The following is a 57,671-nucleotide window of genomic DNA, read 5'->3' on the forward strand; positions in this document are numbered from 1 at the left end:
AGCGCGCGGCCGTTGAGCACCTGAAGCTGCATACCAACCACTGCGAAGTGGGCGCCGAACTGGCGGCGCGCTGGAACTTTCCCGATGACGTCGCCCTGGCCATGCAGTACTACTGCCAGCCGCATCACGACAGCGCCACGCGCCTCGCGCGACTGACCAATGTCGCCGCCCAGATCGCGACGGAAATCGATGACGACGTCAAGCCCGAGGACATCGCCGGGCATCTGAACCGCAGCATCACCGACCTGTGCGGCCTGGACCGCACGGCCATCCTGCCCGACATCGAGTACTGCGCGGAACACGCGGCGGAAGCGGAACTGGCACTTTGACCGATTGCCGGCCGATGCAGACCGCCGGCCGGCCGATTCAGCGCATCTTCGGATTCAGCGTGCCGCGGTTGTAGTCCTTGTCGCCGGGCATCAGCACGCGGGTGCCGAACCAGCCGCCCTGCGCGCCTTCCGGCCGAAGGTGGTTTTCCGGGTAGGTGTCGGCGATCTTCTTCGCCTCGGCCTGCTTCGCCTGATCGACGAACTTCCAGCGCCCGTCCGGCATCAGCTGCACCTTCTCGCCGGTTGCGGTGGTCGCCTCGATCATCGTGCCTTCGCCGGCCTGCACGAGCCCGCCGGCGACGAGCGCCAGCGCCATGAACATCATCCGTTTCATCACAGCCTGCCCTCCACCCAGTTCGCGACACCGGCCAGTGCCGCCGCGAGGTTTTCCGGCTGCGTGCCGCCGGCCTGCGCCATGTCCGGCTTGCCACCGCCCTTGCCGCCGACCTGTGCCGCAACGAAATTGACCAGTTCGCCGGCCTTCACCTTCGCCGTCAGGTCCGGCGTGACGCCGGCGATCAGACTCACCTTGCCGTCGTTGACCGCGGCCAGCACGATGGCAGCCGAACCGAGCTTGTCGCGCAGCTTGTCCAGCGTTTCGCGCAACGCCGGCACATCGGCGCCTTCCATCACCGCCGCCAGCACCTTCGCACTGCCGATGGTCACGGCCTGCGCCGCCAGATCGTCGCCCTGGCTCGATGCCAGCTTGCTCTTCAGCCGGACCAGCTCCTTCTCCAGCACCCGCACGTGATCCAGCGTCTGCGCAATCTTGGCCGGCAGTTCAGCCGGCGGCGCCTTGAAAGCCGCAGCCGCCTGCGCGACCAGCCGGTCCTGTCCCTGCACGAAGCCGACGGCGTTTTCGCCGGTGATGGCCTCGACCCGGCGCACGCCTGCCGCGACGCCCGCTTCGACCGTGATCTTGAACAGTCCGATGTCGCCGGTGCGCGCCACGTGGGTGCCGCCACACAGTTCGCGCGATGAGCCGATGTCGAGCACGCGCACCTCGTCGCCGTACTTTTCGCCGAACAACATCATCGCGCCGGTCTTCTGCGCGTCCTCGATCGACATCACACGCGCCTGCGTTGCCGCATTGGCGAGGATTTCCGCGTTGACGATGCGCTCGACGCGGGCGATCTGGTCGTCGGTCATGGGCGCGTGATGCACGAAGTCGAAGCGCGTCTTGTCGGCATCGACCAGCGAACCCTTCTGCGCCACATGTTCTCCGAGTACCTCGCGCAACGCCTTGTGCATCAGGTGCGTGACCGAGTGGTTGCGCGCGGTGGCGGCGCGGGCGCGCACATCGACGCGCGCGCTGACCGTGTCGCCGACTGCCAGACGGCCGGTGCCAACCACGCCGTGATGGCCGAACACCGCCGCCTGGATCTTCAGCGTGTCCTCGACGTTGAAGATGCCCTGCGCGCCGCGCAGCTCGCCGCGGTCACCGACCTGACCGCCGGATTCGGCATAGAAAGGCGTGTCGTCGAGCACCACGACGCCCAGTTCGCCCTCGTGCAGCGACTCGACCGGCGCGCCATCGCGGTAAAGCGCCAGCACCCTGCCCTGTGCATCCAGCTTGTCATAGCCGTGGAAGGCGGTCGCCGCGCCGTCGTATTCGAGCGCGGTGGCCATGCGAAACTTGCCGGCGGCGCGCGCCTGGTCCTTCTGACGAGCCATTGCGGCGTCAAAGCCGGCCTGATCGACGGTGACGGAACGCTCACGGCAGATGTCTGCCGTCAGGTCGAGCGGGAAGCCGTAGGTGTCGTGCAGCTTGAACGCGGTTTCGCCATCCAGTGCGGTGCCCTCGGGCAGCGCGCTCAGCGCCGATTCGAGGATGGACATGCCGTTTTCGATGGTCGCGAAGAAGCGCTCTTCCTCCTGCCGCAGCACGTCCATCACCTTCTGCTGCGCCGCGGCCAGATCCGGATAGGCGCTGCCCATCTGCGCCACCAGGTCCGGCACCATGCGGTGGAAAAACGCGGCGCGCGCGCCGAGCTTGTAGCCGTGACGGATGGCGCGGCGGATGATGCGGCGCAGCACGTAGCCGCGCCCCTCGTTGCCCGGGATGACGCCATCGGCGATCAGGAAGGAACAGGCGCGGATGTGGTCGGCCAGCACCTTCAACGACGGATTGTCGAGATCGGCGGTGTGCGTTTCGCGCGCGGCGGCGGCGATCAGCACGACGAACAGGTCGATTTCGTAATTGCTGTGCACATGCTGCAGCACGGCAGCGATGCGCTCCAGCCCCATGCCGGTGTCGACACTGGGCTTGGGCAGCGGATGCAGCACGCCGGCTTCATCGCGGTTGTACTGCATGAACACGTTGTTCCAGATTTCGATGTAGCGGTCGCCGTCTTCATCAGGGGACCCCGGCGGGCCGCCCGGAATGTCTTCACCGTGGTCGTAGAAGATTTCCGTGCACGGGCCGCACGGGCCGGTGTCGCCCATCATCCAGAAGTTGTCGGACGCGTAGCGCGCGCCCTTGTTGTCGCCGATGCGTACGATGCGCTCGACCGGCACGCCGATCCGGTCGCGCCAGATCGCATAGGCTTCGTCGTCCTCGGCGTACACCGTGACCCACAGCTTGTCCGCCGGCAGCTTGAACACTCCGGTCAGCAGTTCCCACGCGTAATCGATGGCGTCCTGCTTGAAATAGTCGCCGAAGCTGAAGTTGCCCAGCATTTCGAAGAAGGTGTGGTGGCGCGCGGTATAGCCGACGTTCTCCAGGTCGTTGTGCTTGCCGCCGGCGCGCACACATTTCTGCGACGTGGTCGCGCGGTTGTAGCTGCGCTTGTCGAAGCCGAGGAACACGTCCTTGAACTGGTTCATGCCGGCGTTGGTGAACAGCAGCGTCGGGTCTTCGTGCGGCACGAGCGAACTGGACGCCACGATCTGGTGGCCCTTGGACGCGAAGAAATTCAGGAAGGCGGAGCGGATGTCGGCGCTGGTCATGGTCGGCAATGGGGAATCAGGAGAGCGCTAAACTGCGCGAAACAGCCGCAGATTCTAGCATTCCGCCCGCAGCGCCCGATGGCTGCGCTGCCGTGGATACGACAGGCGGACAAGGAGAAGACATGCGCTACATCCTCGCCCTCGATCAGGGCACGACCAGCTCGCGCGCGCTGCTGTTCGACACCGACAGCCGCATCGTTGCGATGGCGCAGCGCGAACTGCCGCAGCACTACCCGCAGCCCGGCTGGGTGGAACACGACGCCCGGCGCATCTGGACCGATACCGTCGACTGCGTGAAGGAGGCGCTGATGCGCGCCGCGCTTGCGCCGACCGACATCGCCGCAATCGGCATCACCAATCAGCGCGAAACCGTCGTGCTGTGGGACCGCACGACCGGCGAGCCGCTGGGCCCGGTCATCGTCTGGCAGGACCGGCGCACGGCGGAGGTCTGCGCCCGCCTCAAGGACGACGGCGACGAGGACGCGGTGCGCGCGAAGACCGGCCTGGTGCTGGACCCCTACTTTTCGGCCAGCAAGATTGCCTGGCTGCTCGACCACCTGCCCGGCGCCCGCGAACGCGCGCTGCGCGGCGAACTGGCCTGCGGCACGATGGACAGCTGGCTGGTGTGGCAGCTCACCGACGGGCGCACGCATCTGACCGACCTCACGAACGCCAGCCGCACCCAGCTGCTGGACATCCACACCGGCCAGTGGGACGACGGCCTGCTCGAACTGTTCGCGATTCCGCGTGTGCTGCTGCCGCGCGTGGTGCCGTCCAGCGGTGTCCTGGCGGAAACCGGCGCTGCGCTGTTCGGCCGCGCGCTGCCGATTACCGGCATCGCCGGCGACCAGCAGGCGGCACTTTACGGGCAGGGCTGCACGGCGCAGGGGCTGGCCAAGAATACCTACGGCACCGGCTGTTTCATGCTCATGCATACCGGTGAACAGGCCATCGCGTCGCGCCACGGTCTGCTGACCACCTGTGCGGCGCAGACGTCGGCGCGCATCGAATACGCGCTCGAAGGCAGCGTGTTCGTGACCGGGGCGCTGGTGCAGTGGCTGCGCGACGGGCTGGGGCTGATCGCCCGCTCGGGCGACATCGAGGCGCTCGCGGGCAGCGTGCCGGACAGCGCCGGCGTCACCCTCGTGCCGGCCTTCACCGGCCTGGGCGCACCGCACTGGTCGGCCGAAGCGCGCGGCGCAATCTATGGCCTGACGCGCGGCACCACACGCGCCCACATCGCGCGCGCCGCGCTCGAAGCCATCGCGCTGCAGACGCTGGATGTGATGCGGGCGATGGAAGCCGATGCCGGTGCGTCGCTGCGAGAACTGCGCGTCGATGGCGGCGGCACGGTCAATACCCTGCTGATGCAGATGCAGGCCGACCTGCTCGGCTGCGCGGTGCGCGTGGCGCCGGCGGCCGAAACCACGGCACTCGGTGCAGCGCGGCTGGCGGCGCTGGGCGCAGGCATCGCGATGCAGACGGCAGCCGACGACGGTCGGCTTTACCTGCCGTCGGGCGCGTCAGGCGCCGCGCTGATCGCACAATGGCGGGCCGCGCTGCATGCCACGCTGGATCATGTGCAGCAGCGCTGAGGCAGGTCGAGCATGTCGGTAAACAGACCGGCCACACCGGCCGCAATCAGCTCACGGGCACGCGCAGCGTCATTCACCGTATAGCACAGCAGCGGCACGCCTGTTTCGCGCACCACCCGGAGTTGCTGAACATCGAGCGCCGACTGGTCGCAGTGCACCGACAGCGCGCCGTGCGCGCGCACTTGGGCCGCCCAGTCTTCGGGCAGCCGTTCGAACAGCAGGCCGCGCGGAAGATCGGGCGCCGACTCGCGCGCCGACTCGAGGGCGTCCATCGAGAACGAGGACAGCAGCGGCGGCCGTACGCCGGCAGGCCAGCGCGCCGCGACCGCGTGCGCGACGACTTCGCCGGTGCGACGATCGAAGCCGGTGGCCGGCTTGATTTCGATGTTGGCGGTGATGTCCAGCGCGAGCAGGCAATCGAGCGCCTGATCCAGCGTCGGAATGCGTTCTCCGGCGAAGGTCGGGCCGTGCCAGCGCCCGGCATCGAGTTGCCGCAGCGCGTTGGCGTTGTGTGCGCTGACATTGCCCACGCCGTCCGTCGTGCGCTCCAGCGTTTCGTCATGAATCAGCAGCGGCACGTCATCGCGGCTCAGCATGACGTCGAACTCGACCATGCCGAAGCCGGCTGCCGCGCCGGTGCGGATCGCGGCGAGCGTGTTTTCCGGTGCCGCCGAGCCACCGCCGCGATGGGCGATCCACAGCGGATAGGACCAGGGCGACCGCCTGGACGTCATCGGGTCGGCTTCAGGCGGGATCGAGCAACTCGCGCGCCTGACGCGCGATGTCGTCGTCGGTCAGCCAGGCGATGGCGGTCAGCATGTCCACCGAGGTGCCGGCAGCGACGCCTTCGCGCACCCACTTCTCGATCGCCTTGACGCGCGCCGCGTCGTCGAGCGCGAGCAGCCGGCGCAACGGTTCACCGACCGTCGCGTCCGCGCGCGCCGAGCGGATCAGCAGGACGAGTTGATCGACTTCACACATGGACCTGCCCTCAGCACCGCTGTGTCGAGCACAGCCTTGGCCGGCTTGCGGTCGGCCCACAGCTCTTCCAGTTCTTCATCGAGTACCGCACGCACGCGCGGGTTGCTGGCGGCGATGCTGGTCTGTTCGTCCTTCTCACCGGCCCGACCCGCGAGCTGGCGCAGTGCCACCCGGGCAACGCTGTCCGCGGTCGGTGCATCAACAGGACTGATGGCCACCATGCCGGCGCGGTTCAGCGGAATGAAGCCGGTGGCCAGCGACCACTGGGCCTGGCGGTCCGGATCGAGCAGGAAGGTGACAAAGCGCGCGATGGTGCGCGTTTCCTCGGCGCCGCGACCGGCGCTCACCCACAGGCTGGCACCATCGGCGAGCGTATGGCGCGGCGCGTTGCGGATGTCTTCATGAAAGGGCAGCGCCGCGACACCGACGTCGAATTTGGCGTCGCGCTTGATCTGCGGCCAGGCCGAGGAGCGTGCAGTCAGCACCTGACACTGGCCGCCGGCGAACATCGGGACCGCCTCGTCGCCGCGCCCGAAAATGTGCAGATAGCGGCTCTTGTACCACGACGACATCATGGCCAGATGCTTCACCTGCACGAGGCCGTTGATGGCGAGCGCTTCTCCGGTCTTGCCCTGCTTGCGCGCGAACGGCTCGTTGTGCCAGGCGCTGATGTTGTCCACGTGGATCTGGGTCGGGCGAGCACTGGTGTAGGGGCAGGCATAGCCGCCATCGCGCAGGGTGCCGAGCGCTTCCTGCAGCGAGAACCAGTGGGTCGGCGGCACGTTCGGGTCGAGCCCGACCCGGCTGAAGGCGTCGCGGTTGTAGAACATGACCGGCGTCGTGAGGCCGATCGGCAGCGCATTCAGGCGGCCCTTCGCGCCATTCAGATACGGAGGCATCGGCGCGGGGATGACGGCGTGGGCGAATTTTTCCTTCGCGGTCGTCATCACCTGGTGCAGCGGAATGTAGCGCGGCTTGCCGTCAAGGAAGCGCTGGCGCGCGCCGTCGTCGAGCACCAGCATGGCGGGCAGTCCTGGCACCGCCGCGTCCGCGTCTTCCCAGTTGCGAGTGCTGAGCACGATCTTCTGTTTGGCTTTGCCGCCCGCATTGAAGTCGTCCACCAACGCCTGCAGCGCGACCGCGGCGGCTTCGTCCAGACCGTGCGCCAGTTCGACTTCGGTGGCTTCCTTCGGCGCGGCGGCCTTGCCGCTGGCCTTCGAGCTGGCCTTGGCGGCGGGTTTGCTTGCCTTGGCGCTGGCAGCCGGCTTGGGCGTTGCCGTATTGGCGCCCGCCGACATCGGCGCGAACATGACGCTGGCCGCGATCAACGCGGCTAACGGCTTGATGTACATCCGTAAATCTCCTCTGTGCAACATTGCAGGCCGCCCGGTCACGGCGCCGGGTTGGTGTAGCGCAGATGCAGCGCGTCGATGGCTTCGTTCAGCGCGTTCGACAGCGTTACGGTCCATGCATCGATATTTTCCCGCAACTGAGTGCGCGTGGTCACACCGATCAGGGTACTCGCCACGGCATGGCGCCGATAGCAGAACGCAAGCGCCAGCTGGGTCGGCGTAAGTCCGTGTTCGTGCGCCAGCAGGGCGTAGGCACGCGAAGCCGGCGCCACATTTTCCTTGAAGTAGCGCTGGCCGAACTGCGGAAATTCATTGATTCGACCTGCCGCGTCGGCGCGTTCGGCGTACTTGCCGGTCAGGTGGCCGAAGCCGAGCGGCGAGTACGCCAGCAGCGACACCTGCTCGCGCGTACATACCTCGGACAGGCCGACATCGAAGGTACGGTTCATCAGGTGGTAGGCGTTCTGGATGCTCACCACGCGCGGCAGACCTTCGTCGGCCAGGCGCAGGCAGGTCATCAGGCCCCACGGCGTTTCGTTCGACACGCCGACATGGCGGATCTTGCCTTCCTCGATCAGCCGGCCGAGCGCTTCGAGCTGGCTGCGCAGCGATTCCGCCTCGCGCTCGCCGCCCGGGTCATATTCATACTGGCCGAACATCGGCACATTGCGCGCCGGCCAGTGGATCTGGTAGAGGTCGATGTAGTCGGTGCGCAGTCGCGCGAGCGATCCTTCAACGGCCTGCCGGATATTGCTTTCATCCAGCGCCAGCGGCCCGCCGCGTATCCATTCGATGCCGCGTGCCGGGCCGGCCACCTTGGTCGCGACGATGACCGACTCGCGCGGCCGGCGCGCAAGCCAGCTGCCGACGATGCGTTCGGTGTCGCCGAAGGTTTCCGCGCGCGCCGGGACGGGGTACATTTCGGCCGCATCGAGAAAGTCGATGCCGGCCTCGAAGGCTTCGTCCATGATGGCGTGGGCAGTGCGCTCGTCGACCTGCTGACCGAAGGTCATCGTGCCCAGGCCGATGGCCGGGACTTCAAGCGTCGAGCGGCCGAGACGCCGGCGCGCGATATCCTTCGTGCCGACGGCCTTCATTCCGGTAACTTTCGTAAGATTCATGCGGCGGACCGGATTGCGTTCCCAAGAGCGCGACATGTATCACAGACCGGTCGGCCCGGCACGGATTCACCCTGAACGGACACACCTTGAAAACAAATCCCCTCGGCCTGCTGCTGTATTGCCGTGCCGGCTTCGAGCGCGAATGCGCGCAGGAGATCATGGATCGCTGCGGCGACGCCGGCCAGATGATCGAACCGCAGGCCCAGGCCGGCAGTGGCTACGTGGAGGCATTTGCCGATGCGCGCGCGCTGAGCGCCTTGATGCGCAAGCTGAGCTGGCAGGACCTCACGTTCGCACGCCAGCTGGTGTGGGCGGGCCGTACCGTCGAAGGCATGACCCCGCGCGACCGCGTCACGCCGGTGGTCGAAGCCGCTCTCGAACTGGCACCGGGGTTCAGCGACTTCCTGATCGAAACACCGGACACCGACAACGTAAAAGCGCTGTCCGGCCTCAGCCGCAAGCTGGAAGGCTTCATGAGTCAGGCGCTTGAAACGGCCAACGCCTTCAGCGACGACCGGGAAGCACCACGCCTGCACATCTTCTTCACTGCAGCTGACCGCGCCACCGTGGCGCTGTCCTGGCCGGGCCGGCGCAGCGAGTGGCCAGGCGGCATTCCGCGCCTGCGCATGCCGCGCGAGGCGCCATCGCGCTCGACGCTAAAGCTGGCCGAAGCGTTTCACAGCCTGCTGACCGAAGACGAACAGGAAAGGCTGATCAAGCCCGGCATGAGCGCCGTCGACCTCGGTGCCGCACCGGGAGGCTGGACCTGGCACCTCGTGTCGCGCCATTTCGAAGTGACTGCGGTCGACAATGGGCCGATGAAGCCCGAATTGCTCGAAACCGGCCAGGTACGGCACAAGAAGGAAGACGGCTTCCGCTTTGTGCCGCGCAAGCCGGTCGACTGGCTGGTGTGCGACATGGTCGAACAGCCACGCCGCGTCGCCGCACTGGTCGCGCGTTGGGTCGCGCAGGGTCTGTGCCAGCACGCCATCTTCAACCTGAAGCTGCCGATGAAGCGGCGCTATGAAGAACTGCAGCTGTGTTCCGACCTGATCGCCGAAGCGCTGGAGTCGGTCGACAAGAAACACGAACTGCGTTTCCGCCAGCTCTACCACGACCGCGAGGAAGTCACCGGTTACCTGGGCGTGCCGGGCAAGTCCGCATCCGCGCGTCGCCGGCACGGCTGAGCGGCGCGCCTGCTGAGCGGTGTTCCTGTTGTGGGAGCGGCGATCCACTGCCGGCCCTGCATGGCCGGCCGGCTCTGCGGGCGGCGAGCAGTGCTCGCCGAAACCCCCGCGCCGCCCTCGCCGCGATCGGCGCGTTGATCAACGATCATCGCGGCATCCATCGCGGCGAGGCCGCCGCTCCCCCAGGCCGCCGCTCCCACAGGCCGCCGCTCCCACAGGCCGCCGCTCCCACAGGCCGCCGCTCCCAGAGGGCCGACACTTACACTGAGGTCGCCCCTCCCAGGCTGCCGTATGTCGAATCCGCGTCACGCGGGGCGAAACCGTGCACTGTGCGATAATGCACGCGCAGTCGCCTCGCCGGTCATGGCGCGGCCCGGAGTTTCCGATCCGGCCGGATTGCCCGGCCAGATCCTCCACTTCTCCCGCCCAGGCGCCTGCGCCCCGGGCTCGATTCCCGCGCCAATCTTACGTTGGCGCGCACTCGCGCCGGGTTTTCCGGAACCGATTTCCCCAGCCTGAACCGGCATGCCAGGCGGAAGTCCTTACACAAAGAGCTTCGCATACATGTCGTTTGAAGAACTCGGGCTCATCCCCGAATTGCTGCGCGCTGTCGCAGACACTGGCTACACCGTGCCGACCCCCATTCAGGCCCAGGCCATTCCCATCGTGCTGGCGGGCCGTGACGTCATGGGCGGCGCCCAGACCGGTACCGGCAAGACCGCCAGTTTCACGCTGCCACTGCTGCAGCGCCTTGCCCCGCACGCCAGCAGCTCGCCATCGCCCGCCCGCCACCCGGTACGCGCGCTGATCGTCTGCCCGACGCGCGAACTGGCGATGCAGGTGCACGAAAGCGTGCGCACCTACTCGAAGCACCTGCCGCTGCGCTCGGTGTGCATCTACGGCGGCGTGGACATGAAGGCGCAGGTGAAGGAGTTGCGCGAAGGCCGCGAGATCGTCGTCGCCACGCCGGGTCGCCTGCTCGATCATGTCGAAGGCAAGAGCATCGCGCTCGGGCAGGTGCAGATGCTGGTGCTGGACGAAGCCGACCGCATGCTGGACATGGGTTTCATCCCGGACATCAAGCGCATCCTTGCGCTGCTGCCCGCACAGCGGCAGAGCCTGCTGTTCTCGGCCACCTTCTCGGAAGAGATCAAGAAGCTTGCGCAGGCCATGTTGCGAGACCCGCAACTGATCGAAGTCGCGCGCCGCAATGCCACGGCCGAAACCGTCACGCACAAGGTGCATGCCTGCGCGACCGACGACAAGCGTGCGCTGCTGACGCACCTGCTGACTCAGCCCGACTACGTGTCGCGTCAGGCGCTGGTGTTCGTCAACACGAAATTCGGCGCCAGCCGGCTCGCCGTACACCTGATCCGTCAGGGTGTGGCGGCGGACGCCATCCACGGCGACAAGAGCCAGCAGCAGCGCACCGAGGCGCTGGAAGCGTTCAAGAGCGGTGCTGTGCGCGTACTGGTTGCGACCGATGTCGCGGCGCGCGGTCTCGACATCGAGGACCTGCCCTTCGTCATCAATTTCGAGTTGCCGCACAACGCGGAAGATTATGTACATCGGATCGGCCGCACCGGGCGCGCCGGGCGCAGCGGCGAAGCCATTTCGCTGATGGCGCCGGAAGAGCGCGGTCGCGTGGCCGACATCGAAAAGCTGATCCGCAAGGAAATCGAGCCGGCGACGCCGGAAGGCTTCGACCCCGGCCGCGCCCGGCAGCGCGAAGCGCGCGAATCGGGTCCGCGCGAGGGACGTGGTGGCGAGCGCCCGCGGGAGCGCCCCGTCAGCAGCGGTGATCGGCCGGAACGGCCCGAAGGCGCAGTCCGCCGCGGCCGGTCGTCGCCCGGCGACACCGGGCGTGCGCCGCGCAGTTCGCGTTCATCGGCCAGTCAGGTTGCGGCAGACGGTTTCGACTTCAGCAAGCCTTACGAATCACTGCCTTCCGGTGATGGCCCGACCGCAACGGCCGATGGCACCGCAGGCGGCGCTCGGCGTGGCAAGCGACAGGTTGCCGCATTGCTGGGCGGCAACGGCAAGCGCTGAACACCGGGGCCGCCTTGCCCCGGCAAACCAACGAGTACGCAAGCCGGAAGAATTCATTCGACGAATACTTCGTCGGGATGGCGTTTGCGCCGCGCACAGCGCTGACGCGCCGTGGGCAGCGGTGACCGAACCCCGGATAAAACGGGGCGTCACCCGGCTCACGCCGGGACATACACTCTGGCGGACGTTCGATATCTGTACGAACGATTTGTAAAAATCGGTTGAAATCCGGACGGGTCAGCCGCTTGTGCGACCGTGACCGGACGTTGTCCGGCGCGAACGCAACCGTCCGCCTCGTTTCGTTACCCACGCCGCATCTGCACCCCGCCAGAAGACCTACCCGCCGCAGGGCCTTTATCCGCGCGCCTCAGGGAAGGCATCACTTCTTCAGCGCTTTGCCACGCCTGCCGGAAAGGCCACCCATCGGGGGAGTCCGAGCCGGACTTTTGGCGCAAACCCGATAAATGGCATGCGTTTTGCAACACTTGGGCGTCGCTCGTTGCGACGAAAAATCCGACAGTCAGACGACTGATCCAAATTCGAGGAGACCATCCATGAAAAGAACTGCTCTTGCAGCGCTCGCCCTCACTGCCTGCGCGCACAGCACCCTTGCGTATGCCGGTGTGACGGATGCCGACATCGTGAACGACGCCAAGACCACCGGTAACGTTCTTTCGTGGGGCATGGGAACCGAAGGCCAGCGTTTCAGCCCGCTCAAGCAGATCACTCCGAAGAACGTGAAGCGCCTGGTGCCTGCCTGGTCGTACTCGTACGGCGGCGAGAAGCAGCGCGGTCAGGAAGCGCAACCGCTGGTCATCGATGGCAAGATGTTCATCACCGCCTCGTACTCACGCGTATTCGCGCTCGATGCCAAGACCGGCAAACGCCTGTGGACCTACGAACACCGCCTGCCCGAAGGCATCATGCCCTGCTGCGACGTGATCAACCGCGGCGCTGCGGCGTTCGACAACCTGATCATCTACGCAACGCTCGATGCACAGCTCATAGCACTCGACCAGAGCACCGGCAAGGTCGTGTGGAAGGAAAAGATCGACGACTACCAGGCCGGCTATTCGTCCTCGGCAGCGCCCATCATCGCCGGCGGTCTGCTGCTGACCGGCGTATCCGGCGGCGAGTTCGGCATCATCGGCCGCGTCGAGGCACGTGACCCGAAGACCGGCAAGATGGTGTGGATGCGCCCGACCATCGAAGGTCACATGGGCTACAGGTACGACGCCGACGGCAACAAGACCGAAGCCGGCATCAGCGGCACGACCAATGCGACGTGGCCTGGCGACCTGTGGAAGGTCGGCGGCGCGGCTACGTGGCTCGGCGGCACCTACGACGCGAAGACCGGCCTCGCCTATTTCGGCACCGGCAACCCGGCGCCGTGGAACAGCCACCTGCGTCCCGGCGACAACCTGTACTCGTGCTCCACCGTTGCGATCGACGTCAAGACCGGCGAGATCAAGTGGCACTTCCAGAGCACGCCGAACGACGGCTGGGACTACGACGGCGTAAACGAATTCGTCACCTTCGACATGGGTGGCAAGCGTATGGGCGGCAAGGCCGACCGCAACGGCTTCTTCTATGTGCTGGATGCCAACACCGGCAAGTTCGAGCGCGGCTTCCCGTTCGTGAAGGCGTTGAACTGGGCCAAGGGCCTGGATGAGAACGGTCGGCCGATCTATGACCCGGCAAACCGTCCGGGTGACCCGACCGCCAGTGGCGATGGCAAGAAGGGCAATGCCGTTTTCGCCACACCATCCTTCCTCGGCGGCAAGAACCAGATGCCGATGGCCTACAGCCCGGACACCGGTCTCTTCTACGTGCCGTCCAATGAATGGGGCATGGAAATCTGGAACGAGCCGATCACCTACAAGAAGGGTGCGGCCTACCTGGGTGCCGGCTTCACGATCAAGACGCTTGACGCCAAGGACATCGGCGGCGACTACATCGGCGCGCTGCGTGCCGTCGATCCGAAGACCGGCAAGATCGTGTGGGAAGTACGCAACAACGCTCCGCTGTGGGGCGGCGCGATGGTGACCCGCGGCGGTCTGGTGTTCTGGGGCACGCCCGAGGGTTACCTGAAGGCGGCCGACGCCAAGACCGGCAAGGAAGTGTGGTCCTTCCAGGTCGGCACCGGCATCGTCGCCCCCCCGATCACCTGGGACCAGGACGGCGAACAGTACGTTGCCGTGACGGCCGGCTGGGGCGGCGCAGTGCCGCTGTGGGGCGGTGACGTGGCCAAGAAAGTTGCGTACCTGAACCAGGGTGGCTCGATGTGGGTGTTCAAGCTGCTGAAGGATTGATCAAGAAGATCTGAAGACTCCTCCTTGCGCCCCGTTGTTGGGGCGACCGTAACCGGCGCCTTCTGGCGCCGGTTTTTTCTTTCCTGTCCGGTTTGTCGGCGCGCCTGCTGACCTGGCTGCCCGACAGAGCACTCCGTGCAACGTCCGCTGACGCCTGAGGGCGGCAAACCGGTTGTTGCAACCGATATCGGTCCGCCGTGCAAAAATGCGGGCTCGCGGGAAAACATCCCCGCACACACAATACCTCTGGAGACCAGGAATGAAGAACAGATTCACCGCGCTGATGCTGTGCGCCGTCGTGTGGCTGGGCGGCTTCGCCGGCAGCGCATGGGCGCAGGGCCGCGACCTCGACGAAGTTATCAAGAGCGGCCAGATCAAGGTTGCGCTGTACAAGGAGTTCGCCCCGTTCTCCGACATAAGTGCAGGCGGCATTGACGTTGACCTCGCCAAACTGCTGGCCGACCGGCTTGGCGTGAAGCTCGAAATCCTGTGGTTCTCGGCCGATGAAAACATGGACGATGACCTGCGCAACATGGTGTGGCGCGGTACCGTGCTCGGCTACGGCCCGGCCGATGTCATGCTGCATGTGCCCATCGACGCGACCTACACGGCGCGCAACGACAAGGCCATGTTCTTAGCACCGTACTACCGCGAAAAGTTCGCCATCGCCCGCAATGTCGAGAAGATCGACAAGCTCGAATCGCTCGATGTCTTCCGCACCCAGCGCATCGGCGTCGAAGTTGAAACCTACCCTGACACGGTGCTGCTGTCGGCGGACGGCGGCGCCTACCGCAACAACATCGGCCACTACAAATCGGCCGGCGAAGCGCTGGCAGCGATGAAGAACGGCGAAGTCAGTGCCGTGATGGGCATGCAGAGCGAGATGGAAGCAGGCATTGCCGGTACCAGCGGCTACGCGATTGGCGACGTGCCGCTGCCGCTGGTCAATCGCCGTCAGTGGGTCATCGGCCTCGCGGTGAAGGCAGGCAACGAAAAGCTGGCCCAGTCGCTGCAGGCCGCGATGAACAGCATTGCCGAAAAGGGCGAACTGAAGGACATCTTCAAGCGCCACGGCGTCGAGTACCGCGCACCCTGATGCCCCTGCGTCGACCGACAGAAAAAAGCCCCGGATTTCCGGGGCTTTTTTTGTTCAACCTGCTGTCGGGTTGAAGTCCTGGCTCAGCTGTGCTTGTAGTGCTTGCGCAAGGGCTTCACCACTTCCCACATCGACTTCATGCCTTTCGGGAACACCACGAAGTCGCCGGCCTTGATCACCACCTTTTCGCCGCCCTGCGGCGTGACATGGATTTCGCCCTCGAGCAGATAGGCGCTTTCGGTCATGCCGAAATCGAGCGGAAACTTCGATACTTCCTTTTCCCAGATTTCCCAGCTCGACACGCCGAGTTGCTTGAGCTTGTCTTCCGACGGGTTGTGTTCAACGATGATTTGAGACATGGTCATTCCCGGGTTGGTGATTGAAATAACAGCAAAAAAGACACGAGCGAAACTCAGGGAAATTGAGTTTTCCGGACAATCCGTGGCCCGCCTGAATGGATATAGCCGGACGCCGCGTGATCGGTACGCGACGCATCGTCACCACCGCTGCCGCACGTGTCAAGGCAGCCCCGGGCCGGATCGCAGAAACGAACCACATCGCTACGGCGCAACAGGGCATCCCATGCGCGAATTCCCGCGAACGGAACAGGTCGGGACTTCATTCCGCCGATCGCGCAGCGCAACGACAATCGACCTGCCTGGCGCGGACAACGTTCGCAAGCTGGCCGACGGTGGGAGCTGTTCCTGTGGGAGCTGTTCCTGTGGGAGCTGTTCCTGTGGGAGCTGTTCCTGTGGGAGCTGTTCCTGTGGGAGCTGTTCCTGTGGGAGCGGCGGCCTCGCCGCGATACGCACGCTGCACAACGATGGCCGCGGCACGATCGCGACGAGGCCGCCGCTCCCACAGGGGGCTGCACCGATCGCGGCGAGGCGGCCGGTGCCTCTCACGGCACCGGGGGTCAGCGCAAGGCTCGGGCATCGGCCGCCGGATCGAGCACGAACCTCACGCTGTGATGGCGTCCCTCGCCGTCCATCACGGTCAGCCGGTGTTCGCCGGGGTCGTCGAGCAGCAGTTTGCCACCGCCATTCGGCATCACCCTTCGTCCATCGAGCAGCCAATACACCGTGCCGTGCACACCGCGTACCGCAAGCTGCAACGACACATGGCGCTGATTTGGCGCGGGGCGCAGGCGCAAGCCATCGGTGAGGCCGACGATACGCAGCGTGGCGGCCGGTGCAGTATCGGCCGGCGCGCAGCCCGGTTGCCAGTCGGGCAGGCGCTGGTCGGCCGGCTGCCAGCCTGCGAGCCACGGTTGCAACAGCACCGGCCAGCGGGCGAACTCCTGCATTTGCCCATTGCCACAGCCCGACACCGTGCGCAGACCGCTGGTCGGATCGATCCACGCTGTCTGCCGCAGGCTGCTGCCGTCGATACGATCGGGTCGCGTCGGCGGTACGGCACCGGCGAGTGACCAGGCGCTGCGACGGCGATGGCACAGTGGCGCCAGCATGTCGGCGGCCGCAGTGCCCAGCGGCCAGCAAATGTCGATCGACTGCACCGACGCGGGCCGGTCGCGCGAAACAGGCGCTGCGCGCGGCAGCGCAGCGGCGATGTCCTTCAGCAGCGGCGCGGCTGCATTGGCACCGAAGAAGCCGGGATTGGGCGTACCGTCGGGTCGGCCTATCCATACGCCCAATGCATGGCGGCCGGCCACGCCGACCGCCCACGCGTCGCGAAAGCCGAAGCTGGTGCCGGTTTTCCAGGCCAGCGGCGCATCGCCACCGCCTTCGATGAAGGGGCGATCCGGGTGACCGCCGCCTTCCAGAATGTCACGCACGATCCACGCTGCGCCCTCACTCATCAGGCGCGATTCGACGCGCGGTGCATCCGGTGTGAGGCGAGGCGTGCCGGCGAGGCCGCCGGCAGCCAGCGCGCGGTAGGCGCCGACCAGTTCTTCCAGCGTGACTCCGGCGCCGCCCAGGATGAGGCTCAGGTTGGGCTGCTCTCCGGTCGCGATGCGCAGCTTGATGCCGCCCGTGGCGAGCCGCGCGGCGAAGCGCGACGGCGTGATCTGGTCCAGCAGGTCGACTGCCGGCACATTGAGAGAGCGCTGCAGCGCTTCGGCGGCGCTGACCGGCCCCGAAAAATCAGCCTGGAAATTACCCGGCTGATAGCCGCCGAAGGCCTGCGGCGCATCGATCAGCAGGCTTTCGGAGTGAATGAGGCCATCATCCAGCGCCATCGCATACAGGAAGGGCTTCAAAGTCGAGCCGGGCGAGCGCACGCCACGCACCATGTCAACGTGGGCGCTTCGCCCCGCATCGCTGAAATCGGCCGAGCCGGCATAGGCGCGCACCTCCAGTGTGTCGACATCCATCACCAGCGCTGCGATCGACACCTTCGGCGGCAGCACCGAGGCGCGGTCGGCCAGCAGGCGCTCGACCGTGGCCTGCAGTTCGCGGTCCAGCGTGCTGGCGACGCGGGTCAGGCCGCGTCGGTCCGACCGGCGCACCTGCCCGCGCAGACGTTCGGCCGCCAGCGGCGCCAGCCATCCGCCCTGCAGGCGCTGTGCGATGACCGGTTCGATGCGCGCGTCGGCCACCAGCTCGGGTGTCCAGATGCCGAAGCTGGCCAGCCGGGTCAGCACGCGATCGCGCGCGACCTGCGCCACCTGCGGCGCGCGGTCCGGACGCAGGCGGCTGGGCGCACGCGGCAGGGTGGCAAGCAGCGCCGCTTCGGCATGGCTGAGATCTCGCGAGGGCTTGCCCAGGTAGGCGCGACTGGCCATCTCGACGCCTTCGACGATGCCACCCATTGGCGCATGATTCAGATACAGCGTGAGGATGTCGTCCTTTGACAGCCGCCATTCGAGCTGCAGCGCGCGCGCCATCTGGCGCAGCTTGCCGCGCGGCGTGCGCGGCATGGGTTCGAGAATGCGCGCGACCTGCATGGTGAGCGTGGAGCCGCCGGACACGATGCGCCCGCTGTCCGCCCACTGCCAAGCGGCACGCGCCAGCGCGGCCGGATTGACGCCCGGATGCCAGCGGAACCAGCGGTCTTCATAGCCCAGTAACGCCTCGACATAGCGAGGCGACACGTCGGCCAGCGTGACCGGATAGCGCCACGCGCCATCCGCACCCGGCCAGGCGCGCAGCGGGCTACCGTCGCGCGCCAGCACGATGAGACCGTCGTCCCGGCCGGGCAGCGGCGGCGGAAACAGGCAATCGAGCAGCCACAGCGCGCCGAAAAACAGCAATGCAACAAGGAGGACGCGACTGAACAGGCGCCCGCTGCGTGGCGCCGCCGGATCGCTGACAGCCGGCACGGACACTCAGCGCAAGCGCAGCGCGGCGCCGTTTCCAGGCGTAGGCGGCGGTGCCGGGTGGTGCATGTCGGCGTCTGTAGCAAGCCCGTCGATGCAACCATCGATATCGACAACGTCGACCACCTCGATCGCCTCGACCGCGCGCGCATACAGCCAGCAGGCGGTGGCGACCACGGCCACGGCGATCCACATGCCGAAAGGGTTGCGGCCGTCGCGCCGTCGCTGCGGGGGTGGGGGTGGCTGCCGATGCACGGACTGCTCGCCAGCGGGTGACGCCTCGTCCCGGGCCGAAGGACGTGGCACGTCCGGGATGTCGCTGATCGGATTGGCTTCCCAGCGTTCGATGACTGCCCGCCCCGCGCCAAAGTGGTGATCATCCACCATCAGCCGGATCAGGCCCGCAGCCGGCAGTTCTCCCATGCCGCCCTGCAGGAACTCACCGTGGATCACCGCGGGCACGCCTTCCTGTGCCAGCAGATCCCTCAGCAGATGGGCTTCCACAAGGCTGGCCGCTTCGTAAAGGGTTTTCATCGTGATCGGTGCACAGAGGATGAATGAAATGAAGGGTACATCACCGCCGCGGGCAGATCATGTTGCAGCGCTCACAGCGCGTCCGCAGAGCGGTCATCAAGGATCCGGCCTCACATACTGCGCGCTCAAGCCGCGGTCGGTCGCGGTGAGGTCGATCGAGATCCGCAATGAACTCACTGCGTCGTCCGAAGACGTCCATGTCAGGTGATCACCGCCGAGCACGCAGTCATGTGCGCGATCGAGGCTTGCCGGCAGCGCGCGGAAATAGCCGCTGGCGCCCGCCTGATTGCTGACGGTGACGAGGTCGCGCGGCAAGGGCGCCGGCAGATCGACACCGCCGCCGCTACGCCAGCGCGGCACGAAGTCCGCCGCCGGCGGCAGCACGACCGGACCGGCAGGCTGGAACTCGGTCAGCGCGGCACCGGAGGCGTCACGCCAGTGCAGCCTGAGCCGCGGCAGCGCGGTGCCTGGCCGCCATGCGAAATGCAGATCTGCGCCGTTGCGGCACATGTAGGCATGCATCTGTGTCGCGGTGTCCGCCCAGTGACCGCCCGACATCGCTTCGACGCGCTCGACCGTCACACCCGCCGGCGCCCGCAGCGATTGAACGAGGAGGTCACCGGTGCCGCCGCCGACGGCAGCCAGCCGGAAGCGGACCACCGGCCGCACGTCATGCGGCAGCGGCCGCTGATCGGTTGCGGCCACGCGGGCGCCGTCGATCAGGCGAACCAGATGGAAGTAAGGCATCTGCAGCGCGCTGACGATGCCGACCGGCAGCAACAGCATCAGCAGACCGCTGACCGCCAGCCATGCACTTTCACCGCGACCCAGCCGCGGTGAGGCGAGCCACCCGGCCAGCCCGTGCAGACCGAACCACATCAGTGGCGCCAGCGTGAACAGTGCGACGTAGAACACCGCCAGGCTTTCCATGCCAGACACTGCGCGCGCGGCGAACAGTACGGCGGCCACGGTCAGGGCGAGGATGGGCAAGGAACACAGGCGCACGAACAGCGCTCCGCCGCCCTTGCCACGCGCCCGGAACATGCGCTGTTCGATCACGATCAGTACGCCGACGGCGATCAGCAGCGCCAGCAGCACGCCGCCCCAGAAGATCAGACCGAAGGTACCGAGCGTATCGGGGAAGCGCGCGAGGGAGGCGAACATGGCGCGTGCTCGGTGCGACAGCCTTCAGCGGACGCGCCGCACATTCAGGCCCGGCGAGGCAAGGTCCTGGAAACTGGTGGTCAGCACCTCGGCCAGCCGGTCTTCGGCCAGCCCGCGCGGGAAGGACACGTCATAGTCACGATGACGCATGCCGGGGCCCAGCCGGTAGGCGACCCACGCCCCCGACTCCTCGCAAACTTCGACCTCGAATCGTCCGTAGACTTCGAAAACCATGTGCGTAACCCGTAGATTGACGCCTGAAAATCCGGATACCCCGTCCAGGGAGGACCGGATGCGTGGCCGCAGACCAGAAAGCGGTTCTCGTGGCGACATCATTCACGAGAAATCGGGCCCCGACCGTGATGCAGCGCGGGCGGAGCGCTCCACGCGAATAAATGTTTGCTTCGCCGTGCCAACCTGCTCACCGACTGCTCAAGCCGGATCGTTGCGCAGTCGTAAAAGCGGACAGGATGCCGTCGGCTGCAAGTCTGTGTCACCGGCTGACTGGTTCCGCGACTGCGTACAAGGATAACGCCAACATGACGAGCGACAAGGCCACCGAACAAACCTATGTTGCGCTTCTGCAAAACTGGATCGCAAGTCTGCGCAAGCGCTTCAAACTCAGCCCGTCGTGGACGGCCGCAATCGACAGGCTGGAGCGCCGTCTGGCCGAGCGCCCGCAATCGGTCACCGCACTCGATGTGGGCCGCCTGTTCCAGCCGCTCGAAAAGCATCGCGCCGTGACCGAGCAGACCCCCGGGGCGGACCGCGCGCTGCAATACCTGATCGAGTCGGGCCGCCTGGGCGCGATCGACAAGGCATCGGACGAGCTCTATGCGTGGTTCCGCAAACACTACCTGTGGGCTACCGGCAGCATGTCGATCAACGTCAGCGAGTTGAACACCCACACCTCGGACGAAGCGATCCGCCAGTACTTCAATGCAGGTTGAACCTCAGAAGCTCAGTTGATCGACGCCGTGGGCAGGGTTGGCAGGGTGTGCGGCAAAGCGCGAGGACGCTGCAGTATGTCTCTCTGCACGGACGGGCCATTCGGCCCTGCGCATGGCGGCGAAGCGCCCTCACGCGGAGGGTGAGGGCCGGGCGAAGCAGGAAACTCGCAAGCGCACGCTCCCCCATCAGCATTTCCAGCGATCAACCGAGGTTTTCAGGTCGAAGCGCCGCATCAGCTGATGCGACGATAGCCGCCGGGCACACCGGCTGGCGACAACACCCATTGCCAGAGCTGGATGTCGCGTGCGCGGAACGCACCGGCACACGACAGCAGGTAATAGCGCCACATGCGGCGAAAGCGCTCGCCGAGCCCGTCGGCCCATTGCGGCAAGGCGGCTTCGAAATTGGCATGCCAGGCCATCAGCGTGCGGTCGTAGTCGGCACCGAAGTTGTGCAGATCTTCCACCACGAACAGGTCATCGAGTGCATGGCCGATCTGGCCGACCGCGGGCAGGTCGCCGTTGGGGAAGATGTAGCGGTCTATCCAGGGGTCGGTGGCGCCACGCTGCGTGTTCTTGCCTATCGTGTGCAACAGCAGCAGGCCGTCCGGATGCAGGCAGCGCCGCGCCACCTGCATGAAGGTACGGAAGTTCTTGCGCCCGACATGCTCGAACATGCCGATGCTGGCCACCCGGTCGAACGCTTCATCGACTTCGCGGTAGTCCTGCAGCCGGAATTCCACCGGCAGGCCGGCGTAGCGTGCGCGCGCCCACTCCACCTGTTCGCGCGACACGGTCACGCCGACACATTCCACCCCGTAGTGCTCGGCCGCGTAGCCGATCAGGCTGCCCCAGCCGCAGCCGATATCGAGCAGACGCATGCCTGGTTGGAGCTTGAGCTTGCGGCACACCAGATCGAGTTTGGCATCCTGCGCAGCCGCGAGGTCATCGGCGTCCTTCCAGTAGGCGCAGGTATAGGTCATGCGCGGGTCGAGCATGGCCGCGTAGAAATCGTTGCCCAGATCGTAGTGACGCTCGCCGACCTGCCAGGCGCGGCGCCGCGTCTGGCGGTTGAACAGGTGCGCGCTGAGCGCGTGCATGACGATGCGCGCCGGCTGCACGCGCTCGCCCAGACGTGCCCGCAGCAGCCGGGCGAAGAATTCGTCGAGACGGTCGGCGTCCCATTCGCCATCCATGTAGCTTTCGCCCAACCCGAGGCTGCCCTGCGCGAGCAGGCGCGCCGGCAGGTCGGGCGAATGAATGCGCATGTCCCACGGTTCCGGTCCGTCCACTTCGATGCCGGCCTGGGCGAGCAGCCCGGACAGCACGCGGAATTTCGACGAATGGGCGACGTCCTGCGGCGGCCCCCTGAAAAGTGCTTCGCGCAGCATGGCGACACCTCCCGGACTTCGAATCACGATTCCAGACCGGATTCAGGCTAGCGCGCGGCGCTTGGCGCGGATCGGGAAATCCGCGCCATCGCCGCTCAGGAAAATCTCGAAATGTTCAGCCGCCCAGGCTTTCGAGAAACTGCACCGCCACGTCTTCGCTGCGCGTGCGGCGCATCGGCGGCAGGCTGCGCCAGATGGTCTTGCCGTAGTGCTTGTCGATCAGGCGCGGGTCGCATACCACAAGCACACCGTGGTCGTGCTCGTCGCGGATCAACCGGCCGGCGCCCTGCTTCATGCTGATCACGGCATGCGGCAACTGGTAATCCATGAAGGCGTTGCGGCCTTCGCGCTTCATGTGTTCGATGCGCGCCGACAGCACCGGGTCGTCCGGCGGTGCGAACGGCAGCTTGTCGATGATGACCAGCTGCAGCGCGTCGCCGCGCACATCCACACCTTCCCAGAAGCTCTGGCTGGCGACCAGCACCGCGTTGCCGGCTGCGCGGTGCCGCTCGAGCAGCTCGCTGCGCGTGGCCTGACCCTGCATCAGCAGCGGGCGCTCAGGATCGTAGGCCGACAGCTTGTCCTCGATCAGTTCGTGGATGCGCTTCATCGCGCGCAGCGAGGTGCACAGCACGAACACGCCGCCGCGGCAGGCCTTGATCAGCGGCCAGGCGGTACGTGCCACTGCTTCGGCGTAGGTGGGCGCCGACGGCTCCGGCATGTTTTCGGGCGCATACAGCAGCGCCTGCTCGCCGTAGTTGAAGGGGCTGCCCCATAGCGCCGTCTCGGCGCCGGCGAGGCCCAGTTCGCCGCAGTAATGCCCGAAATCGCCGCCGACCGCCAGCGTGGCCGACGTGAATATCCACGCCCGCGGGTTGTCTTCCATCTGGCGCCGGAAAATGTCGGCCACCGACAGCGGCGTGGCGTTCAGCGCGAGCGCCTGCGTATACACCTCGGCCCAGCGCACGCGGTCGGGCTGGTCAGGCTTCTGCCAGCGTTCGATGCGCGCCACCAGATCGAGCGAGCGCTGCCAGCACTTTTCCAGCCCCTCGCTGCGCCCGGCCTGGGTTTCGAGCACGCCGGCCAGCTCGCGCAAGGCGTCCAGCACGGTGGCCAGCGCCGGCGCGAACGCGGCTCGCTCGTCGATCTGCGCCGCCGACAGCCGCACATTCTCTTCGCGGAACACCAGTCGCAGATCGCGCGCCGTCTTGGCCATGCGCTCGGCGGCTTCCGGCAATTGTTTGAAATCCTTGGCGTTGATGACCGCCTCGGCACGCGTGTCGCGCGCCAGTTCCAGCAGCTGCGAAGTCGATACCGACTCGCCGAAGAACAGGCTGGCGGTTTCCGCCAGCTGATGCGCTTCGTCGAACACCACCGCATTGCAGGCCGGCAGCAGTTCGGCCACGCCCTCGTCACGCAGCATCAGGTCGGCGAAGAACAGGTGGTGATTGACCACCACCACGTCCGCCTCCATCGCTTCCCGCCGCGCCGCGGTCACGAAGCACTCCTTCGCGTTCGGGCAGTCCTGGCCGAGGCAATTGTCGCGCGTCGAAGTGGCCATCTGCCAGGCGCCCGACTCTTCCGGCACCTCGGTGCACTGCGCCTTGTCGCCGCTGCTCGTCACCTTGGCCCAGCGCGCGATGGCCTGCAGATGCCCGGCCTCTTCGCGCGAGCCGAGCCTGCCGTCGTGCAGTGACCGTTCGAGGTGGTAGTGGCACAGATAGTTGGCGCGCCCCTTCAGCAGCGCGATGGTCACCGGCACGCCGAGCGCGCCGCGCACCGTCGGCAGGTCGCGCTGGAACAGCTGGTCCTGCAGCGTCTTGGTGCCGGTCGACACGATCACCTTGGTGCCGGACAGCAGCGCCGGCACGAGATAGGCGTAGGTCTTGCCCGTCCCGGTACCCGCCTCGACCACCAGCACGCCGCGCTGTTCGATCGCCGCCGCCACCCGCTCGGCCATTTCCGTCTGCTGCGCGCGCGGAGTGAAACCTTCGATCACCCGGGCTAGCGGACCGTCGACAGCAAAGGTGGTGGGAATGTCGGACACGAAGAGGTGATCGGAAGGAGGTTGCCCGAAGTGTACAGCACGCCCCGGCGCTGACCTGCATGGCGGGGCAGATTTCTCGCCCGGAAATTCCGTTTGGCATATTCAGGCACCACTCGACTCGATGATAAGACGATGATCGACTGTGCCCCAATCAGCCCACTGCATCCTTCAAGCGCAACTTCATCGCAGGGTTGCGGGGTCATCTTCTCGATCCCCTCGGCATGGAACCGACGCTGAATCGCCCTCATCCACCGGGCGATTTGTGGCTTGGGAATCAAGCCTTCTCATCGAGATCGAAAGCAAGGTCGTCCACGGCGCCACCGCAGGACCCGGTCAGGCCGGATTGTCGTGATTGGCGCCATTGCGTGCGTCGCCAACCCGACACGGACGCGGACTGTTCAGAGTCGTTTCAGCCCTTCTCCGAAAGTAATGACTTCGTAGACCTGAGCGTACTTGAGCGCAGCGTCGACGATGGTATCGACCTTTTCGGCCGTATCCATCTTCTTCATTCTCGTCTTGTCGAGATACAGGAAATCGATCAGCTCGTTGTAGACCGAGGTGTCGTCGATCGGCAGCACATAGACCGATACGCCGTCGAACTCGATCTGGTAGCGCGATGCGCGATCGAGGTCGGACACATAGATGAAGTACTTGCCGCCCGCCTTGATGGTGTGACCCAGAGCCGCGATCAATGCAGGCAGTGCTTTGAAGGACGGCAGCGAACCAGCGAGAAACGAAAGGGTTGCTTCGCCGTTGTCCGCTGCGGCAATCGTCTCCTTGAGCGATACGAGCGGTTCGGTCGTCAGGGTGATTTCACCGCGGAAGCCGAAACGGCCGGGAAGGTGCGTGGGCCCTTTGAGTGCAGGCTTCTGCAGGCGACTTTCAGCTTCAAGACGCTGAAACGCAAGAGATTCGGTGGTAGCAGTCATGTTGTGTCCTGTTGATCCCGTCGGCGGGCTGGAGTGCCATTGCGAGGAAGTTCTTTCGGGGGCGAAAGCGGTGGAAGGACAAAGGAGCCTGCCTCGATAAACATGTTCGAGCAGGTCTCCAGGCAAAGGAGCGCGACTGGTCCTGCATTGCGCAAGACGCGATGGAATCAGCGGTTGATCGACGTGATGCGGACAGGATTGCCCGGACCTGCCGTCGCCATGTGCGGCACTCCCTCAACACGGACGAAGCACTTATCGAGCCATGCAGACCAGGCCGCCAGTTCGCAGTGCCGCATGTCCGGCGCCACCGCCCGCGGGCCACACTGATGTTCCTTCAAGTGGCGTGCGTAGTTGTACAGATCGCGGCGATTGAACCAGAGCAATAGCAGACCGTTGGTTTCGGGGAAGCCGCTGTACGACGATGCCGTGCCCTGTCGTTTCCCGTGCGGCGTCGCGGGGAAGCAGGCGACGGGTCGGCCGGGCAGTCGATCGCTAATGCGCAGCGGTTGAGCTGCTGAGCGGCTGGCGTCGCCCACTGGCGAGCACCGCGCTCGCGTCGGCAGCCGGCAGCGGACGGCTGAACAGGTAGCCCTGCATGACCTGGCAGCGATGTTCCTGCAGGAAGGCAAGCTGCGGCATCGTTTCGACGCCCTCGGCGACGACTTCCATGCGCAGCGCGTGGGCCATGGCGAGGATGGACGCGCAGATTGCGGCATCGTCCGGGTCGTCGGAAATGTCGCGCACGAAGGAGCGGTCGATCTTGATCACGTCCAGCGGAAAGCGCTTCAGGTAGGCAAGGCTGGAATAACCGGTACCGAAGTCGTCGACCGCGATCGAGACGCCCATATCCTTGATCTGGCGCAGCACGCGCACCGACTTTCCAGCGTCCTGCATGAGCAGTGATTCGGTGATTTCGACTTCCAGATTGCCCGGACCGAGGCCGCTGTCCCGCAGCGCAGTCGTGACCGTTTCCACCAGGTCGCTGCCGGCAAACTGGCGGGCTGACAGGTTTACCGCCATGCGCAGGTGCGGGCCGAATTCGTTGACCCAAATGCGCGCCTGGGTACAGGCCTGGCGCAATACCCAGGTACCTATCGGCACGATGAGGCCGGTCTCTTCGGCCAGCGGTATGAATTCCAGCGGCGACAGCAGGCCGCGGCTCGGGTGGCGCCAGCGCACCAGCGCCTCGAAGCCGGCGATGCGTCCGTCTTGCGTCAGATCGACTTTCGGCTGGTAGTGCAGTTCGAATTCGTCATTGGCCAGCGCGGCGCGCAGCTCGCGCTCCAGTTCGAGCCGGTTGTTGGCCGCGCCCCCCTCTTCCGGGTTGTAGAAGCGCAGCGTATTGCGCCCTTCCTTCTTCGCCCGGTACATCGCGAGGTCGGCGTGCTTCAGCAACGTACCCGCGTCGTCGCCGTCGGTCGGATACAGCGCCACGCCCATGCTGGCGGTGCAGTAGATCGGATGACCGAGCAGTTCGACCGGCGGCTCGATGGCGCGCATCAGGTTGCGGCATACCATTTCGGCGTCGGCAGCGCAGTGCAGGTCGGGCAGCACGATGACGAACTCATCGCCGCCCTGGCGGGCCAGCGTGTCGCTCGCGCGCAGGGCGAGCGACAGGCGCTCGGTGATCTGGCGCAGCAGTTCGTCGCCGGCGTCGTGACCCATGCTGTCGTTGATCACCTTGAAACGGTCGATGTCGACGAACAGCACGGCCAGCATGGTTTCGCCGTCGGCCTGGCGGATCAGCGCCCGGTTGAGGCGGTCGCTCAGCATGGCGCGGTTGGGCAGGCCGGTCAGGGCATCGAAGTTGGCCGCCTGATAAAGCTTGGCTTCGCTGAACTTGTGCTCGGTCACGTCGCGGGCAATGCCGTCCACACGCACGCGCGTACCGGATTCGTTGCACACCACGCGCGCGCGGTCGTGTATCCAGCGCACCTCGCCATCGGGTCGCACGATACGGTACTCGCTCGCCAGACTGCCGACCTTCGACACTTCCTTCAGCGAATGGCGCATGCGCTCGCGGTCGTCCGGGTGCACCATGTCGAGCCAGTCGATGCGGCCGTCGAGGAATGCCTCCGCCGGTACGCCGTAGATATTGACTGCGGCCGGATTGAGATAGACCAGTCGCTGCGTTCTGAGCTCGATCGACCAGATGATGTCTTCCAGCGTGGCGAGGATGCTCTGCAGGCGCAGTTCGCTCTCGCGCAGCACGGCAGTCGCCGCCAGCTGCTCGCGTCGCGCTGCCGCCTTCTTCAACTCCCGATCGATGACAGGCGGCAGGCGTTGCAGGTTCTTCTTCAGCAGGTAATCCTGCGCGCCGGCCCGCATCGCCTCGACTGCGATGTCTTCGCCGATGCCGCCCGACACGATGATCAGCGGCAGGTCGGGGTCAAAGCGCTTGACGATATTCAGCGCGTCCAGGCCATTGAAGGTCGGCAGCAGGTAGTCGCTGATGACAATGTCCCACCCCCCTTGCACCAGCGCATCGCGCAGCGCGCCCGGCGTGTCGACGCACAACGACGTGACGTCGTAGCCACCGGCCCTCAGGCGGACGAGCAGCACGCACAGGTCAACCGGATTGTCTTCGACGATCAGCGCGCGCAGGGCGACCTTGACCGCAGGAGAGGCTGATTGCTCGCGAGCTGCCATGTCGCTGGGGGTGTCCTGCATTGGGTGTGGTCTCCTCGATGTCCTCATGTGCCGATCGGGACGTGGTTGAATATCGGCCGCAACGCGGGCTCACTTGAGAAGCACGCTGCTCCAGGCCACTTCGGCGCGCGTTGATCAGCGAGTCGACACGCAAGGACACACGGCCGTCAGCGTCACGTCGGTGGCGATGAGGCATCAGCGCCATCCCGATGAACACCATGCCGGAGTGTTCGGGTATCGACCGGCTTTCAGGCTCTGCATCGGGACGATGTCTGACATCAGCACGAGCCTTTGCACCCGTCATGACCTTGAATACCATTCGCGTGCGAAGCGGATCCGGCCGAACCGTCATGACCCACTGCCCCGCTTTCACCAGCGAGCGCATCCGGCTCGTGCGTGCGGCCGGCTGGCTGCGCCAACCCTGCAGTTCTGCCAGCGCCGCAGAAAAACTTATAATGCATTTCTTATTCAGAGGCCATTGCTGCCGCGGACTGCAGTGACGGACGCGCACGCGCGACGCCGCTGGGTAAATTTCTTGTAATCTTGCACCCTGCAGGGTGTCCGGGCCACAACGCGAACAAGTCCGCAGCCGCTGCAGCCCACTTGATTCAAGCGATGACGCACCGGTTCCGCCCGAAGCACTCGATGAAGATTTGCCTGCCGGCGTCAAGTCTGCGCAGCAGCGGCCTTTTCCATTTCGCATTGCGCCCGCTGCTTGTCGTGGCGCTCTGTTTCGGAACCTGCAGTGCGACATTCGCCGACACGCTGCGCTACGGTGGCGACCGCGACTTCCAGCCCTTCGAGTTCATCGACGAGAACGGCCAGCCACAAGGTTTCCAGATCGAACTGGTCGCCGAACTGGCGCGCATTGCCGGGCTCGATATCGTCCTGCGGCTGGACGACTGGTCAGCCATCGAGGCCGATTTCCGGGCCGGCCGACTGGATCTGATTGCAATGTCGCGCACGCGCAGCCGCGAGCAGTGGGCAGCGTTTGCCACCGCGCATGCCACGCCCGCCATGTCCATCTATCACCGTCGCAACACCGATACACCGGTTTCGATGGCCGACCTGGCACGCGGCACGATTGCCGTGCCCGACAGCGAACCGATGCGCGATACCCGGGCCAACTTCTTCCCCGGCGAGCAGTACCGCTTCCTGAACGTTTCCGATCACGCGGCCGCGCTCGCGGCATTGCGCGACGGCGCAGCCGAGTTCGCACTGATGCCGCGCGCCTATGGCGACAAGCTGCTCGCGAGCGGTCAGTACGACGTGGTGATGGCGAGTGACTTCACGCTGCGGCTGCAGGACTACGGCTTCGCGGTGGCGCCGGAGAATGAGGCGCTGCGCGAGGTGTTGAATGATGCGCTGAAGGTACTCGAACGCTCCGGCCAGCTCGACGCAATGCGCATGAAGTGGCTCAGCAGCCATCGCGCGGCAGCCGATCTAAGCATGCTCGAGGCGCGTGTGGTCACCCAGCGCATGGACCTGATGCTGCTCGGCGCAGGGGCGGCTGTCTTACTGGGCTGGCTGGCGCTGCGGCTGCGCCGCCGTGTGGAGCAGATCGCGCGCGAACGCATCCGTCGCGCCGAAGCGGAACAGGCGCTGCAGCGGGCCGAAGACCGGCTGGCATGTGCCTTCACCCATCATCCCGACGCCATGCTGATCAGCGAGTACCTCAGCGGCCGCGTGCTTGATGTCAATGACGCACTGTGCAGGCTGGCGGGCGCCGAGGCGGACACGCTCATCGGCCAGCCGATCGACGCGCTGCCGGCGCTCGTCGATCCGGATGGACTGCGCGCCCTGCGCGAACTGATGCGTGCAGACGGCGAAGTGAGCAGCACGCCGGTGCGCCTGCGCAGCGCCGACGGCGACCTGCGCGCCTGTCTGGTGTCATCCGAGGAATTTCAATCGGACGGCGTACGCGCGGTGTTTTCCATCATCCGCGACGTCACCGACCTGCTGCGCGACAGCGATGCACTGCGTGCCGCCTACGATGCGCTGACCGAATCGGCGCACCGGCAGGCCGAAGCGCTGGGTCAGGCCCGGGTGGCGCTGGCCGGCACCCAAAGTGAGATGCAAGCACTGACCGCCTCGATCTCGCACGACCTGCGCGGGCCGCTGCGCATCATCCGCGGTTTCTCCCGCATGCTGCGTGACGATCTGCAGGCCGGCAACTTCGACAAGGTGCTGCGGCATGCCGAACGCATCGAGAATGTCGCGCGTCGCATGGACGACATCGTCGAAGCGCTGACCCGGCTAGCCGGCGCCTCCCGGCACCCGCTCGAACCGGTACGCATCGACATGGCGGCCAGCGCGGCCAGCGCGTGGGCGCTGCTGACCGATATGGGCGAGACCGGAAGCACCACACTGCGCATCGGCGAGCTGCCATTCGCCACCGGCGACGAAGCGATGCTGGCCCAGGTATGGCAGAACCTGCTCGGCAACGCCTGCAAATACTCGGCGAAGACGGAGGATCCGCGCGTGGCCATCGACGCCTTCGTCGAGGACGGACGTCAGTGGTACCGGGTGACCGACAACGGCGCCGGATTCGACATGGCTTACGCACGGCATCTGTTCGAGCCCTTCCGCCGTCTGCATCTGGCAAGCGAATACGCCGGTTCCGGCGTCGGGCTGAGCATCGTGCAGCGCATCGTTCGCCTCCATGGCGGTGACATCCGGGCACGCGGCAGCGTCGGCGTCGGTGCGGTATTCGAATTCACGCTGGAGCAGCCCGCCATCGAAACCGGAGGTCCGGCTGCGCCAACAGGCTGAGTCGCACACATCGCGCGCGCTCCCCGCTGTTGCCCGCCTCCATTCATTGCCCGGGGTCATGTCCTCATGATCGATATCCTGAAACACACCTTCCGTCTCGCAGTCCCCTTCTGGCGCATGTCGCCCGGGCGTCACCGGTACTGGCTGCTCGCGCTGATCCTGATCGCACTGGTGGCCGCCAGCACGGGGCTCAACGTGTGGCTGAACGAGCTGCAGAAGGACTTCTACGATGCGCTGCAGAAGCTCGATGCACCGGGCTTCAACCGCAGCATCACACTTTTTTTCGGCGCCGTTGCCATTCTGGTGGCGGTCACAACGCTGCTCGGCTACCTCGAACAGGCCCTGGAAATCCGCTGGCGGCGCAGCCTGACCGATTCCATGATGCGGCGCTGGTTGCAGGACGACACCTTCTACCGCATGGAACGCGACACGCAGTGCGACAACCCGGACCAGCGGCTGTCGCAGGACATCAGCGAATACGTGAAGCTGATGATCAGTCTCGGCCTCGGTTTCATCGCCAATCTGGGCACGCTCGGGTCGATGGGCTGGATCCTGTGGCAGAGCGCCGGACCGATGACTTTCGATGTCGGCGGCGCGGCGGTGACCATTCCCGGTTACCTGTTCTGGCTGGCCATCGGCTGGGGCATATTGCAGACCGTGGTGACACATGTTGCCGGCCACCGCCTGGCCAGCCTCACCGTGGCGCAACAGACCTGCGAGGCCGATTTCCGCTTTGCGCTGGGCAGGGTGCGCGATTCGGCAGAGCAGATCGCGCTGTACCGCGGCCAAGCGGTCGAGCAGACGCGGCTGCAGCAGCTGTTCGGCGAAATCCGCCGCAACTGGGCACTGCTGATGCGGCACAACGTCTATCTGAACCTGACCACCACGACGTTTTCGGTCATCGCGGTGCTGGTGCCCATCATCGCCGTATCGCCCAAGGTGCTCACCGGTGAGCTGTCGCTGGGCACGCTGATGCAGGACATCGCCGCCTTCGCCGCCACGACCTCGGCGGTAGCCTGGTTCGCGCTGTCCTACCGCGACCTGTTCCAGCTGTCGGCGCGGGTGCGTCGTCTGACGACCATGGAGGCGGTCATGGCGCAACGACCTGCCGGGGGCATCGCACTCGAACGCGAGCCAGCCAGTCGGACGATCACCGGCGAGTCGGTCGAGCTCGGCCTGCCGTCGGGACGCCTGCTGTCGGCCATCCGCGCGTTCGCCTTCGCGCCCGGCGAACGATGGCTGGTACGCGGACCTTCGGGTGTCGGCAAGAGCACGCTGCTGCGCGCCATCGCCGGGCTGTGGCCCTTCGGCAGCGGACGCATCACGCTGCCGGACGCGGCGCGCATCATGTTCATGCCGCAGAAGAACTATCTGGCCGACGGTCCGCTGAAAGACACACTGGCCTATCCGGCGTCGACCGACAGCGTCGACCACGCGGCCATGGCTCAGGCACTGATCGACTGTCGCCTGCCCCATCTGGTGGCGCGGCTCGACGAATCGGCGCGCTGGAGCCACCAGCTTTCACCCGGCGAGCAGCAACGGCTGGCGTTTGCCCGGGCGCTGCTGTACCAGCCGGACATCCTGTTCATGGACGAGTCGTCGAGCGCGCTCGACAATGCGACCGAAGCGCAGATGTACCAGCTGATCGTCGAACGCCTGCCAGGCTGTACCGTGGTCAGCGTGGCGCATCGAACCACCCTGGAAGTGTTCCACGACAACTTTCTGAACATCGAGCCGCCGGGCCCGTCCGGCGCAAAGGCCTGACACTTGACTGAACAGATTGAATCCGGCGGCGACGGCCGCATACTGAGCCACTTCGACGGCGGCGTTGCCATCGTGACGATGTCGCGCCCGGCGCGGCGCAACGCCTACAGCACGGCGATGATGCGCGCGCTGCGGCTGGCAGTCGGCGCGGTGCTGTCCGATCCGGCCTGCGAACTGCTCGTGCTGCGCGGCGATGGCGCCACTTTCAGCGCCGGCGGCGACGTGCATGAATTCGCGCAAGGTCTGGCGCTCGAACCGGCAGCGCGGCAGGCGTCGTTCGAGGCGCTGGTCGCTGAACAGGTCAATCCGGTCATCCTTGCGCTGCGCGCGGCGCACCAGCCGGTGATCGCCGCAGTGCGCGGCGACTGTGTCGGCTATGGCCTGTCGCTGATGCTGGCCTCCGACTTCGCCCTGGCCGCCGAAGATGCGCTGTTCAGCACCGCCGGCATCGCGCTGGCCCAGCCGGGGGCTGGCGGGCAGTCCGCCTTCCTGAGCCGCGCGCTGGGCGAACGACGCGCGCGCGAGTTGATGTGGAGCGCGCGCCGCTTCGACGCGCACGAAGCGAAGGCGCTCGGTCTGGTCGAACGCGTCGTGCCGGTAGCCGATTTCGAGGCAGCCCTTGCCGACGAAGTGACCCGTCTCGCCCGCGGCCCGCGCCATGCGTACGCCGAGATCAAGCACCTGCTGAACGCCGCCGCCGACGGCGCAGCAGGTCAGCCGCTGGCCGCTCAGCTGGCGGCCGAGGCGGCAGCCTTCGGGCGCAGCGCAGCCAGCGCCGACTTTGCCGAAGCCGTCCAGGCCTTCGTGGCACGGCGCAGGCCGCAGTTCGGACGGGGCGCATGAAATCGGCATGCCTGTATTCATCGTGAAACTCGGCAGCCCGCGCCTGCCCGGCGAGGGACTGCGGCTGGGCACCGTGCGGCGGCCGCCGCGCGGCGTGCGGACGGCCGAGCTCGCTGCGCGCGATTGGTACGACCTGTGGTTTCCGGTGCTGGCGCCGTCCGCGGACACGCTCAAACAGTGGAAAACCGACCCGTCGCCCGCGCACTGGCCGGCGTTCTCGAAGCGTTACCTCGCCGAAATGGACGCACCGGACGCGCGGCACACCATCGCGCTGCTGGCGGCGCTGTCGCACCGGACCGACTTTTCAGTCGGTTGCTACTGCGCCGACGAGGCGCACTGCCACCGCTCTCTGCTGCGCACGCTGCTGGCCGATGCCGGCGCCCGGATGGGGTGAAGCGGCGGGAACAGTCGCCCGTATCCGTGGTCCGGACGCAGGGCGTTACACTGCGACCCGCATCCTCAACATTGTTTCTGGAGATACACCATGGGTCTGTTCGATTCGATCGCAGGTCAGGTTGCCGGTGCGCTGTCCGGCCAGGGTGACGCACAGGGTTCCGGCCTGCTGCAGCTGTTGATGGGCCTGATCAACAATCCACAGACGGGCGGCCTGCAGGGGCTGATCGCCGCCTTTCAGGAAAAGGGGCTGGGCGACCTGGTGTCGTCCTGGGTCGGCACCGGGCAGAACCTGCCGATTTCGCCCGAACAGCTGCAGTCGGTACTCGGCAGCGGTCAGATCGGCCAGATTGCGCAGCAGCTCGGGCTGTCGTCGCAGGAAGTGTCGGGCCAGCTGAGCGCGCTGCTGCCGCAGGTGATCGACGGCATCACACCGAATGGTCGAATACCGGAAGGTGACGCCATGCAGAACGCCCTCGGCATGCTGAGCGGCCTGCTCAAATAGGGCGGGTGGTCACGCATGTTAAAGCTGATCGGCGTCGCACTCGCGATCTACACGGTGTACGCCTTCGTGAAAGGCGAGGTGTATGCGCGTTCCTTCGTGATGGGCCGCAAGGTCACACGGTTGGAAGATGAAAACTACTTCCTGACCGTCATCGCGATCTACGGGCTGCTGAGCGTCGGGTTGATGACTTTCCTTTGAACCTGAAAACCTCAACGGACCGCTTGAAATGCAGATGGTGGACAGTACTGTTGCGACTTTCCTGCTTCGCCCGGCCAACCGTGCACGTGGCGCCGATCAACTGAAGTTTTCGGGTTGATCGGTGCGCACGGTCGGGTTTTGCCGCCATAACCGACCACGCAGGGCGCCTGCAGCTTGAGTGCTGCGCTGCACTAACGGATAATTCAGCGGTTTCGCGGTGCACCGTGTGCCGCGGCGTGCAGTAAAACTCTGGCGAACCTTCGCCCCGTCATGACGAGTTACCTCTATCTGCTGCTGGGTGCCGCGCTGGTCAATAACGTGGTGTTCGTGCGCATTCTCGGCCTGTGCCCTTTCATGGGCGTGTCGAAGAAGCTGGAAACCGCGGTGGGCATGGGTCTGGCGACGATGTTCGTGCTGACGCTGGCGTGCGGCACCAGCTATCTGATCGACACCTTCCTTCTGAAGCCCTTCGACCTCGGCTATCTGTCGACGCTGAGCTTCATTGTGGTGATCGCCGCCATCGTGCAGCTGACCGAACTGGTGATACAGAAAACCAGCCCGCTGCTGCATCAGGTGCTGGGCATCTACCTGCCGCTGATCACCACCAATTGCGCCGTGCTCGGCGTGCCGCTGCTCAATGCCTCGATGGCGCATGACCTGCTCGAATCGCTGCTGTTCGGCTTCGCGTCGGCCGCCGGCTTCGTGCTGGCGCTGGTGCTGTTCGCCAGCATCCGCGAGCGGCTCGACGGTGCCGACATTCCCGCGCCGTTCCGCGGCAACGCCATCGCGATGATCACGGCCGGCCTGATGAGCCTCGCCTTCATGGGTTTTGCAGGGCTGGATTCGTGATCACGGCGCTGATCGTCATGGCAGGTCTGGCGCTGGTGCTCGGTGCGACGCTGGGCGCGGCATCGGTGCTGTTCAAGACACAGGGCGACCCGCTGGTCGACAAGATCGATGCCATCCTGCCGCAGACGCAGTGCGGCCAGTGCGGCTACCCCGGCTGCAAGCCCTACGCCACCGCGATCGCCGGCGGCGACGCCGACATCAACCAGTGCCCGCCGGGCGGCGACGAGGGCGTGCGCAAGCTGGCCGATCTGCTGGGCCGCGAGTACAAGCCGCTGAATGCCGAACACGGCATCGAAAAGCCGAAGTCTGTTGCGGTCATCGACGAGGCGACCTGCATCGGCTGCACCCTGTGCATCCAGGCCTGCCCGGTGGACGCCATTGTCGGCGCGGCCAAGCAGATGCACACCATCGTCGCCGACCTGTGCACCGGCTGCGAACTGTGCGTGCCGCCCTGCCCTGCCGACTGCATCGACATGGTGCCGGTGGCCGAAACGGTCGACAACTGGAAGTGGCGCTACCCGGTGTTCGAACTGAAGGTGCAGCCGGCAACACTGCCGGCGAAGGAAGCGGCCTGACATGCTGAGCAAGCTCTTTTCGTTCAACGGCGGCGTCAAGCCCGACCCGAACAAGTCGCTGTCGACGCGCGAACCGATCGCCCGCCTGGCGCTGCCGCCGCAGCTCGTCATTCCGCTGCACCAGCACATCGGCGGCACGCCGCGACCGCTGGTGAGCGTGGGCGACAAGGTGCTGCGCGGGCAGCGCATCGGTGCGGCCGACGGCAATGTATCGAGCGCGGTGCATGCGCCCACGTCAGGCCACGTGGTTGCCATCGAGCCACGGCCCATGCCGCATGCGTCGGGCCTGTCGTCACCGGCCGTGGTGATCGAACCCGACGGGCAGGACATCGCCATCGAACGCGAGCCCTTCGACTGGCACGCCGCCGCGCCGGGTGAAATCCGCGATTTCCTGCGCGATGCCGGCGTGGTGGGTCTGGGCGGTGCGGTGTTTCCAAGCCATCTCAAGCTCAATCCCGGCAAGTCTGGTCACACCGACACGCTGGTGATCAACGGTGCGGAGTGCGAGCCCTTCATCACCTGCGACGACATGCTGATGCGTGCCGAGCCCGGAAACATCCTGCGCGGCGCACTGATCATGCAGCGCATGCTGGCGGCGAAGCAGGTACTGGTGGCGCTGGAGGACAACAAGCCGGAAGCCGCTGTCGCACTGAAGGCCGCTGCACAGGCGCTGGGCCACGCCTCGCTCGAAGTCGTCGTTGTACCGACGCGCTACCCGGCCGGCGGCGCCAAGCAGCTGATCCGCGTGCTGACCGGCATCGAAGTGCCGCATGGCAGCCGTTCGACCGATTTCGGCGTGCAGTGCTTCAACGTCGCCACCGCGCTGGCCGTGTGGCGCGCGCTGGAGCACGGCGAGCCACTGACCCGGCGCATCGTCACCGTGACCGGCAATGTCGAGCGCCCGCGCAACTTCGACGTCGCCATCGGCACACCGATCTCGCACCTGTTCGCCGCAGCCGGCCTCAAGCCCGACACCGACAAGCTCATCATGGGCGGCCCGATGATGGGCATCCCGCTGCCGAATATCGACGCACCGGTGGTCAAGGCCACCAATTGCCTGCTCGCCTCGTCGCCGACACTGTTCGCTCCGCCGGAACCTGAATTGCCCTGCATACGCTGTGGCGAGTGCGCGCGCGCCTGTCCGGCCGACCTGCAACCGTTCGAGCTGTATTGGCATTCGCGGGCGCGCAATTTCGGGCGCGCACAGGAATACAAGCTGTTCGACTGCATCGAATGCGGCTGCTGCGCCTACGTGTGCCCGTCGCACATCCCTCTGGTTGATTACTACCGCTACGCCAAGAGTGAAATCTGGGCGCGCGAACGCGACAAGGATGCTGCCGATTCGGCGCGCGAGCGTTTCGAATTCCGCAACTGGCGCGCCGACCGCGAAAAGGAAGAGAAGGCCGCCAAGCTGGCCGCACGCAATGCCGCCAAGCCGGCTGTCAAGCCGACCGATGGCGCAGGCGACGCTGCAACGGCCGCCGACGACCCGAAGAAAGCGCTGATCGAAGCAGCCATGGCGCGCGCCAGGGCACAGAAGGAGGCGGTCGCCGCGAAGAACACCGACGCGTTGACGCCGGCCCAGCAGGCGCAGATCGACGTGGCAGAGGAACGCCGCAAGCGCGCGTCGGCACTGAGCGGGAGCGACGCGCCCGCCGAGTGAGCCAGGCCATGCCCCCCCCCACGAGCCACCCCATGAGCTGACCCGCGACTGCCCCGGGCAGTACCCACCCGACGGCCCCGCCGACCACCACGGACTCCGATGTATAACTCGCCCTATCTCCGCCAGAACACCAGCGTGCGCCGCGTCATGGTGACCGTGCTCGTTGCCATGCTGCCGGCCATCGCCCTGCAGGTGTGGCTGTTCGGCATCGGCCTGCTGCTGCAGATCGCGATCGCCAGCGCCACTGCGCTGGCCTGCGAAGCCGCCATGCTGTCGCTGCGCCGCCGCCCGGTGGCACGCGCACTCGGCGACGGCAGCGCGCTGGTCACCGCCTGGCTGATCGCCGTCTGCCTGCCGCCGCTGCTGCCCTGGTGGATGATCGTCATCGGCACGTCGTTCGCGATCGTCATCGGCAAGCACCTCTACGGTGGCCTCGGCCAGAACCCGTTCAACCCGGCCATGCTGGCCTATTGCGTGCTGATCATCAGCTTTCCGGCACTGATGTCGCAGTGGCCCGGACTGCAGGGCAGCGACGCCGCCACACAGCTCGACTGGGTGCTCGGCGGCGAGCGCGTGCTCGACGCGGTCACCGGCGCCACACCGCTGGATGCGCTGCGCACCGGGCTGCTCGGCAACGCCGATGTCTCCGCCGTGATGCAGTCAGCGGCTTTCGGTCACTTGGGCGGCGCCGGCTGGGAATGGGTCGCACTGGCCTGGGGCGCGGGCGGCCTGCTGCTGCTCGCGCTGCGCATCATCACCTGGCACATTCCGGTCGCGTTCCTCGGCGCCATGTCGCTGGTGTCCGGCGTGGCCTGGCTGATCGATCCGTCGCACCACGCCAGCCCGGCCTTCCACCTGCTGGCCGGCGGCACGATGCTGGGTGCCTTCTTCATCGCGACCGATCCGGTGTCGGGCGCGACGACACCGCGCGGGAAGCTGATCTTCGCGGCGGGCATCGCGCTCATCGCCTGGCTCATCCGTGCCTTCGGCGCCTACCCGGACGGCATTGCCTTCGCGGTGCTGCTGCTGAACATCTGCGTGCCGCTGATCGACATCAAGACCCAGCCGCCCGTGTTCGGCCACAAGGTCGAGCCACCGGAAGGCGGCACACGATGAGCGACGCGGAGCGTGACACCCCGGCGGCGACACCGGCCGCCGATCCGGCATCGGCCGAGGCGTTGCCCAGCGCACTGACAGCGCACGAACTGACACCACCCGCCAGTGCAGCCGGCACCGCCGCGCGATCGGCCCTGCTGCTCGGCACCTTCACGCTCATCTTCACCGCGCTGATGGCGCTTACCTTCGAAGCCACGCGCGAGCCGATCCGCGCATCGGTCGAAGCGCGCCGGCTCGAGCTGATCGCCCAAGTTCTGCCGCAGGGCGACTACGACAACGCGCTGCTGACCGACATCGTGCAGTTGCCGTCACTGCCCGCGCTGGGCATTGCCGGGCCGGTCACGCTGCACCGCGCGCGACGCGGCGCCGATCCGGTCGCGCTGGTGTTCGAGGCGCAGGCGCCCGACGGCTACAGCGGCGCGATCCGCCTGCTGATCGCGCTGCGTGCCGATGGCACACTGGGCGGCGTGCGGGTCGTTGCGCACAAGGAAACACCCGGCCTGGGCGACTACATCGACCCGGCCAAGGACCGCGCCACGCCGAAGTGGATCGCCCAGTTCGTCGGCCGCGACACCGCGCAGGCGGGCAGCTGGACGGTGCGCAAGGACGGTGGCGACTTCGCCTACATGACGGGTGCGACGATTTCGCCGCGCGCCGTGATCCGCGCCACGGGGCGGGGGGGGGGGGGGGGGCGCCCCCCCCCCCCCCCCNGCCGCGACACCGCGCAGGCGGGCAGCTGGACGGTGCGCAAGGACGGTGGCGACTTCGCCTACATGACGGGTGCGACGATTTCGCCGCGCGCCGTGATCCGCGCCACGGGGCGCGCCGTGGCGGCGATCGCCCCGGCGCGCGAGGTGCTGTTCGGCCTGCCGACCGGCGCCGACGCGGGCAAGGTGCTTGCGAAGAAAGACTTGCCGCTGCCGGGCGCCGAAAATGCGGACAAGAACGAATGACGACACGCGCGATCGACCGGGTTCCTGACCGGCCTTCATACTGCTCCAGGCAGCCTTTTCAGCGACAGTCCGCGGTGCATGAAAGGATGTGCTAACAATGAATCTCGAAGAACGTACCGCTTACGGCGACATCGGTCGCAAGGGCCTGTGGGAGAACAACACCGCGCTGGTGCAGCTGCTCGGCCTGTGTCCGCTGCTGGCGATCAGCAATACGTTGGTCAATGCGGTCAGCCTTTCACTGGCCACCGTGCTGGTGATGGCGCTGGCCAGCGGCGCCGTGGCGGCGCTGCGCACGCTGATTCCTTACGAAATCCGCATCCCGGTGTTCATTCTGATCATCGCCGCGCTGGTCACCTGCCTCGACCTCGCGTTCAACGCCTGGCTGCACGAGCTGTATCTGGTGCTGGGCATCTTCATTCCGCTGATCGTCACCAACTGCATCGTGCTGGCGCGGGTGGAGGCCTTTGCGGCGAAGAATTCTCCGCTGGCCGCCGCGTGGGATGGTGCGGCGATGGGCGTCGGCCTGCTGTGGGTGCTGGCGCTGCTGGGCGGCGCACGCGAACTGATCGGCGCGGGCACGCTGTTTGCCGGTATCGACATGATCATTCCGGGCGCGCAGGCATTCAGGCTGCTCGGTGATGACTACCACGGCCTGTTGATCGCCATCCTGCCGCCCGGTGCTTTCATCCTGCTCGGACTGCTGATCGCTGCGCGCAACGCATGGGTGGCGCGCGCCGCGGCCGCCCGTCCGGCGGCACCGCACGCGCCGGCGGACGCGGCGTCTGCCTGATGGGCGCGCGGGTCAGCAAGCTCGCGCGCGCCGACATCCAGACGATGTTCGAGCGCTGGCGCGCCGCCAACCCGCATCCGAAAAGCGATCTCGAGTACGGCTCGCCGTTTCAGCTGCTGGTCGCCGTGGTGCTGTCGGCGCAGGCGACCGACAAGGGCGTGAATGTCGCCACGCGCCGGCTGTTTCCCGTGGCGCCGACGCCGGAAGCCATGGTCAGCCTGGGTGTCGCCGGAGTCGAGGACATCATCAAGACCATCGGCCTGTTCCGCGCCAAGGCGAAGAACGTCGTGTCACTGTCGCACCAGCTGCTGGAGAAGCATGGCGGCGAAGTACCGAACGACCGCGCCGCGCTCGAAGCGCTGCCCGGCGTCGGCCGCAAGACAGCCAATGTGGTGCTGAACATCGTGTTCGGCGAGCCGACCATGGCGGTCGATACGCACATCTTCCGCATTTCGAACCGCATCGGCCTCGCGCCCGGCAAGGACGTCGTCGCGGTCGAACAGGCGCTGCTCAAGGTGGTCCCGAAGGAATTCATGGACCACGCCCACCACTGGCTCATCCTGCACGGCCGCTATACCTGCACCGCTCGCAAGCCGCTGTGCGGCCAGTGCAACATCACCGACCTGTGCCGCTTCCGGGACAAGAACATCGCCGGGTGACAACCCGGCAGGGCCGCCCTGTGGGAGCGCCGCTCCCACAGCCCACCACTCCAACAGGCCGCTGCTCCAAAAGGCGCGCCATTAGAGATTGCGGTAGGGTGCGATCAGCCCTGCAGGAAACGCATCGCGAATTCTTCGCCGGGCAGCGGCTTGCTGAACAGATACCCCTGCCACGCATCGCACTCGCGCTCCTTCAGGAACGCNACGCATCGCGAATTCTTCGCCGGGCAGCGGCTTGCTGAACAGATACCCCTGCCACGCATCGCACTCGCGCTCCTTCAGGAACGCCAGCTGTTCAGGCGTTTCGACGCCTTCCGCCACCACACGCATTTTCAGCGTGTGCGCCATGGCGATGATGGTGGCGGCAATTTCCATGTCATTGCGGTCGTGCGGGATGTCGCGCACGAAGCTCTGGTCGATCTTCAGCACGTCGATCGGAAAACGCTTCAGATAGGCCAGTGACGAATAGCCGGTGCCGAAATCATCGATCGACAAGGCAATGCCGAGCGCCTTGAGTTCGCGCAGCCGCATTTCGGTCGCGGCCTGTTCGCCGGCCAGCATCGATTCGGTCAGTTCGAATTCGAGCCAGTCCGGGCCGACACCGAACTCCTCCATCAACGCGGCCACGCGCTGGGCGAGATCGGCCTGCTGCAGTTGGCGGGCCGACAGGTTGACCGCCACCGTCAGGGCATGGCCGGCGTCGCGCCAGGCGCGCACCTGGGCACAGGCCGTGCGCAATACCCACTCACCGATCGGCACGATCAGACCGGTTTCCTCCGCCACCGGTATGAAGCGCGCCGGTGAAATGACGCCCTCTTCCGGATCGATCCAGCGCACCAGCGCTTCGGCGCCGGTCAGCCGGCCGCTGGTCATGTCGATCTGCGGCTGATAATGCAGGTTGAATTCGCCACGCTCCAGCGCGCGGCGCAGCCGCGTGTCCAGATGCAGCCGGTCCTGCGCAGCGCGGCTCATGGCTTCGGTGTAGAAGCGGAACGCGCCGCGCCCGGCTTCCTTGGCCTGGTACATCGCCACATCGGAATGCTGGATCAGCTCCGTCACGGTGCGGCCGTCGTCCGGAAACACTGAAATGCCGATGCTCGCGCCGATGTAGATTTCGCGTCCCTGGCTCAGGCTGAACGGCGCCGTCAGCAGGTCGATCAGCATCTGCGCGACGATGGCGGCGTCTTCCGGCACCGTCATTTCCTCGATCAGCAGCACGAATTCGTCGCCGCCGAGCCGGGCCAGCGTGTCGACCTCGCGCAGCCGGCTGCGCAGCCGCTTCGCAATCGCGGCCAGGAGTTCGTCGCCAGCTGGATGACCCAGGCTGTCGTTCACGTTCTTGAAACGGTCCAGATCGATGAACAGCAGCGCGAGATGGCAGCGGCTGCGGGCGGCGCGTTCGATGGCATGCTGGATGCGCGATTGCATCAACAGGCGGTTCGGCAGATCGGTCAGCGGATCGTGGTGGGCCAGGTAGTCGAGTTTCGCTTCGGAGCGCTTGAGCTGGCTGATGTCGGTCATGACCGCAACGTAGTGACTGGGCTTGCCGACTTCGTTGCGCACCGTACTGATGGTGAGCAGCTGCTGGTAGAGCTCGCCACTCTTGCGCCGGTTCCACACTTCGCCCTGCCAGTTGCCGCTACCCAGTACAGCCGACCACATGGCCTCGTAGAACCGCTCGTCGTGGCGTCCCGACTTCAGCATGCGCGGCGTCTGGCCTATGGCTTCGAACTCGCTGTAACCACTGATGCTGGAAAACGCGCGATTGACGGCGACGATCTGCGCTTCGAGATCGGTGATGAATATGCCGTCACGCGTACTTTCAAACACGGCGCCAGCCTGCCTGAGTGCGGTCGCTGCGCGGACTTTCTGCACGGCCAGCCCGGTGATGCGGCTGAAATCGTTGATCAGCTCCAGTTGCGCAGCGTCCGGCAGGCAGGGCGTGTCGTGATAGAGCGCAAAGGTACCGAGCACGCGCCCGTCCTTGTCCTTGTAGGGTACCGACCAGCAGGCACTGAAGCCACCCAGGCGCGCCAGATCGACGTAAGACGCCCAGCAAGGGTGCTCGAAAACATTCTCGACCAGAACGGTTTCGCCCGACCAGGCAGACGTGCCGCAGGAGCCTACGCCCGGACCCGGCAGCACGCCTTCGATCGCCTGCAGATAGCGCTCGGGCAGCGAAGGGGCAGCGCCGTTCACAAGACGGCCGTTCACTTCATGCAGCAGCTGGATCGATACGCGCGTCGACGGTTCGATCGCCTGCATGCGCAGCGCGATCGCTTCGAGAATGGCGGACAGCGGTTCGGCGGCAACGATGCGGTCAAGCACTTCGGCACGTGCCTCGCCGATCAGTGCGGCGCGCTTGTCGGCACTGATATCGGTCCACGAACCCACGAATTCAGCGCCCGGATCGCCGCTCTGGCCGACCCGGCGCAGTTCGTCGCGCACCCAGATTTCGCTGCCGTCACGCCGTTTGAAGCGGTAGTCGAGGCTGAGCTGTCCGTCCAGCAAGAGGCCTTCGGAGCGCGCCAGCGCGGTATCGCGGTCCTGCGCATTCAGGCCGGCCTGCCACCAGCCGGGCGCCAGTACTTCGGCCACCGTATAGCCAAGGATGCGGGTCACGTTTTCACTGACCCATGACGACTGGTACTCGCCGTCCTGCTCGCGCAGGCTGTACACGATGGTCGGACTGGCCGCGAGCAGTTGCGACATCCGCTGGTTGGTGGCATTGAGACGTTCGCTCTCAAGCACCAGTTCGGCCCGGCGATGGACTTTCTCCAGCGTGGCCGGCAGTTCGAACAGATAGCCTGGATGCTTGACCAGATAGTCGTCGACACCCAGATGCAGGGCGCTGGATGCCAGCTGCTCGCTGTCCTGACCCGCCAGCATGACGATGGGGAGGGGCAGGTGGCGCTCGCTGCGGATCAGCTTCACGAGGTCGAGCCCGGTCGTTTCATCGGGCAGCGCGTCGATCAGCAATACGTCGAAAGTCGCTTCGGCTTCCGGGCCCACTTGCAGCCGGTTGATCACCGCATCGGTGCCACCGATACTTTCCAGCCGGATCTGCGGCGCGTGCTTGAGGAGGTGACCGCGCATCAGTTCCACATCTTCAAGGCTCGATTCGGCGCACAACACGCGGATCGGCCGGTCGCACCGCGCCGACATCGAACGATGCCGCCGCAGGGCAGCGTCAAGCACGCGCGGCAACCGTTCGAGGTAGGAGCCGGATTTGATAAGGTAGTCGTCCGCACCCGCCTTCAGCGCGGCAATCGCCGAACTGCCGTCGCCCGACCCGGTCAGCACCACCACCGCGACCGGCAGGGCGCGTTCCCTGACGTAAGCCAGCAACTCCAGTCCGCTGCCATCGGGCAGTTTCAGATCGGTCAGCAGCAGGTCGACGCCCGCCCGGGCGAGACGCTGACGTGCATCCTCGAGCGTGGGCACGATTTCGATGTCAAGTGCGCTGCCGCTGCGGCAAAGCGCGCGCTGCGTCAGATCGGCATCAAACTCCGAATCTTCTGCGTAGAGGATGCGCATCAGATCGGCGGCTGGTTCAGTTCGAACCAGTATCGTCCGATCTGGCCCGTCGCTTCGACGAAACGATCAAAATCCACCGGCTTGACGATGAAGGAATTGACGCCCAGCGAATAGGCATCAAGCAGGTCACGCTGTTCCGCCGACGAACTCAGCATCACCACCGGAATGCTCCGATGTACCGGATGGCGCTTCAGCTGGCGTAGCACCTCGAAACCATTGACGCCCGGCAGGTTGATGTCGAGCAGGATCAGCGCGGGCGGCGGCTCGCCCTGGTCCCAGCTGTGCATGAAATCGAGCGCCGTTTCGCCGTCGCGCGCCACATGCACCGGTCCGGCCAGCGGGTCGCGCGCAAAGGCGCGACAGGTCAGATCGATGTCGACCGGATTGTCTTCGACCAGCAGGATGGGCGGGGCCGCTGACGGCTGGCGGGTGGCGGGATTCATGCCGGAAACTCCAGATGGAAGGTGGCGCCCTCGCCCGGCGCACTTTCTGCCCAGACGCGGCCATCCATACGCTGCATGGCCTTGCGCACCAGTGCAAGCCCGACGCCGGTGCCCGAGAAGTCTTCGTTGCGGTGCAAGCGCTGGAAGATCTCGAATATCCGTTCGTGGTACTTCATGTCGAAACCGATGCCGTTGTCGCGGATGCTCAGATATGCGCGCCCGTCCCGTACAGCCGCGTGCAGGGTGACGACGGGCGGATGGGCATCGCGACTGAACTTCAACGCATTGTCCAGCAGGTTGCGAAGCACCATTTCGACTCCCTGATGATCGGCACGTACGGTAATGGGCGGTACCTCACCCACGATCTGCACCGACGCCGCTGTGATTTCGTCGCTGCGACGGTGCAGCACATTGCGCATGACCTCGCCCAGATCGACCCGGCTCGCTTCAAGCGAGCGCCGCTCCATGCGCGAGTAGGCCAGCAGGTCCTCGATCAGGGCATGCATCTGGCGTGTGCCGTTCCGGATATTGGCGAGGAAGCGCTGCCCCTGTTCGTCCAGACGGTCACCGTAATCCTCCAGCAGGATCTTGCTGTAGCCATCGATGCCGCGCAAGGGCGCCTTCAGGTCATGCGACACGGCGTACGAAAAGGATTCCAGTTCCTTCATCGCATCGGACAGCGCCTGCGTGCGCTCGGCGACGCGCTGTTCGAGGTCACGGTTGAGCTCGCGCAGAGTGTCCTGCGTTTCTCGGAATTCGGTGATGTCGCGTGCGATGCCGAGCACACCGACCAGCGTGCCGCCGGCATCGTGCATCGGCGTCTTGATGGTCTGCAGCAGCATCCGCTCACCGGTGTCCCGCATCGTCACCCATTCTTCATTGACGCTTTTCTGGCCGGTGCGCATCGCGCGTTCGTCATGGCTGCGGAAGAAGTCGGCCTCTTCCTGGCTGAAAAAGTCGTAATCGGTCCGGCCGAGCAGTTCGGCTTCGGTCCTGCCGCACAGGCGTTCGAACTGCCTGTTGCAAGACAGGAAAACGCCCTCCGGAGACTTGAGCCACACCAGGTCGGGCAGCGTGGCAAACAGCGTCCGCAGATGGGTACGCTCCTGCTCGACCGCACGCTCGGCATTCCGGCGCGCGGTGATGTCGACGTCCATGCAGACCATGATCGGATCCTTGTCCAGCCCGGGGATGCTGAACAGCGTCGCTTCGATCCAGCGCGGCGAACCGTCGCGATGCCTGACCAGATACTCCGACGGTCCGATGGACTGTCCGCTCTGCGCGATCTGCGCCAGCGAACCGACAAACAGATCGGCTTCCTCGCGCGTATGCATGAGGATATCGACGCGGCGCCCGATCACTTCGTCGGGAAGCCAGCCGTACAGCCGGGTGGACCCGCCATTCCAGTAAAGAACGCAACCGGCCGCGTCGAACCACTGCACCGCCACATTCGGCGCTTGTTCGAGCGTGGCGCGCAGGCGCTCCTCGGATGCGCGCAAGGCCTGCTCGGCTTCGAACTGGTGCGTGACGTCGAGCAGCGTGCCGACGTACTTGACCACTCCGCCGGCATCGTCGGTGACCATCTGCACGCTGGGCTGCAGGTGGCGCACGGGCCCAATATCCGGCGAGGTGCGATGGAGATACAGGGGTACTTCGGTCGCTCCCTGTGCGAGCAGACCCATCACATGCCCCAGATGATCACGATCGTCGGGGTGCAGCAGATTCATGTATCGCTCGGGCTCGGGAACGCCATCGGCCGGATCGAGACCGAAAAACGCGTACATCTGTTCCGACCACCAGCCTCCGCCGGTCGCTCTGTGAAACTCCCAGCTCCCCAGGCCGGCTATTCGCTCCGCTGCACTCAGGCGGTTCCGCTCGAGCTTGAGAGCCTGTTCCGCCTCGCGCCGTGCCGTGATGTCCTGGATCACTGCGAGGTGGTAGTCCGGTTCGGCACCAGGCGCCCATAGCGGCGACACGCTCAGCGCGACCCAGATGACGCGGCCATCCTTGTGGAACACCCGCTTTTCAATCGAAAACTCGAGGATCTCGCCTTTTTTTAGCGAGTCGAGCAACGCCAGATTGCCCGGTAGATCCTCCGGATGCGTGACGCGCATGAAATCCAGGCTGCGCATTTCAGCTTCGTCATAGCCCATGATTTCGCGGTATTTGTGGTTCACCGACATGAAGTGGCCGAGACGGCTGTCGATGCGCGCCACGCCCACGCCCACCTGTTCGTACATCGCTCGGAACAGCCGCTCGCTGTCCTGCAACGCAGCGTGCTGCGCCTGCAGCCGCACCGCCATATCGTTGAATGCACAGCCGATTTCAGCAAGTTCGTCGCGCCCGCCAAGGTCGACGCGGGTATCGAGCCGGCCCTGTCCGAACGCCCGTGCCGCGTTGGTCAGCTGCGCAGCGCGACGGAACCAGATCAGGTGCAGGAACAGCGACAGCAGCAAGGACCAGCACAGGATCAGCACCGCATGCCGCCACAGTTCGACGCGGCTGGCATGCAGGCGCTGACTGAACGGCTGGGTCAGGTCCGAACGCACGAAAAGCTGGTGGCCGCCTTCAAGAGCCATGAGGCCAGTCAGCGCGGTACGCGAGGCATGCACCTGCACCAGCAGCGAGTTGTCGGGCGCGCGCGGCGCATCCAGCAGGGCCGCACCACCCCGCGTGTCGGCTGCGAGGACGTCGGACAGCGACTGCCCCAGATCGGCGCGCGCGAGCGAGCCGACGATCCGGCCACCGGGCGCGATCAGATAGGCATGCGTCAGGTGGGGACGCAAGGCCAGTTCTGCCACGGAACGACGCAGTTTCAATGGCCGGTTCTGCAGGATGAGCTGGTCCAGATTCGACTGCTCGATGCCCAGCCGCTCGACCAGCAACTGCTTCTGTTCCTGTTCCACGCGCAGGCGGTAGTCGGCCCGCTGCAGCATGTGATCGACGCCCACCATCACCAACGCCACCAAGGTGATGAGCAGCGGCACCAGCGTGCGCGCAGGCAGGCGCAGCGTCATGGCCGCGGCCTCGCCGCCAGAACATCCGCCGCAACATGGCCGTCAAACAACTTTGTCCAGTCGGGTTCGGCCATGACGCGCTGACTGGCCTTCAGGTCGGCCACGAGCTGTCCAAGCGCGAGCATGTCGGCGTCAGGCACTGCATCCAGGAGCACCTTACTGTCTTCCAGCGTCAGCATGCGCACATTCTCGAGTGCACGGAGGTAGGACACAGTGTCCAGATCGGTGCCGGCTGCCAGCGTGCGCGCCGCCTCCTGCGGCTGCGCCACCAACGCGAGGCGACCATCCTCGAAGGCGCGCAGCAGGGCACGTACCTGGGCTGGCCGGGCGCCCAGCGCGTCGCTGCGAATCACCAGCACGTCGACCACTTCGCCCGGCATGTCGGCACTGTCGAGCAGCACGCGGTAGCCGGCTGCCACGAGGCTGGACACGACCGGCTCGAAGGTGATGACTGCATCAACACGGCCTCGTGTCAGTGCGACTTCGTGCTCGACCAACGGCAGCCTGAAAAGCGACACGGCATCGCGCTGCAGGCCACCTGCTTCGAGCAGGCGTTGCAACATCACATCAGCCAGTGCGCTGTTCTCCATACCGATGCGCGCGCCCTTCAGCGCCGCAGCGCTCGCGAAGCCGGGCTTGGCGACCACCGCGTCGGCCCCCTTCGACAGACTGAGAATGGCCACCACCTTGATATCCACGCCCGAACCTGCCAGCTCGATCGCTTCGGCCAACGTCAGACCGGCCGCTTCGAGCAGCCCGTTGCGCAATTGCCGAGCGCTTTCGCTGCTCGATTCGAGTTCGACGATGCGCAGGTCGGCCGGATCGGTGAGGCCCCGCTCGCGCGCCAGAACGAGCGGGTCATAGCCCAGCCAGGGGTTGACGCCGACCCGCAACGGCAGTTCCGGCGGGTCACTGCACGCCGCAAGGGCCAGACAGGCCGCCAGCAGAATGATGGATCGGGACACTACGCAAAGGCGCATTTCGGATCGGGCAGTTTGCTGGCCAGGAAGAGAGGGGTGGCTTACAAATTCTTACGTCGGACGGATCACAGTGTGCCGCGTTTCCTGAAATTTTCCACTCAGGCCGGATTGCGTTGGCTCAATTTCTTCGCGGTCAGCAATGCGGCGTCGTAGTCGAACGCAGACAACTCACGCTGCAGACGCCGTCCGGGCTCGCCCAGTGCATCGATCACCGACGACGACTCCCGCGCCAGCACACGGGCGCGCGTGTCCCCTGCTTCAAGCAAGGGCAGCAGACTTTCCAGCAGGCAGCGCAGCGCCTGCGGATCGGGGGCAGCGGGCGATTCGACCGTGGCGGACGGCGCACCGCGTGGTACGCGCGCATCGAGCCAGCGCAGCAACATGGCGTAGAAATCGACCGGTTCGACCGGTTTGGAAATGAAGTCATCCATGCCTGCATCGGCACAGGTGCGCCGATCTTCATCGAAGGCATTGGCGGTCATGGCGAGAATGGGCACAGCGCTCCAGCCGGGCAACCGGCGCAGGCGGCGCGTTGCCTCGACGCCGTCCATGCGCGGCATCTGCATGTCCATCAGCACCAGGTCGTAGCGCATATCGCGAGCGCGCTCCAAAGCCTCGACGCCGTCCTCGGCGATGTCGGCGACGAGGCCGGCTTCCTCCAGCAAGGCGAGCGCCACCTCGCGATTGATGGGGTTGTCTTCGACCAGCAGGATGCGTGCGTCGGCATACCGGGTGCGCAAGCTGACCGCCGCGTCGTCCGGGCTCTCGCTGACGGCGCGCGCTGCGGTCTGTCCGTCATGCAGCGCCAGCCGGGCGGTAAACCAGAAGGTACTTCCGTGGCCCGGTTCGCTGGTCGCGCCGGCGTCGCCTCCCATCAGTCGGGCCAGCTGGCGGGTGATCGCAAGACCGAGACCGGTGCCGCCGTAGCGGCGGGTGGTGGATGCGTCGGCCTGCTCGAAGGTGCGAAAAAGGCGCCCGAGCTCTGCCGGTGCAACGCCTACACCGGTGTCGCTGACCTCGAACCGGATCATCACCGTGCCGTCGACCTGTTCGTCGCCCTCATCCACCCGGTGTGCGGTCAACGTGATGCCGCCGTGCTCGGTGAATTTCACCGCATTGCTGAGGTAATTGAGCAAGGCCTGCCGCAGGCGGATCACGTCGCCGACGAGCAGCGGTGGCATGTCTTCACTGCTGACATGCAGGTACAGACCGCGTTCGAGCGCACGTTCGAGCAGCATGGACCGCATCTGGTCGAGCAGCGAATCGATGCTGAATTCCACTGCTTCGAGCTTGAGTTTGTCGGCGTCCATCTTCGACAGGTCGAGCACATCGTCGATGATGTGGCGCAAGTGGCCGGCCGCATCCTCGATCTTGGTCAGCCGCTCGCGCTGTACGGCATCGAGCCCGGAACGCGACAGCAGGTGGGCCAGCCCGACGATGGCGTTCATCGGCGTGCGGATTTCATGGCTCATGTTGGCGAAGAACAGGCTCTTCGAGCGGTTGGCCGCCTCGGCGGCCTCCTTTGCGAGCGCCAGTTCCGACGTGCGGCTGAGCACCAGTTCTTCCAGCCGGTTGCGGTGGCGCTGCAGCTCTTCCTCCATGCGCTTGCGTTCGGAAATATCCTGGGTGACCGTCACGTAGTGACTGATGTGGCCGTCCGGCTGACGGATCGGCGTCATGCCCAGGTATTCCAGCGCTTCCCGTCCATCGGTGCGACGCACCGTGAATTCCCCTTTCCAGGCGCGCCCCTCGTCGAGCGCCAGCCGCATGGCGTGGCTCGGGTGCGCGTCATCCTGGTCGGACGGCATGTACAGCGAACGCAGGTCGCATCCGATCAACTCGCTGCGCCCCAGCCCGGACAGTTTCAGGTAGGCGTCATTGACATAGGTGACACGCCCGGACGAATCGGTGATGACGATGCCGGCAGGATTCTGCTCGACCGCCTGCGACAGCATGTGGATCGACTGCTCGGCCCGCTTGCGGTCGGTCACGTCCTGCAGCGTGCCGCGCAGGCGCACCACCCGGCTGCCGTCGCTGACCGGGGAACCGACCGCTCGCACCCACTTTCGGCGGCCGGTCGCGCTGGTCATTTCCAGTTCGAGATCGTAGGGCTGCGCCGCGTCGATGGCCGACCGGATGGCCGCGTCGAGGCGGCGGCGATGTTCGCCGTCGAAACGTTCGAGCCCGCTCGCCAGCGTCGCGTCGTCGCCCGGTGCGATGTCGTGGATGCGCATGACCTCGTCGGTCGAGCTGACGCGACCACTCGCCACGTCCAGTGACCAGGCGCCGATGTGCGCCATTTCGCCCATTTCGCGCAGCAGTTCTTCCCTCTCCTTCAGGGCACTGGCTACCGCCGTGCGCTCGGTGATGTCGGCCAGGATGCAGTGCGTGCAGACGAACTTTCCGTCAAGGTCCCGCTGGATGCGACCGACCAGCCAGACGACGACTTCAAGACCATCGCGATGCTGCAGCCGGATCTCGCGTTGCACCTGCCCCTTCTGCAGGAAGCTGGCGAAGCACGACGGGAAGTGATCACGCGCAGCAGGCATCCACACTTCGCCGAACGGGCGACCGATCAGTTGTTCCGGCGCATAGCCGATCAGTTCGCACAGCACAGGGTTTACGCCAAGGAAGCGGCCCTGCTCATCGAGCGACTGGTAGGCGACCGGCGAGTGTTCGAACAACGAGCGGAAACGCGCCTCGCTTTCGCGCAGGGCGGCTTCCGCCCGGATGCGATCGGTGATGTCGCGCGCCACGCCATACAGCCCGATCACGCGGCCTTCGGCGTCATGCATCGGCCCCTTGGTACTGAGGAAGACACGTTCACCATCGGCAGTGACCAGCCTTTCCTCGAAGCGGATGACCTGGTTCTCCTGCAGCACTCGGCGGTCGTTCTCCATCACCTGTTGCGCTTCGGCCGGCGGATGCACCGAGCGGTCATCGCGGCCGAGCACGGCATCTTCGGTGGTCTTCAGCAGGCGGCAGGATTCGGGATTGAACAGCAGGTAGCGCCCCTCGGTGTCCTTGGCGAACATCGGGTCGGACGAACTGCTGACGAAGGAATCAAGCAATGAAGTTGCCTGCCTGCGCTCGGCCTGCAGACGCATTTCGCGTTCAAGAACCTCCATCGTCCGGCTGACCTGGCGGCGCATCAGCAGATACAGCGCCACGGCAGTGACAGTGACGAACAACCATCCCTTGAGAATGCTCAGACGGGTTCGCGCTGCGCCTTCCGGCGTGACCATTTCGAGCGCCTGATCGGACAGCAGTATCCACAGCCCGGAAACGATCAGATAGCCGAGCACGACGTTGAGCACGCCGCGCCGGCCGCGCTGGCGGGCCAGCGCGAGATCCTGCCGCACCTGCTGCTCAGTGGCTGTCTGCATGATGCTGCGCGATGTCGATGAAGTCGTCGTAACGATCAATGAAGGCATCCACCACGTCCGGATCGAAGTGAATACCGCGTCCCGCGAGGATTTCGCACTTCACCTGTTCGGCCGGGAAGGACGCCTTGTAAACGCGACGCGTGCTCAGGGCATCGAACACGTCAGCCAGCGCCATCAGGCGGGCCGACACCGGGATCGCGTCGCCGGCCAGCGCATCCGGGTAGCCGCTTCCGTCCCAGTGCTCGTGATGCCAGTGCGCGATCTCCTTGGCCAGCGACAGAAAGCCGACCCGTTCGTCGCCGCCTGACCCGGTGCTTTCGGATTCGGCCCGCTCGATCGCCTGCGCACCGAGCAGGGCGTGGGTTTTCATCACCGTCCATTCCGCGTCGTCAAGCTTGCCCCGCTTGTGCAGGATGGCGTCCGGGATGCCCACCTTGCCGATGTCGTGCAGCGGCGCGGACCGCACCAGCAGCTCGATGTAGGCCGGCGTCAGTGTGGATGCGAAGCGCGGATGCGTGGCGAGCTGTTCGGCCAGCACGCGCACGTAGATCTGCGTGCGCAGGATGTGCGCGCCGGTCTCCTGGTCGCGCGTTTCAGCGAGTTCTGCCAGGGCACGGATGCTGACCGCCTGGATGCGGTCGTTCTCCGCCATCCGCCGCGCGACCTCCTGCTCCAGCCAGGTGTTCTGGTCACGCAGCACGTCGCGCGCCATCCTGGCCTGAAGCTGGGTACGCACGCGCGCCAGCACGACCAATGGCTTGAGCGGCTTGGCGATGTAGTCGACCGCCCCGCGCGCCAGCCCGGCTTCTTCGTCGCCGGCGCCGGCAAGCGCCGTGACGAAAATGACCGGGATGTCGCGCGTTGCCGGGTCGGCACGCAGCGCATCGAGCACGGCGTAGCCATCCATGCCGGGCATCATGACGTCGAGCAGGATCAATGACGGCGCCTCCGCGTCCTTCGCAAGCCGCAGCGCCGAGCGCCCGTTGTTCGCCGCCTTCACGCAATACCCCGCTGCACGCAGAAGACCATCCAGCACTTCTAGGTTTTCCGGCATGTCATCGACGATCAGTATGCTCGTCGCGTCCGGCGCACCTGTTTCGCTCATGTGACACGTAAGGATTTGACGGGCCGACTAGCTTGCACCGCGAAGATGCCGGTACGCAACCCGAAATCCGCCAGGAAACCCGCAGTTTTCGATTGTTTCAAGAAGCGGTCGCCCGACTGGCCTCAAATGGCAGCGCCCTGCGCGGGCCGGTCCAGGCTGACGGATGCAAGCCTGTCGGGACGTTTTACAGCGGACCGCTCGATTACAGCCAGTCGTGGGGCGCGGTCGATGGCTTCAATACCCGCGCGCTGAGCATCCTGCTGCCTCAGGCGTATGCGCTGTCGGGCGACGCCGGCCCTGCTGACCCACACCGCCGTCACGGCGCCGATCCCGGAACCCGGTACCTGGGCGATGCTGCCGGCAGGACTGAAGACGATGTGGGCTACCGGCGCGTGGGGCGCACGGCCGCGGCCCACCTCACGCATGGCTTAGCGCCAGAACCGGGGCGTCGCACACAGGCCGCAGTCACATTTCGCGTTGAACGACAGCGGACGCTTTCGCACGGCGGCGTCACCGCTTCAGCGCCTGTAACGAGCGCTCAGTGCGCCGTCCAGCCGCCATCCACCGGCAGCACAGCGCCGGTGATCGAGGCAGCATCGTCGCTGCACAGGAAGCACGTCAGCGCAGCCACCTGCTCGACCGTCACGAACTTCCTGGTCGGCTGGGCGGCCAGCAGCACGTCGCGGACGACGGCCTCGGCCGTGATGCCGCGTGCCCTGGCGGTGTCCGGGATCTGCGCGTCGATCAGCGGGGTCCGCACGTAACCCGGGGCGACTGCATTGACGGTGATCCCCGCTTCGGCCACTTCGAGCGCCACCGACTTGGTGAGCCCGGCCACGCCGTGCTTGGCCGCGACATAGGCCGATTTGTAGGGACTGGCCACCAGCGCATGGGCGGAAGCGATATTGACGATGCGGCCGAAGCCCCGGCGCTTCATGGCCGGCAGCGCAAGCCGCGTGGTGTGGAAGATGGCCGTCAGGTTGATCGCGAGAATCGCATCCCACTGTTCGACCGGAAACTCGTCCACCGGCGCCACATGCTGGACGCCCGCATTGTTGATCAGCAGGTCGATGCAGCCGAACTCCGCCAGCGCCCCGGCCATCATGGCCTCGATCGCTTCGGGCCGGCGCATGTCTGCACCGTCGTAGCCGACCCGGACGCCGTGGCGTTCGGCCAGTTCGTCCTTCAGACGGACCATGGCGGCCGGATCGCCGAAGCCATGGAGGATCACGTTGGCGCCCTGCGCGGCCAGGCCGTGAGCGATGCCCAGGCCGATGCCCGAAGTGGAGCCGGTGACGAGTGCGGTCTTGTCTTTCAGCATGGTGTCGGTGTCCCGGTGAGGTGAAAGAGACGTGTGCCGGTCAGGCGATGTCCAAGACTACGCTGCCACGTGCATTAGTGTATCCGGCAAGACTCCGACTTCAGTGGGCTCAGCCGTCATGCCCTTGAAGTGCGCCTCGAGGGTCAGCGCGGAATCCGCAGGCGCGCGAGGCGCCAGCAGGATTTCGACCAGCCGTCGGGCCCGGTCGGTGTGGCGTTGATCCCCTTGATAAAGCCAGGTGTTCATCGAGGTCTCCCGGCAGGGTGATGTGGCTGGTCAAATGCAGTCGCCCGCCAGGCACCCGCGCTCGCGTCCCCCGGCCCGGATCGACGCCTTCCGGCGGCACGTGCGACAGCCACGCATGCCGAGGCGCTCGGCCAGCGCAAGGAACACCTGATTGGCCCGCTCGGGCGCGGAGCAGACGAGGACGTCAGCTTTTGGCGCAGCAAAGGGATAGCGGATACAGGGGCAAGGTCAGGTACCCATCGCCTGCGCCATTCGATATCCCGCTTCCGATCGCTCTGCCGCGCAGACTTCTAGCGGGCCAAGGCACGTGCAACTGCGATGGACGTGAGCGGGTTGTGCTGCCCGAAATACATGGGCGGCACCACCAGCGACGGCTTGACGAACTTCTTCACCGCGTGCATCGCCCCCAGCACGCTGTACTCCGTGGTGAACACGATGCCGTCGGGAATCTCCACAAACTGCCCTAGGAGCGCGAAGTTCCCTGAACCCTCCGGAACCACCTCAGGCCGGTCGCCCCTGGCTCTGCCAAGAAACTGGCTGGTGCCGTAGGGCAGCATGCAGGGTATGCAGGTAGAGGTATCGAGGATTTCGTTCTTCTCCTCCTCGTCCCGGTCGAACTGCAGATGAGCCAGCAATTCCTCCAACATCTCGCGACCCGTGCACTCGGCCATGGTCTTCTTCACGAACGTACCGATGTGGTCGTAACCCAGCGCCGTCACCCAGATCACGCAGGTATCGCGGGGCTGGCCGGGGAACAGGGGCTGGCGATACGTGTGCAGGTGCAGGATCCACGGAGAGGCTGTGATGGGCAGCGGGCTCTGACGACCCATCTGACGCTCCACCAGCCACTCGAACTTGCGCTGGAACAATCCGCCGCGGAAGGTGACGGTGAATGTCATCATCGTGGACTGCGAAATGTCGCGCAGGAACTGGTCGGGGCGGCCTAAGTCGGGCTGCCTCGCGGCAATCTTCTTCCACAGCGTCCACGCTCCGCCAAGGTTCCGGTCATCGACCGCGGGCGTGTCCACCGGACGGTCATGGGCGCCGAAAGAGGCGTTGCTGACGATGGAACCGATGGTCAGGAAGACGAGGTCGGTGTCACCCACCGGGATGCAGGGTTCGGGATTGCCGCTCCCGGTCTCGAGGTGGATTCGCTCGATCCACCTCTTCTTGCCGCTGGCGTCGACCTTGAAGTCGATGTCCGACATCCGGCAGTTGTAGTGGATATTCACGCCCGTCTTCTGCATGAAGCGCAGGGCGGGCAGGATGAAGGAGTGGAAGTTGGTATGGCGGGTCCGCTCCAGTGCAATCATCGTATTCATGTTGGGCATCTCGTGAAAGAAGAGGCGCATGTAGCGCTTCATCTCCACCGCTGAATGCCACGGCTGAAAGGCAAAAAGTGCCCGCCACATGTACCAGTAATTGCTGGTGAAAAAGGTGTCTCCGAAGATGTCGGTAATCTTTGCACCGTCTGGAATCAGGAACTCGGGTGTGGCAAGGAGTCTTGCCATCTTCAATTTTTCAGCCGTGTTCAGACCCAGCTGATATCCGGAGTCCTTCTCACCGTGTTCATGCAGAAGGCGAACAACCGTGTGGACCCTGCATTCTTCAAGGTTTTTCCGATGATCTTCCAGGCACGATTCATGATCGTTGTACGGAATGATGGACCACAGTTCTTTGGTGCAGGCATATACCCTGTCTTCAAACATGCGACTGCCCTGCATGAAGTAAGCGGGTTGGTCGCCTACCATCATCTCCGAGGCATCGCAGCTCCCTCCAACAAGGTGCTTGTCACCCATCTGCTCGAAGATGTGGATATTGGCTGGGTTGAAGTCTGCCTTCCGGATCAGATACATCGCAGCGGCGATGGAACCCAGGCCAAGACCATTGAGATAGACGTTGACGGAAGAATCGCCTCTGTTCTGCATTTTGTTGTGCTCCTCCTTTATTGCGCTATCGGTGAAATTCAAAAGGCCGATGTCGAGGAAGTGTGCTCAATCGCCGGTGACGAGCCCGAATTCGCGCAGCAGTGCACCTATCTGGGTCTCGTCAAGTTTGTTCATCAGCATGTTGCGCAGGAACGCTGGCCCCGGAATGTCGATCTCCTTGCCATCGCGCAGACGGCCGGTCGCGGACAGGAGCATACGAATGTCGTAGGTAGAGCCGAACACTTCCGGCACGCCGCGCTCGACCTCGAGCAGTGTGTAGACGGCCTCCATCGGCGTTCGTACGGAGTACTCGGTGGTGAAGATGCAGTCGCGCTCCCTGGATTCCGCGAACTGTCCGATGAAGGCGAAATTGACAGCGCCCTCAGGCACTACATCCGGGCGATCACCGGCCTGGCGTGGCATGAAGAAGGCGGTCACGTACGGCATCATCACCGGCACGGTTGTCGCACCCGTTGCGGCCAGTTCGGGGATGTCCTCGACCGGCACGCCCAGGTGGTAGAGCCATTCCTGCGTGATCTCCTCGCCGCTGCAGTCCTGCATCGGCTTCTTCACGTAATCGCCGGGTTTCTCGACGAACAGCGCGTATACCCAAACCACTATCTGGTCCCTGGGTTGCTGCTTGAAGTGCGGCTGCCGATTGACCGTCCAACTGAGCAGCCACGATGAATCCTTCGCGGTCACGATGCCGCCAG

General features: G+C 65.7%; 46 protein-coding genes (2 of these 46 only partly in view). 20 read left to right on the forward strand and 26 right to left on the reverse strand.

Translation table 11 applies throughout. The features are described from left to right. Positions 1–329: the end of an HDOD domain-containing protein gene (locus tag NMQ16_RS02300; RefSeq protein ID WP_257078861.1), read on the forward strand. 499 nt of this gene lie to the left of the window's left edge; the window shows 329 of its 828 coding nt (coding positions 500–828); the start codon falls outside the window, past its left edge; it ends in the stop codon at positions 327–329. A 37-nt stretch (positions 330–366) separates the two neighbouring features. Here the strand turns inward: NMQ16_RS02300 and NMQ16_RS02305 are convergent, their stop codons facing one another. Both NMQ16_RS02305 and alaS read right to left on the reverse strand, forming a co-directional pair. Further along, entirely contained in the window at positions 367–663 is a 297-nt protein-coding gene (locus tag NMQ16_RS02305) for a hypothetical protein (RefSeq protein WP_257078862.1), read from the reverse strand. Further along, positions 663–3,278, reverse strand: a complete 2,616-nt coding sequence (gene alaS / locus NMQ16_RS02310) for an alanine--tRNA ligase (protein WP_257078863.1) — start codon at positions 3,276–3,278, stop codon at positions 663–665. The genes NMQ16_RS02305 and alaS overlap by 1 nt, the downstream gene beginning before the upstream one ends. A 122-nt stretch (positions 3,279–3,400) precedes the next feature. On the opposite strand from alaS, the gene glpK reads away from it, so the two are divergent. Next, positions 3,401–4,873 (forward strand): glycerol kinase GlpK, encoded by a 1,473-nt coding sequence (glpK, locus tag NMQ16_RS02315; protein WP_257078864.1) that lies wholly within the window; start codon positions 3,401–3,403, stop codon positions 4,871–4,873. Here glpK and ugpQ read toward each other — a convergent pair. From ugpQ to NMQ16_RS02335, 4 genes are read right to left on the reverse strand one after another with little or no spacing between them, the layout of a single operon-like run. Then, positions 4,855–5,607 carry a glycerophosphodiester phosphodiesterase gene (gene ugpQ, locus NMQ16_RS02320; RefSeq protein ID WP_257078865.1) on the reverse strand — a complete coding sequence of 251 codons (753 nt, stop codon included), beginning with the start codon at positions 5,605–5,607 and terminating at the stop codon, positions 4,855–4,857. The two genes, glpK and ugpQ, sit on opposite strands and share 19 nt — an antisense overlap. Before the next feature lie 10 nt (positions 5,608–5,617). Then, positions 5,618–5,854 (reverse strand): hypothetical protein, encoded by a 237-nt coding sequence (locus NMQ16_RS02325; RefSeq protein WP_257078866.1) that lies wholly within the window; start codon positions 5,852–5,854, stop codon positions 5,618–5,620. Then, complete coding sequence (locus NMQ16_RS02330) at positions 5,824–7,206, reverse strand: extracellular solute-binding protein (protein WP_257078867.1); 1,383 nt, start codon at positions 7,204–7,206, stop codon at positions 5,824–5,826. The genes NMQ16_RS02325 and NMQ16_RS02330 overlap by 31 nt, the downstream gene beginning before the upstream one ends. 38 nt (positions 7,207–7,244) lie before the next feature. Further along, positions 7,245–8,327, reverse strand: a complete 1,083-nt coding sequence (locus tag NMQ16_RS02335; protein WP_257078868.1) for an aldo/keto reductase — start codon at positions 8,325–8,327, stop codon at positions 7,245–7,247. An 86-nt stretch (positions 8,328–8,413) separates the two neighbouring features. On the opposite strand from NMQ16_RS02335, the gene rlmM reads away from it, so the two are divergent. From rlmM to NMQ16_RS02355, 4 genes are all read left to right on the forward strand, one after another. After that, positions 8,414–9,514, forward strand: coding sequence for a 23S rRNA (cytidine(2498)-2'-O)-methyltransferase RlmM (rlmM, locus tag NMQ16_RS02340; protein WP_257078869.1), 1,101 nt, complete (start codon positions 8,414–8,416; stop codon positions 9,512–9,514). A 564-nt stretch (positions 9,515–10,078) separates the two neighbouring features. Next, positions 10,079–11,563: a DEAD/DEAH box helicase gene (locus NMQ16_RS02345; protein ID WP_257078870.1), complete on the forward strand. Its 1,485-nt coding sequence runs from the start codon at positions 10,079–10,081 to the stop codon at positions 11,561–11,563. Positions 11,564–12,117: 554 nt separating this feature from the next. After that, positions 12,118–13,875, forward strand: a complete 1,758-nt coding sequence (locus tag NMQ16_RS02350; RefSeq protein WP_257078871.1) for a PQQ-dependent methanol/ethanol family dehydrogenase — start codon at positions 12,118–12,120, stop codon at positions 13,873–13,875. A 259-nt stretch (positions 13,876–14,134) separates the two neighbouring features. Continuing rightward, positions 14,135–14,971 (forward strand): ABC transporter substrate-binding protein, encoded by an 837-nt coding sequence (locus NMQ16_RS02355; protein WP_257078872.1) that lies wholly within the window; start codon positions 14,135–14,137, stop codon positions 14,969–14,971. Positions 14,972–15,054: 83 nt separating this feature from the next. On the opposite strand, the gene NMQ16_RS02360 is transcribed toward NMQ16_RS02355, so the two are convergent. The 5 genes from NMQ16_RS02360 to NMQ16_RS02380 form a co-directional block, all read right to left on the reverse strand. Then, on the reverse strand, positions 15,055–15,330 hold the full coding sequence (locus NMQ16_RS02360) for a cupin domain-containing protein (protein ID WP_069040748.1): 276 nt from the start codon (positions 15,328–15,330) through the stop codon (positions 15,055–15,057). Positions 15,331–15,887: 557 nt separating this feature from the next. Continuing rightward, positions 15,888–18,254, reverse strand: a complete 2,367-nt coding sequence (gene pbpC / locus NMQ16_RS02365; protein ID WP_257078873.1) for a penicillin-binding protein 1C — start codon at positions 18,252–18,254, stop codon at positions 15,888–15,890. A 6-nt stretch (positions 18,255–18,260) separates the two neighbouring features. Next, entirely contained in the window at positions 18,261–18,785 is a 525-nt protein-coding gene (locus NMQ16_RS02370) for a DUF2007 domain-containing protein (protein WP_257078874.1), read from the reverse strand. Positions 18,786–18,881: 96 nt separating this feature from the next. Beyond that, a complete protein-coding gene (locus NMQ16_RS02375) occupies positions 18,882–19,949 on the reverse strand; it encodes a hypothetical protein (protein WP_257078875.1) in 1,068 nt (355 codons plus the stop codon). 24 nt (positions 19,950–19,973) lie between these two features. After that, complete coding sequence (locus NMQ16_RS02380; protein WP_257078876.1) at positions 19,974–20,183, reverse strand: hypothetical protein; 210 nt, start codon at positions 20,181–20,183, stop codon at positions 19,974–19,976. Between the two features lie 161 nt (positions 20,184–20,344). Here NMQ16_RS02380 and NMQ16_RS02385 point away from each other — a divergent pair, with 161 nt between their 5' ends. Next, the gene (locus NMQ16_RS02385) at positions 20,345–20,899 is read left to right on the forward strand and encodes a hypothetical protein (protein WP_257078877.1); all 555 of its coding nucleotides are present in this window, start codon (positions 20,345–20,347) and stop codon (positions 20,897–20,899) included. 233 nt (positions 20,900–21,132) lie between these two features. On the opposite strand, the gene cfa is transcribed toward NMQ16_RS02385, so the two are convergent. The 5 genes from cfa to NMQ16_RS02410 form a co-directional block, all read right to left on the reverse strand. Next, positions 21,133–22,290 (reverse strand): cyclopropane fatty acyl phospholipid synthase, encoded by a 1,158-nt coding sequence (gene cfa / locus NMQ16_RS02390; RefSeq protein WP_257078878.1) that lies wholly within the window; start codon positions 22,288–22,290, stop codon positions 21,133–21,135. Positions 22,291–22,405: 115 nt separating this feature from the next. Next, complete coding sequence (locus tag NMQ16_RS02395) at positions 22,406–24,337, reverse strand: ATP-dependent DNA helicase (RefSeq protein WP_257078879.1); 1,932 nt, start codon at positions 24,335–24,337, stop codon at positions 22,406–22,408. 398 nt (positions 24,338–24,735) lie between these two features. Further along, the gene (locus tag NMQ16_RS02400; protein WP_257078880.1) at positions 24,736–25,266 is read right to left on the reverse strand and encodes a hypothetical protein; all 531 of its coding nucleotides are present in this window, start codon (positions 25,264–25,266) and stop codon (positions 24,736–24,738) included. Positions 25,267–25,433: 167 nt separating this feature from the next. Further along, a complete protein-coding gene (locus NMQ16_RS02405; RefSeq protein ID WP_257078881.1) occupies positions 25,434–25,802 on the reverse strand; it encodes a hypothetical protein in 369 nt (122 codons plus the stop codon). After that, positions 25,759–27,936, reverse strand: a complete 2,178-nt coding sequence (locus NMQ16_RS02410; RefSeq protein WP_257078882.1) for a bifunctional diguanylate cyclase/phosphodiesterase — start codon at positions 27,934–27,936, stop codon at positions 25,759–25,761. Before NMQ16_RS02410 ends, NMQ16_RS02405 begins: the two co-directional genes overlap by 44 nt. Positions 27,937–28,560: 624 nt before the next feature. Between NMQ16_RS02410 and NMQ16_RS02415 the strand changes: the two genes are divergently transcribed. The 13 genes from NMQ16_RS02415 (at position 28,561) to nth (ending at position 40,995) form a co-directional block, all read left to right on the forward strand. Beyond that, positions 28,561–30,687, forward strand: coding sequence for a transporter substrate-binding domain-containing protein (locus tag NMQ16_RS02415; protein ID WP_257078883.1), 2,127 nt, complete (start codon positions 28,561–28,563; stop codon positions 30,685–30,687). Between the two features lie 66 nt (positions 30,688–30,753). Further along, the gene (locus NMQ16_RS02420) at positions 30,754–32,451 is read left to right on the forward strand and encodes an ABC transporter ATP-binding protein/permease (RefSeq protein ID WP_257078884.1); all 1,698 of its coding nucleotides are present in this window, start codon (positions 30,754–30,756) and stop codon (positions 32,449–32,451) included. 3 nt (positions 32,452–32,454) lie between these two features. Beyond that, a complete protein-coding gene (locus tag NMQ16_RS02425) occupies positions 32,455–33,294 on the forward strand; it encodes an enoyl-CoA hydratase/isomerase family protein (protein ID WP_257078885.1) in 840 nt (279 codons plus the stop codon). Positions 33,295–33,301: 7 nt separating this feature from the next. Beyond that, positions 33,302–33,688: a DUF488 domain-containing protein gene (locus NMQ16_RS02430; protein ID WP_257078886.1), complete on the forward strand. Its 387-nt coding sequence runs from the start codon at positions 33,302–33,304 to the stop codon at positions 33,686–33,688. 90 nt (positions 33,689–33,778) lie between these two features. Continuing rightward, the gene (locus NMQ16_RS02435) at positions 33,779–34,192 is read left to right on the forward strand and encodes a YidB family protein (protein ID WP_257078887.1); all 414 of its coding nucleotides are present in this window, start codon (positions 33,779–33,781) and stop codon (positions 34,190–34,192) included. A gap of 15 nt (positions 34,193–34,207) precedes the next feature. Further along, positions 34,208–34,390, forward strand: a complete 183-nt coding sequence (locus NMQ16_RS02440; protein ID WP_257078888.1) for a hypothetical protein — start codon at positions 34,208–34,210, stop codon at positions 34,388–34,390. 270 nt (positions 34,391–34,660) lie between these two features. Further along, entirely contained in the window at positions 34,661–35,239 is a 579-nt protein-coding gene (gene rsxA, locus NMQ16_RS02445) for an electron transport complex subunit RsxA (protein WP_069040029.1), read from the forward strand. Next, positions 35,236–35,814 (forward strand): electron transport complex subunit RsxB, encoded by a 579-nt coding sequence (rsxB, locus tag NMQ16_RS02450; RefSeq protein ID WP_257078889.1) that lies wholly within the window; start codon positions 35,236–35,238, stop codon positions 35,812–35,814. Before rsxA ends, rsxB begins: the two co-directional genes overlap by 4 nt. 1 nt (position 35,815) lies before the next feature. Then, entirely contained in the window at positions 35,816–37,477 is a 1,662-nt protein-coding gene (gene rsxC, locus NMQ16_RS02455) for an electron transport complex subunit RsxC (protein ID WP_257078890.1), read from the forward strand. Between the two features lie 99 nt (positions 37,478–37,576). Then, positions 37,577–38,593, forward strand: coding sequence for an RnfABCDGE type electron transport complex subunit D (locus NMQ16_RS02460; protein WP_257078891.1), 1,017 nt, complete (start codon positions 37,577–37,579; stop codon positions 38,591–38,593). Next, positions 38,590–39,546 (forward strand): RnfABCDGE type electron transport complex subunit G, encoded by a 957-nt coding sequence (locus tag NMQ16_RS02465; protein ID WP_257078892.1) that lies wholly within the window; start codon positions 38,590–38,592, stop codon positions 39,544–39,546. The genes NMQ16_RS02460 and NMQ16_RS02465 overlap by 4 nt, the downstream gene beginning before the upstream one ends. Before the next feature lie 97 nt (positions 39,547–39,643). Beyond that, positions 39,644–40,336: an electron transport complex subunit E gene (locus NMQ16_RS02470; protein ID WP_257078893.1), complete on the forward strand. Its 693-nt coding sequence runs from the start codon at positions 39,644–39,646 to the stop codon at positions 40,334–40,336. Further along, positions 40,336–40,995, forward strand: coding sequence for an endonuclease III (nth, locus tag NMQ16_RS02475; protein ID WP_257078917.1), 660 nt, complete (start codon positions 40,336–40,338; stop codon positions 40,993–40,995). Before NMQ16_RS02470 ends, nth begins: the two co-directional genes overlap by 1 nt. A gap of 81 nt (positions 40,996–41,076) precedes the next feature. Here the strand turns inward: nth and NMQ16_RS02480 are convergent, their stop codons facing one another. The 10 genes from NMQ16_RS02480 to NMQ16_RS02525 all read right to left on the reverse strand — a co-directional run. Then, positions 41,077–44,532, reverse strand: coding sequence for an EAL domain-containing protein (locus NMQ16_RS02480; RefSeq protein ID WP_257078894.1), 3,456 nt, complete (start codon positions 44,530–44,532; stop codon positions 41,077–41,079). Next, a complete protein-coding gene (locus NMQ16_RS02485) occupies positions 44,532–44,975 on the reverse strand; it encodes a response regulator (RefSeq protein WP_257078895.1) in 444 nt (147 codons plus the stop codon). The genes NMQ16_RS02480 and NMQ16_RS02485 overlap by 1 nt, the downstream gene beginning before the upstream one ends. Continuing rightward, positions 44,972–47,992 carry a PAS domain S-box protein gene (locus NMQ16_RS02490; protein WP_257078896.1) on the reverse strand — a complete coding sequence of 1,007 codons (3,021 nt, stop codon included), beginning with the start codon at positions 47,990–47,992 and terminating at the stop codon, positions 44,972–44,974. Before NMQ16_RS02490 ends, NMQ16_RS02485 begins: the two co-directional genes overlap by 4 nt. Next, positions 47,989–48,957 carry an ABC transporter substrate-binding protein gene (locus NMQ16_RS02495; RefSeq protein ID WP_257078897.1) on the reverse strand — a complete coding sequence of 323 codons (969 nt, stop codon included), beginning with the start codon at positions 48,955–48,957 and terminating at the stop codon, positions 47,989–47,991. The genes NMQ16_RS02490 and NMQ16_RS02495 overlap by 4 nt, the downstream gene beginning before the upstream one ends. Before the next feature lie 113 nt (positions 48,958–49,070). After that, entirely contained in the window at positions 49,071–52,358 is a 3,288-nt protein-coding gene (locus NMQ16_RS02500) for a PAS domain S-box protein (protein ID WP_257078898.1), read from the reverse strand. After that, a complete protein-coding gene (locus NMQ16_RS02505; protein WP_257078899.1) occupies positions 52,342–53,463 on the reverse strand; it encodes a two-component system response regulator in 1,122 nt (373 codons plus the stop codon). The genes NMQ16_RS02500 and NMQ16_RS02505 overlap by 17 nt, the downstream gene beginning before the upstream one ends. Positions 53,464–54,001: 538 nt before the next feature. Further along, positions 54,002–54,784 carry a 3-hydroxybutyrate dehydrogenase gene (locus NMQ16_RS02510; protein ID WP_257078900.1) on the reverse strand — a complete coding sequence of 261 codons (783 nt, stop codon included), beginning with the start codon at positions 54,782–54,784 and terminating at the stop codon, positions 54,002–54,004. Between the two features lie 57 nt (positions 54,785–54,841). Next, positions 54,842–55,030, reverse strand: coding sequence for a hypothetical protein (locus NMQ16_RS02515; RefSeq protein WP_257078901.1), 189 nt, complete (start codon positions 55,028–55,030; stop codon positions 54,842–54,844). Between the two features lie 290 nt (positions 55,031–55,320). Next, positions 55,321–57,000: an oleate hydratase gene (locus NMQ16_RS02520; protein ID WP_257078902.1), complete on the reverse strand. Its 1,680-nt coding sequence runs from the start codon at positions 56,998–57,000 to the stop codon at positions 55,321–55,323. 24 nt (positions 57,001–57,024) lie between these two features. Continuing rightward, positions 57,025–57,671 carry the final stretch of an oleate hydratase gene (locus NMQ16_RS02525; RefSeq protein WP_257078903.1) on the reverse strand. The gene runs 1,123 nt beyond the window's last position, so the window shows 647 of its 1,770 coding nt (coding positions 1,124–1,770); its start codon lies beyond the right edge, outside the window — the gene reads right to left on this strand; it ends in the stop codon at positions 57,025–57,027.

Source organism: Methyloversatilis sp. XJ19-49, from assembly GCF_024580145.1.
Classification (GTDB): domain Bacteria; phylum Pseudomonadota; class Gammaproteobacteria; order Burkholderiales; family Rhodocyclaceae; genus Methyloversatilis.

What these genes read in the sequence shown, in the direction of transcription:
- NMQ16_RS02490 (WP_257078896.1), bottom strand. Translation starts at nt 47,992, where the DNA reads ATGACGCTGCGCCTGCCTGCGCGCACGCTGGTGCCGCTGCTCATCACC.
- NMQ16_RS02420 (WP_257078884.1), top strand. Translation starts at nt 30,754, where the DNA reads ATGATCGATATCCTGAAACACACCTTCCGTCTCGCAGTCCCCTTCTGG.
- rsxA (WP_069040029.1), top strand. Translation starts at nt 34,661, where the DNA reads ATGACGAGTTACCTCTATCTGCTGCTGGGTGCCGCGCTGGTCAATAAC.
- NMQ16_RS02410 (WP_257078882.1), bottom strand. Translation starts at nt 27,936, where the DNA reads ATGCAGGACACCCCCAGCGACATGGCAGCTCGCGAGCAATCAGCCTCT.
- NMQ16_RS02435 (WP_257078887.1), top strand. Translation starts at nt 33,779, where the DNA reads ATGGGTCTGTTCGATTCGATCGCAGGTCAGGTTGCCGGTGCGCTGTCC.
- rsxC (WP_257078890.1), top strand. Translation starts at nt 35,816, where the DNA reads ATGCTGAGCAAGCTCTTTTCGTTCAACGGCGGCGTCAAGCCCGACCCG.
- NMQ16_RS02500 (WP_257078898.1), bottom strand. Translation starts at nt 52,358, where the DNA reads ATGCAGACAGCCACTGAGCAGCAGGTGCGGCAGGATCTCGCGCTGGCC.
- NMQ16_RS02385 (WP_257078877.1), top strand. Translation starts at nt 20,345, where the DNA reads ATGTTTGCTTCGCCGTGCCAACCTGCTCACCGACTGCTCAAGCCGGAT.
- NMQ16_RS02305 (WP_257078862.1), bottom strand. Translation starts at nt 663, where the DNA reads ATGAAACGGATGATGTTCATGGCGCTGGCGCTCGTCGCCGGCGGGCTC.
- NMQ16_RS02440 (WP_257078888.1), top strand. Translation starts at nt 34,208, where the DNA reads ATGTTAAAGCTGATCGGCGTCGCACTCGCGATCTACACGGTGTACGCC.
- NMQ16_RS02325 (WP_257078866.1), bottom strand. Translation starts at nt 5,854, where the DNA reads ATGTGTGAAGTCGATCAACTCGTCCTGCTGATCCGCTCGGCGCGCGCG.
- nth (WP_257078917.1), top strand. Translation starts at nt 40,336, where the DNA reads ATGGGCGCGCGGGTCAGCAAGCTCGCGCGCGCCGACATCCAGACGATG.
- NMQ16_RS02335 (WP_257078868.1), bottom strand. Translation starts at nt 8,327, where the DNA reads ATGAATCTTACGAAAGTTACCGGAATGAAGGCCGTCGGCACGAAGGAT.
- NMQ16_RS02510 (WP_257078900.1), bottom strand. Translation starts at nt 54,784, where the DNA reads ATGCTGAAAGACAAGACCGCACTCGTCACCGGCTCCACTTCGGGCATC.
- alaS (WP_257078863.1), bottom strand. Translation starts at nt 3,278, where the DNA reads ATGACCAGCGCCGACATCCGCTCCGCCTTCCTGAATTTCTTCGCGTCC.
- NMQ16_RS02460 (WP_257078891.1), top strand. Translation starts at nt 37,577, where the DNA reads ATGTATAACTCGCCCTATCTCCGCCAGAACACCAGCGTGCGCCGCGTC.
- NMQ16_RS02515 (WP_257078901.1), bottom strand. Translation starts at nt 55,030, where the DNA reads ATGAACACCTGGCTTTATCAAGGGGATCAACGCCACACCGACCGGGCC.
- ugpQ (WP_257078865.1), bottom strand. Translation starts at nt 5,607, where the DNA reads ATGACGTCCAGGCGGTCGCCCTGGTCCTATCCGCTGTGGATCGCCCAT.
- NMQ16_RS02415 (WP_257078883.1), top strand. Translation starts at nt 28,561, where the DNA reads ATGAAGATTTGCCTGCCGGCGTCAAGTCTGCGCAGCAGCGGCCTTTTC.
- NMQ16_RS02330 (WP_257078867.1), bottom strand. Translation starts at nt 7,206, where the DNA reads ATGTACATCAAGCCGTTAGCCGCGTTGATCGCGGCCAGCGTCATGTTC.
- cfa (WP_257078878.1), bottom strand. Translation starts at nt 22,290, where the DNA reads ATGCTGCGCGAAGCACTTTTCAGGGGGCCGCCGCAGGACGTCGCCCAT.
- NMQ16_RS02380 (WP_257078876.1), bottom strand. Translation starts at nt 20,183, where the DNA reads ATGGTTTTCGAAGTCTACGGACGATTCGAGGTCGAAGTTTGCGAGGAG.
- NMQ16_RS02430 (WP_257078886.1), top strand. Translation starts at nt 33,302, where the DNA reads ATGCCTGTATTCATCGTGAAACTCGGCAGCCCGCGCCTGCCCGGCGAG.
- glpK (WP_257078864.1), top strand. Translation starts at nt 3,401, where the DNA reads ATGCGCTACATCCTCGCCCTCGATCAGGGCACGACCAGCTCGCGCGCG.
- NMQ16_RS02355 (WP_257078872.1), top strand. Translation starts at nt 14,135, where the DNA reads ATGAAGAACAGATTCACCGCGCTGATGCTGTGCGCCGTCGTGTGGCTG.
- NMQ16_RS02375 (WP_257078875.1), bottom strand. Translation starts at nt 19,949, where the DNA reads ATGTTCGCCTCCCTCGCGCGCTTCCCCGATACGCTCGGTACCTTCGGT.
- NMQ16_RS02400 (WP_257078880.1), bottom strand. Translation starts at nt 25,266, where the DNA reads ATGACTGCTACCACCGAATCTCTTGCGTTTCAGCGTCTTGAAGCTGAA.
- NMQ16_RS02370 (WP_257078874.1), bottom strand. Translation starts at nt 18,785, where the DNA reads ATGAAAACCCTTTACGAAGCGGCCAGCCTTGTGGAAGCCCATCTGCTG.
- NMQ16_RS02360 (WP_069040748.1), bottom strand. Translation starts at nt 15,330, where the DNA reads ATGTCTCAAATCATCGTTGAACACAACCCGTCGGAAGACAAGCTCAAG.
- NMQ16_RS02485 (WP_257078895.1), bottom strand. Translation starts at nt 44,975, where the DNA reads ATGAATCCCGCCACCCGCCAGCCGTCAGCGGCCCCGCCCATCCTGCTG.
- NMQ16_RS02470 (WP_257078893.1), top strand. Translation starts at nt 39,644, where the DNA reads ATGAATCTCGAAGAACGTACCGCTTACGGCGACATCGGTCGCAAGGGC.
- NMQ16_RS02350 (WP_257078871.1), top strand. Translation starts at nt 12,118, where the DNA reads ATGAAAAGAACTGCTCTTGCAGCGCTCGCCCTCACTGCCTGCGCGCAC.
- NMQ16_RS02345 (WP_257078870.1), top strand. Translation starts at nt 10,079, where the DNA reads ATGTCGTTTGAAGAACTCGGGCTCATCCCCGAATTGCTGCGCGCTGTC.
- NMQ16_RS02505 (WP_257078899.1), bottom strand. Translation starts at nt 53,463, where the DNA reads ATGAGCGAAACAGGTGCGCCGGACGCGACGAGCATACTGATCGTCGAT.